The sequence below is a fragment of the Rhizobacter sp. SG703 genome (genome assembly GCF_012275445.1).
Taxonomy (GTDB): Bacteria; Pseudomonadota; Gammaproteobacteria; order Burkholderiales; family Burkholderiaceae_C; genus Rhizobacter.
Genome location: NZ_JAAZQK010000005.1, coordinates 57,466 through 114,542, shown reverse-complemented (window position 1 = coordinate 114,542; position 57,077 = coordinate 57,466). Strand labels below are relative to the sequence as shown.

General features: G+C 69.6%; 48 protein-coding genes (2 of these 48 only partly in view). 25 read left to right on the top strand and 23 right to left on the bottom strand.

Annotation, left to right across the window (positions count from 1 at the left end; all coding sequences use genetic code 11):
• Positions 1-833 carry the final stretch of a putative bifunctional diguanylate cyclase/phosphodiesterase gene (locus FHT26_RS11245; protein ID WP_168560230.1) on the top strand. Its footprint begins 1,486 nt before the window's first position, so only the last 833 of its 2,319 coding nucleotides appear in the window; its start codon lies beyond the left edge, outside the window; its stop codon occupies positions 831-833.
• Between the two features lie 141 nt (positions 834-974).
• Complete coding sequence (locus tag FHT26_RS11240; RefSeq protein WP_168560229.1) at positions 975-2,573, top strand: GMC family oxidoreductase; 1,599 nt, start codon at positions 975-977, stop codon at positions 2,571-2,573.
• 9 nt (positions 2,574-2,582) lie between these two features.
• On the opposite strand, the gene FHT26_RS11235 is transcribed toward FHT26_RS11240, so the two are convergent.
• On the bottom strand, positions 2,583-3,767 hold the full coding sequence (locus FHT26_RS11235) for a class I SAM-dependent methyltransferase (RefSeq protein WP_210427343.1): 1,185 nt from the start codon (positions 3,765-3,767) through the stop codon (positions 2,583-2,585).
• A gap of 84 nt (positions 3,768-3,851) precedes the next feature.
• On the opposite strand from FHT26_RS11235, the gene FHT26_RS11230 reads away from it, so the two are divergent.
• Both FHT26_RS11230 and FHT26_RS11225 read left to right on the top strand, forming a co-directional pair.
• Positions 3,852-4,835, top strand: a complete 984-nt coding sequence (locus FHT26_RS11230; RefSeq protein ID WP_168560227.1) for a threonine ammonia-lyase — start codon at positions 3,852-3,854, stop codon at positions 4,833-4,835.
• Positions 4,836-4,841: 6 nt separating this feature from the next.
• Entirely contained in the window at positions 4,842-5,174 is a 333-nt protein-coding gene (locus FHT26_RS11225; protein WP_168560226.1) for a hypothetical protein, read from the top strand.
• A gap of 53 nt (positions 5,175-5,227) precedes the next feature.
• On the opposite strand, the gene FHT26_RS11220 is transcribed toward FHT26_RS11225, so the two are convergent.
• Positions 5,228-5,965 carry an NAD-dependent epimerase/dehydratase family protein gene (locus tag FHT26_RS11220; RefSeq protein WP_168560225.1) on the bottom strand — a complete coding sequence of 246 codons (738 nt, stop codon included), beginning with the start codon at positions 5,963-5,965 and terminating at the stop codon, positions 5,228-5,230.
• 420 nt (positions 5,966-6,385) lie between these two features.
• Between FHT26_RS11220 and fusA the strand changes: the two genes are divergently transcribed.
• Positions 6,386-8,416: an elongation factor G gene (fusA, locus tag FHT26_RS11215; RefSeq protein WP_168560224.1), complete on the top strand. Its 2,031-nt coding sequence runs from the start codon at positions 6,386-6,388 to the stop codon at positions 8,414-8,416.
• On the opposite strand, the gene FHT26_RS11210 is transcribed toward fusA, so the two are convergent.
• Positions 8,413-9,096, bottom strand: coding sequence for an NUDIX hydrolase (locus tag FHT26_RS11210; protein WP_168560223.1), 684 nt, complete (start codon positions 9,094-9,096; stop codon positions 8,413-8,415). The two genes, fusA and FHT26_RS11210, sit on opposite strands and share 4 nt — an antisense overlap.
• Positions 9,097-9,194: 98 nt before the next feature.
• Between FHT26_RS11210 and FHT26_RS11205 the strand changes: the two genes are divergently transcribed.
• Genes FHT26_RS11205 through FHT26_RS11185 form a run of 5 tightly spaced genes read left to right on the top strand, consistent with a single transcriptional unit; the run spans position 9,195 to position 14,973 of the window.
• A complete protein-coding gene (locus FHT26_RS11205; RefSeq protein ID WP_168560222.1) occupies positions 9,195-10,049 on the top strand; it encodes a cysteine hydrolase family protein in 855 nt (284 codons plus the stop codon).
• A gap of 8 nt (positions 10,050-10,057) precedes the next feature.
• The gene (gene pncB, locus FHT26_RS11200; protein ID WP_168560221.1) at positions 10,058-11,245 is read left to right on the top strand and encodes a nicotinate phosphoribosyltransferase; all 1,188 of its coding nucleotides are present in this window, start codon (positions 10,058-10,060) and stop codon (positions 11,243-11,245) included.
• Positions 11,246-11,255: 10 nt separating this feature from the next.
• Positions 11,256-12,956, top strand: coding sequence for an NAD+ synthase (locus FHT26_RS11195; protein WP_168560220.1), 1,701 nt, complete (start codon positions 11,256-11,258; stop codon positions 12,954-12,956).
• On the top strand, positions 12,953-14,044 hold the full coding sequence (locus FHT26_RS11190; protein ID WP_168560219.1) for a bifunctional nicotinamide-nucleotide adenylyltransferase/Nudix hydroxylase: 1,092 nt from the start codon (positions 12,953-12,955) through the stop codon (positions 14,042-14,044). Before FHT26_RS11195 ends, FHT26_RS11190 begins: the two co-directional genes overlap by 4 nt.
• Positions 14,041-14,973, top strand: a complete 933-nt coding sequence (locus FHT26_RS11185; RefSeq protein ID WP_168560218.1) for an ADP-ribosylglycohydrolase family protein — start codon at positions 14,041-14,043, stop codon at positions 14,971-14,973. The genes FHT26_RS11190 and FHT26_RS11185 overlap by 4 nt, the downstream gene beginning before the upstream one ends.
• 70 nt (positions 14,974-15,043) lie before the next feature.
• Here FHT26_RS11185 and rtcA read toward each other — a convergent pair whose 3' ends face one another.
• Genes rtcA through FHT26_RS11170 form a run of 3 tightly spaced genes read right to left on the bottom strand, consistent with a single transcriptional unit; the run spans position 15,044 to position 18,702 of the window.
• Positions 15,044-16,081: an RNA 3'-terminal phosphate cyclase gene (rtcA, locus tag FHT26_RS11180; protein ID WP_210427341.1), complete on the bottom strand. Its 1,038-nt coding sequence runs from the start codon at positions 16,079-16,081 to the stop codon at positions 15,044-15,046.
• Positions 16,082-16,083: 2 nt separating this feature from the next.
• Positions 16,084-17,463 (bottom strand): hypothetical protein, encoded by a 1,380-nt coding sequence (locus tag FHT26_RS11175; RefSeq protein ID WP_168560216.1) that lies wholly within the window; start codon positions 17,461-17,463, stop codon positions 16,084-16,086.
• Between the two features lie 9 nt (positions 17,464-17,472).
• Positions 17,473-18,702, bottom strand: coding sequence for an RtcB family protein (locus FHT26_RS11170; RefSeq protein WP_168560215.1), 1,230 nt, complete (start codon positions 18,700-18,702; stop codon positions 17,473-17,475).
• A gap of 190 nt (positions 18,703-18,892) precedes the next feature.
• Here FHT26_RS11170 and rtcR point away from each other — a divergent pair, with 190 nt between their 5' ends.
• Positions 18,893-20,497: an RNA repair transcriptional activator RtcR gene (rtcR, locus tag FHT26_RS11165; protein WP_168560214.1), complete on the top strand. Its 1,605-nt coding sequence runs from the start codon at positions 18,893-18,895 to the stop codon at positions 20,495-20,497.
• A 557-nt stretch (positions 20,498-21,054) separates the two neighbouring features.
• Here the strand turns inward: rtcR and FHT26_RS11160 are convergent.
• The 3 genes from FHT26_RS11160 to FHT26_RS11150 form a co-directional block, all read right to left on the bottom strand.
• Positions 21,055-24,663 (bottom strand): ABC transporter permease/M1 family aminopeptidase, encoded by a 3,609-nt coding sequence (locus tag FHT26_RS11160; RefSeq protein ID WP_210427340.1) that lies wholly within the window; start codon positions 24,661-24,663, stop codon positions 21,055-21,057.
• The gene (locus FHT26_RS11155) at positions 24,660-25,565 is read right to left on the bottom strand and encodes an ABC transporter ATP-binding protein (RefSeq protein WP_168560213.1); all 906 of its coding nucleotides are present in this window, start codon (positions 25,563-25,565) and stop codon (positions 24,660-24,662) included. Before FHT26_RS11155 ends, FHT26_RS11160 begins: the two co-directional genes overlap by 4 nt.
• A gap of 135 nt (positions 25,566-25,700) precedes the next feature.
• On the bottom strand, positions 25,701-26,615 hold the full coding sequence (locus FHT26_RS11150) for an SMP-30/gluconolactonase/LRE family protein (RefSeq protein WP_168560212.1): 915 nt from the start codon (positions 26,613-26,615) through the stop codon (positions 25,701-25,703).
• Positions 26,616-26,715: 100 nt separating this feature from the next.
• Here FHT26_RS11150 and FHT26_RS11145 point away from each other — a divergent pair, with 100 nt between their 5' ends.
• Positions 26,716-27,276, top strand: coding sequence for a carboxymuconolactone decarboxylase family protein (locus FHT26_RS11145; protein WP_168560211.1), 561 nt, complete (start codon positions 26,716-26,718; stop codon positions 27,274-27,276).
• 6 nt (positions 27,277-27,282) lie between these two features.
• On the opposite strand, the gene FHT26_RS11140 is transcribed toward FHT26_RS11145, so the two are convergent.
• A complete protein-coding gene (locus FHT26_RS11140; RefSeq protein WP_168560210.1) occupies positions 27,283-28,239 on the bottom strand; it encodes a LysR family transcriptional regulator in 957 nt (318 codons plus the stop codon).
• 137 nt (positions 28,240-28,376) lie between these two features.
• Here FHT26_RS11140 and FHT26_RS11135 point away from each other — a divergent pair, with 137 nt between their 5' ends.
• On the top strand, positions 28,377-29,345 hold the full coding sequence (locus tag FHT26_RS11135) for a retropepsin-like aspartic protease (RefSeq protein ID WP_168560209.1): 969 nt from the start codon (positions 28,377-28,379) through the stop codon (positions 29,343-29,345).
• A gap of 31 nt (positions 29,346-29,376) precedes the next feature.
• Here FHT26_RS11135 and FHT26_RS30485 read toward each other — a convergent pair whose 3' ends face one another.
• The 10 genes from FHT26_RS30485 to dnaA form a co-directional block, all read right to left on the bottom strand.
• Entirely contained in the window at positions 29,377-31,521 is a 2,145-nt protein-coding gene (locus FHT26_RS30485) for an ATP-binding protein (protein ID WP_168560208.1), read from the bottom strand.
• A 142-nt stretch (positions 31,522-31,663) separates the two neighbouring features.
• Positions 31,664-32,239, bottom strand: coding sequence for a DUF2894 domain-containing protein (locus tag FHT26_RS11125; RefSeq protein WP_168560207.1), 576 nt, complete (start codon positions 32,237-32,239; stop codon positions 31,664-31,666).
• Positions 32,232-32,882, bottom strand: a complete 651-nt coding sequence (locus FHT26_RS11120) for an OmpA family protein (protein ID WP_168560206.1) — start codon at positions 32,880-32,882, stop codon at positions 32,232-32,234. Before FHT26_RS11120 ends, FHT26_RS11125 begins: the two co-directional genes overlap by 8 nt.
• The gene (locus FHT26_RS11115; protein ID WP_168560205.1) at positions 32,879-34,690 is read right to left on the bottom strand and encodes a hypothetical protein; all 1,812 of its coding nucleotides are present in this window, start codon (positions 34,688-34,690) and stop codon (positions 32,879-32,881) included. The genes FHT26_RS11120 and FHT26_RS11115 overlap by 4 nt, the downstream gene beginning before the upstream one ends.
• Positions 34,687-35,355: a DUF3348 domain-containing protein gene (locus FHT26_RS11110; protein WP_349238129.1), complete on the bottom strand. Its 669-nt coding sequence runs from the start codon at positions 35,353-35,355 to the stop codon at positions 34,687-34,689. The genes FHT26_RS11115 and FHT26_RS11110 overlap by 4 nt, the downstream gene beginning before the upstream one ends.
• A 103-nt stretch (positions 35,356-35,458) precedes the next feature.
• Positions 35,459-37,354: a sulfatase-like hydrolase/transferase gene (locus FHT26_RS11105; RefSeq protein WP_168560204.1), complete on the bottom strand. Its 1,896-nt coding sequence runs from the start codon at positions 37,352-37,354 to the stop codon at positions 35,459-35,461.
• A 32-nt stretch (positions 37,355-37,386) separates the two neighbouring features.
• Positions 37,387-37,929 carry a dihydrofolate reductase family protein gene (locus tag FHT26_RS11100; RefSeq protein WP_168560203.1) on the bottom strand — a complete coding sequence of 181 codons (543 nt, stop codon included), beginning with the start codon at positions 37,927-37,929 and terminating at the stop codon, positions 37,387-37,389.
• Between the two features lie 17 nt (positions 37,930-37,946).
• Positions 37,947-40,463 carry a DNA topoisomerase (ATP-hydrolyzing) subunit B gene (gyrB, locus tag FHT26_RS11095; RefSeq protein WP_168560202.1) on the bottom strand — a complete coding sequence of 839 codons (2,517 nt, stop codon included), beginning with the start codon at positions 40,461-40,463 and terminating at the stop codon, positions 37,947-37,949.
• Positions 40,464-40,540: 77 nt separating this feature from the next.
• Entirely contained in the window at positions 40,541-41,680 is a 1,140-nt protein-coding gene (gene dnaN / locus FHT26_RS11090) for a DNA polymerase III subunit beta (protein ID WP_168560201.1), read from the bottom strand.
• A 244-nt stretch (positions 41,681-41,924) separates the two neighbouring features.
• On the bottom strand, positions 41,925-43,370 hold the full coding sequence (dnaA, locus tag FHT26_RS11085) for a chromosomal replication initiator protein DnaA (RefSeq protein WP_168560200.1): 1,446 nt from the start codon (positions 43,368-43,370) through the stop codon (positions 41,925-41,927).
• Positions 43,371-43,653: 283 nt separating this feature from the next.
• On the opposite strand from dnaA, the gene rpmH reads away from it, so the two are divergent.
• From rpmH to FHT26_RS11055, 6 genes are all read left to right on the top strand, one after another.
• Positions 43,654-43,788, top strand: a complete 135-nt coding sequence (rpmH, locus tag FHT26_RS11080; protein ID WP_047486751.1) for a 50S ribosomal protein L34 — start codon at positions 43,654-43,656, stop codon at positions 43,786-43,788.
• Positions 43,789-43,894: 106 nt separating this feature from the next.
• Positions 43,895-44,344, top strand: coding sequence for a ribonuclease P protein component (locus FHT26_RS11075; protein WP_349238128.1), 450 nt, complete (start codon positions 43,895-43,897; stop codon positions 44,342-44,344).
• A gap of 2 nt (positions 44,345-44,346) precedes the next feature.
• A complete protein-coding gene (gene yidD, locus FHT26_RS11070) occupies positions 44,347-44,715 on the top strand; it encodes a membrane protein insertion efficiency factor YidD (protein WP_168560199.1) in 369 nt (122 codons plus the stop codon).
• Positions 44,712-46,502, top strand: a complete 1,791-nt coding sequence (gene yidC, locus FHT26_RS11065; RefSeq protein WP_168560198.1) for a membrane protein insertase YidC — start codon at positions 44,712-44,714, stop codon at positions 46,500-46,502. Before yidD ends, yidC begins: the two co-directional genes overlap by 4 nt.
• Positions 46,503-46,800: 298 nt before the next feature.
• Positions 46,801-48,201 (top strand): tRNA uridine-5-carboxymethylaminomethyl(34) synthesis GTPase MnmE, encoded by a 1,401-nt coding sequence (gene mnmE, locus FHT26_RS11060; RefSeq protein WP_168560197.1) that lies wholly within the window; start codon positions 46,801-46,803, stop codon positions 48,199-48,201.
• 160 nt (positions 48,202-48,361) lie between these two features.
• Positions 48,362-48,829: a cyclic nucleotide-binding domain-containing protein gene (locus FHT26_RS11055; protein ID WP_168560196.1), complete on the top strand. Its 468-nt coding sequence runs from the start codon at positions 48,362-48,364 to the stop codon at positions 48,827-48,829.
• 26 nt (positions 48,830-48,855) lie between these two features.
• Here FHT26_RS11055 and FHT26_RS11050 read toward each other — a convergent pair whose 3' ends face one another.
• Both FHT26_RS11050 and FHT26_RS11045 read right to left on the bottom strand, forming a co-directional pair.
• Positions 48,856-49,419: an adenine phosphoribosyltransferase gene (locus tag FHT26_RS11050; RefSeq protein ID WP_168560195.1), complete on the bottom strand. Its 564-nt coding sequence runs from the start codon at positions 49,417-49,419 to the stop codon at positions 48,856-48,858.
• A gap of 76 nt (positions 49,420-49,495) precedes the next feature.
• Entirely contained in the window at positions 49,496-51,493 is a 1,998-nt protein-coding gene (locus FHT26_RS11045; RefSeq protein WP_168560194.1) for a monovalent cation:proton antiporter family protein, read from the bottom strand.
• Between the two features lie 55 nt (positions 51,494-51,548).
• On the opposite strand from FHT26_RS11045, the gene FHT26_RS11040 reads away from it, so the two are divergent.
• The 5 genes from FHT26_RS11040 (at position 51,549) to FHT26_RS11020 (ending at position 55,568) form a co-directional block, all read left to right on the top strand.
• On the top strand, positions 51,549-52,559 hold the full coding sequence (locus FHT26_RS11040) for a KpsF/GutQ family sugar-phosphate isomerase (protein WP_490362785.1): 1,011 nt from the start codon (positions 51,549-51,551) through the stop codon (positions 52,557-52,559).
• Positions 52,559-53,137: a KdsC family phosphatase gene (locus tag FHT26_RS11035; protein WP_168560192.1), complete on the top strand. Its 579-nt coding sequence runs from the start codon at positions 52,559-52,561 to the stop codon at positions 53,135-53,137. The genes FHT26_RS11040 and FHT26_RS11035 overlap by 1 nt, the downstream gene beginning before the upstream one ends.
• Positions 53,124-53,810, top strand: a complete 687-nt coding sequence (gene lptC, locus FHT26_RS11030; protein ID WP_168560191.1) for an LPS export ABC transporter periplasmic protein LptC — start codon at positions 53,124-53,126, stop codon at positions 53,808-53,810. The genes FHT26_RS11035 and lptC overlap by 14 nt, the downstream gene beginning before the upstream one ends.
• Positions 53,807-54,601 carry an SDR family oxidoreductase gene (locus FHT26_RS11025; protein ID WP_168560190.1) on the top strand — a complete coding sequence of 265 codons (795 nt, stop codon included), beginning with the start codon at positions 53,807-53,809 and terminating at the stop codon, positions 54,599-54,601. Before lptC ends, FHT26_RS11025 begins: the two co-directional genes overlap by 4 nt.
• A gap of 85 nt (positions 54,602-54,686) precedes the next feature.
• Positions 54,687-55,568, top strand: a complete 882-nt coding sequence (locus FHT26_RS11020; RefSeq protein ID WP_168560189.1) for a DUF4349 domain-containing protein — start codon at positions 54,687-54,689, stop codon at positions 55,566-55,568.
• Between the two features lie 77 nt (positions 55,569-55,645).
• Here FHT26_RS11020 and rbp read toward each other — a convergent pair whose 3' ends face one another.
• Positions 55,646-56,134 carry an RNA-binding regulator gene (gene rbp / locus FHT26_RS11015; RefSeq protein WP_168560188.1) on the bottom strand — a complete coding sequence of 163 codons (489 nt, stop codon included), beginning with the start codon at positions 56,132-56,134 and terminating at the stop codon, positions 55,646-55,648.
• Between the two features lie 198 nt (positions 56,135-56,332).
• On the opposite strand from rbp, the gene FHT26_RS11010 reads away from it, so the two are divergent.
• Positions 56,333-57,077: the 5' portion of a helical backbone metal receptor gene (locus FHT26_RS11010; RefSeq protein WP_349238127.1), read on the top strand. It continues 53 nt past the right edge of the window; only the first 745 of its 798 coding nucleotides appear in the window; the start codon lies at positions 56,333-56,335; its stop codon lies off the right edge, out of view.

The window sequence follows — 57,077 nt, the reverse complement described above, 5'->3', positions numbered from 1 at the left end:
CGGTCAGCCGCCGCATCGCGATCGAGTCGGCGCTCGAGCGCGCGATCGACGACCGCGAGCTGCACGTCGTCTACCAGCCGCAGGTGCGCTCGAACGGCCAGCTGCTCGGCTTCGAGGCGCTGGTGCGCTGGAACAGCCCGGCGCTCGGCGCGGTGTCGCCGGCCGAGTTCGTGCCGGTGGCCGAGCAGATGGGCTGCGTGTCGCGCATCACCGACTACATCCTCGACGAGGTGTGCCGGCAGCTCGCGCTGTGGATGGCGGCCGGCGCGCCGGCGCCGCGCGTCGCGGTCAACCTGTCGGCGCGCGACCTCGACCGCGACAACCTGTTCGAGACGGTGCTCGCCGCGGTCGGCCGCTACGACGTGCCGGTCGGCGCGCTCGACCTGGAGGTCACCGAGACCTTCCTCGCCGAGCGGCCGGAGCGCGCGCTGGCGCAGCTGAAGCTGCTGCGCGAATGGTCGTTCAAGATCTCGATCGACGATTTCGGCACCGGCTACTCGTCGCTGTCGAAGCTGGCCGACCTGCCGATCGACGTGCTGAAGATCGACCGCAGCTTCCTGCTCGACCTGCCGGGCAATGCGCGGCGCGAGCGCATCGTGCGCTCGATCGTGACGCTGGCCAACAACCTGCACCTGCAGGTGGTGGCCGAAGGCGTCGAGCGCGGCGCGCAGCTGCGCTTCCTGCAGATGCTGGGCGTCGATGCCTACCAGGGCTTCCTGTTCCATGCGCCGGCGCCGGCCGAGCACTGGACGCCGATGCTGCTCGGCGGGCTGCCGTCGATCGAGGACCTGATGCTGCCCGGCCCGCCGCAGTTCGGGCACAGCCTCATCTGAACAATGACAGCCCCTCGGCCGACGGGTACGTCGACCGATCCCCCGAAGGGATGCCGGCCGGCTCGGGGCGGCCCGGCGCTCGGCCGGCCCGGGCTCACGCCGATTGACACCGCCGCGGCCGCGCCGCGAGCATGCGCCTCCATGACAGAGACGAACGAAGTCGATTTCCTGATCGTCGGTGGCGGCTCGGCCGGCTGCGTGCTCGCGAACCGGCTCAGCGCCGACCCGGCGAACACGGTCGCGTTGATCGAGGCCGGCGGCGACGGCCGCGGCGCGCTGATCGACATGCCGGTCGGCGCGGTGACGATGCTGCCGACGCGGCTCAACAACTGGGCCTTCGAGACGGTGCCGCAACCGGGGCTGAACGGCCGCCGCGGCTACCAGCCGCGCGGCAAGGCGCTGGGCGGCTCGTCGGCGATCAACGCGATGGTCTACATCCGCGGCCACCGCAGCGACTACGACCACTGGGCCGCGCTCGGCAACCCGGGCTGGTCCTACGACGAGGTGCTGCCGTACTTCAGGAAGGCCGAAGACAACGAGCGGCTGCACGACGAGTTCCACGGCCGCGGCGGCCCGCTGCACGTCGGCGAGCTGCGCAGCGGGAACCCGTGGCAGCAGGTCTGGCTGCAGGCGGCACGCGAGGCCGGCTTCGCATTGAACGACGACTTCAACGGCGCAAGCCAGGACGGCATCGGCCTCTACCAGGTCACGCAGCTCCGCGGCGAGCGCTGCAGCGCCGCGCGCGCCTACCTGCACCCGGTGATGGACCGCCGCGACAACCTGCACGTGCTGACGAAGGCGCAGACGCTGCGGGTGCTGTTCGACGGCAAGCGAGCGGTCGGCATCGAGATGGCGCGCGGCGGCCACGTCGAACGGCTGATGGCGCGCCGCGAGGTGGTCCTGTGCGCCGGCGCGCTGCAGACGCCGCAGCTGCTGCAGGTGTCGGGCGTCGGCGACGGCGCCTTCCTGCAGCGCACCGGCATCCACCTGAAGCACCACCTGCCGGGCGTCGGCCGCAACTTGCAGGACCACATCGACTTCAGCTTCGGCTACCGCGTGCCCGACACGGCGCTGTTCGGCTTCTCGCCGGCCGGCAGCCTCCACGCGCTGCGCGCGTACGGCCGCTACCGGCGCGAGCGCAGCGGGCCGCTGACCAGCAACTTCGCCGAGGGCGGCGGCTTCCTGCGGGTGTCGCCCGACTCGACGGCGCCGGACGTGCAGCTGCACTTCGTCGTCGCGCTGGTCGACGACCATGCGCGCAAGCTGCACCTGCGGCACGGGCTGTCGTGCCACGTCTGCCTGCTGCGCCCGCGCAGCCGCGGCACGGTGCTCGTGCGCAGCGGCGACATCCGCGACGTGCCGCTGATCGACCCGAAGTACTTCGACGATCCGGACGACCTGGAGGTGCTGGTCGAAGGCTGGAAACTGACGCAGCGCCTGCTGCAGGCACCGGCGATCGCATCACGCGTCAGGCGCGACCTGTTCACCGCCGGCGTGTCGAGCGACCACGAGATCCGCGAGGTGATCCGCAACCGGGCCGACACCATCTACCACCCGAGCGGCACCTGCCGGATGGGCGCCGATGCGATGGCGGTGGTCGACGCGGCGCTGCGCGTGCACGGGCTGCAGGGACTGCGTGTCGTCGATGCGTCGGTGATGCCGACGCTGATCGGCGGCAACACGAACGCGCCGACGATCATGATCGCCGAGAAGGCGGCGGACCTGATCCTGGCCGCCTGAACGGCGCGTTCAGGCCGCGGCCAGCAGCGTCTCGAGGCAGTGTTCGCGGATGCCGTAGAAGGCCTTGATCTCGCGGATCTGCGCCAGCACCTCGTCGGCCGGCTTCGGCTGGCCGCGCTTCACCGCCAGGATCATCTTGTTCTTGCTGGTGTGCTCGAGCGCGACGAACTCGAACACCTGCGTGTCGTAGCCCTGCGAGTCGAGCAGCAACGCGCGCAGGCCGTCGGTCAGCATCTCGGCTTCCTGGCCGAGGTGGATGCCGTGCTGCAGGATCGGCCGCAGCGGGTGCGGGCTCAGCAGCTGCGGGCGGATCTGCTTGTGGCAGCACGGCGAGCACATGATGATGGCCGCGCCGGCGCGGATGCCCATGTCGATCGCGTAGTCGGTGGCGATGTCGCAGGCGTGCAGCGCGATCATCACGTCGACCGGTTCGCGCGCATGCGTTCGCACGTCGCCGTGGCGGAACGCGAGGCCGGCCATGCCGTTGCGCTGCGCGGCCGCATTGCACAGGCGCACCATGTCCTCGCGCAGCTCGACGCCGGTGACCTGCGCGTCCATGCCGCGCGTGCCGTGCAGGTAGTCGTGCATCGCAAACGTGAGGTAGCCCTTGCCGGCACCGAAGTCGAGCACCCGCACCGCCTTCGCGTCGCGCAGCGGCGACGCCTTCAGCGCGCTGTCGAGCACTTCGACGAACTTGTTGATCTGCTTCCACTTGCGTGCCATCGCCGGCACCAGCTGGTGCTGCGCCGTCGTGACGCCGAGGTCGGCCAGGAAGGGGCGTGTCAGGTCGACGAAGCGGTGCTTCTCGCGGTCGTGGCCGGCGGCCGCGTCATCGGCCTCGTGGTCGGCGGCCGCGACCCGCAGCGTCTGTTGGCCCTTCTTGCTGACCATCAGCTGCACGTCTTCGTGGCGCGTCATCAGGTGCAGGTGGCCGAACAGCTCGGTGGCCCGTTCGCGCAAGCTCTGCAGGCCGTCGGCGAGCGGCATGTTCTTCGTGACGTCGCGCGTGCGGTGCGTGTAGACGAAGCTGAGGGTGTCGGCATCGCGCACCTGGATGCGGCGCACGGTGGCGCGCTGCAGGTCGGGCTCCGGCCCGCGGTACTTGGCCAGCACCAGCTTGACGAAGCCGTGCTGGTCCAGGCTGTCGGCCAGCCGTTTGAAGAACTTGTCGCCGTCGCTCGTGCCTGTGGTCATCCGCCGCATTATCCCGGGCGCCCTGCAGCCGCATCGGTTGCACGGACAATCACGTCCATGACCGCCGCATCCGTGAAACCCGATATGCCCGTCCCTTCCCTCGCCGACATCCGCACCGCCGCCGACCGCCTGGCCGGCAAGATCCTCACGACGCCGGTCTGGCGCTGGCAGACCGGCGCCGCCGCGACCCGGCTGGCTCCGTCGACCGAGGTCTGGCTGAAGCTCGAACTGCTGCAGACCACCGGCAGCTTCAAGCTGCGCGGCGCGCTGAACTGCGTCGAGGCCCTCGATGCCGACGCGAAACGGCGCGGCATCGTCGCCGCGAGCGCCGGCAACCATGCGATCGCCGCCGCCTATGCCGCGCGCATCGCCGGCACCAGCGCGACGGTCGTGATGCCGCGGCATGCGAGTCCGCTGCGCATCGCCACCTGCGAGGGCTTCGGCGCGAAGGTCGTGCTGGTGCCGAACGTGCACGAAGCCTTTGCCGGCGCGCAGGCGTTGGTGGCCGGCGAAGGCCGTACGATGATCCATCCGTTCGACGGCCCGTTGACCACGCTCGGCACCGCGACGGTCGGCCTGGAGTTCATGCAGCAGGTGCCGCAGCTCGACGCGGTGGTGGTGCCGGTCGGCGGCGGCGGGCTGATCTCGGGCATTGCCGCGGCCGTCAAGCAGCTGAACCCGCAGTGCCGCGTCTACGGGGTCGAGCCCTTCGGTGCCGACGCGATGTACCGCAGCTTCCAGGCCGGCGAGCCGGTGAAGCTCGATGCGGTCGACACGATTGCCGACAGCCTGGGCGCGCCGTACGCGCTGGCCTACAGCTTCGGCGTGTGCCGGCAGTTCGTCGACGAGATCGTCCGCGTGTCCGACGACGACCTGTGCCGCGGCATGCACGACCTGTTCATCGACATGAAGCTCGCGGTCGAGCCGGCGCCGGCGGCGGCGGTGGCGGCGCTGTTCGGTCCGCTGAAGGCGCGGCTCGACGGCCGGCGTGTCGGCCTCGTCATGTGCGGCAGCAACATCGATGCGGCCCGCCATGCCGAGCTGCTGGCACGCGGCAAGCCGGCCTGAGCGACGATGCCGCGCCGGCCGAAGCATCACTACAGCGTCTATGTGGTGGAGCTCGCCGACCAGGTCTGGAACGAGCCGAGCTTCCGCAAGGCCAATCCCGACTACCAGCTCGGCAAGCCTTTTGTCTACGTCGGCATGACCGGGCTGGACCCGGACGTCCGCTTCGACAAGCACAAGGCCGGCATCCAGGCGAACCGCTTCGTCACGGCGTACGGGCTGAGGTTGCTGCCGAAGCTGTACGAGGTCTACAACCCGATGCCGTACGACGGGGCGCGGGACATGGAGGTGGAGCTGGGCATCGCGTTGCGGGAAGCAGGGTTTGGGGTCTGGCAGGCGTAGTGGCTACTGCTGTTGCGCGGACGGACGCGCCACGGTCCCCACCCGCGCCTTTGCTAGCTCCGCAGGCGAAACGCCGCATCCCATCCGAGTTCACGCCGCACCTTGTCGCCGGTGATCTGCCAGCTCGGCTCCGCAACGTTGTAGATGCCCGGCGCCCCCCGGTCGACCGCCAGCAACGCCGCATAAGCCGCCGCGTCGACATGCAATGCCGTCGGCTTGCCGGCCGCCGTCTCGACACCGGTCCCCGGCCCGTAGAACTGGCCATAGCGCAGCACGATGCCGTCGAGCCCCGGCGATTGCGTCACCAACTGCTCCAGCGTCGCCACCGCGTGGACCGTGTGTGCCCGCGCCCCTTCGGCCTTCAGGTCCAGCGGGTCGCTTTCCGCATGCGGCTCGCGCCCCGCGGCATACACCCACGCGATGCTCTGCGCCACCATCCGCTTCGTGCCGCAGGCCAGCGCCGCATCGACCAGGTGGCGCGTGCCCTCGACGCGCAACCGCGCGTTGCGGGCCAGCGCCTCGTCGCGCGTCGCCGGATCGCCCAGCAGCGCAAGGTCGGTCAGCTGGTGCACGATCACGTCGGGCTTCAGGCGCAGTGCCGTCGCGCGCACCGCCGCCGCATCGAACACGTCGAGCACGATCGGCTCGGCACCCGCCGCCATGATGGCCGCCGCCTTCGCCTGGCTGCGCGTCATGCCGAACACGTTGTAGCCACCGCCGACCAGCAGCGGGACGAGCCGGCGGCCGACGACACCCGTCGCACCGGCGAGAAGAATCTTCGTGGAAGTCATGAACTCATTCCACACCAAAGCGGAAGCCCCACCGGCAGCAGGTGCTCTGCAACGGCAGGACAATCGCGTCCATGTTGAAGAATCTTGAAGCCATTTCGCAAGCAGCACCGTCGCGTGGCGACGTGTTGCTCTCTGTCGTGTAGTTCAAGGTCTTCCCCACCACCGGAAGGCCAAGTGCCTTCCGGTCCCAGAAACCCCGGTCGGCATCGCCCCCGGGGTTTCTGCTTTTCAGTTCTGCACGTGACTGCCATGCGCACCTACGACAAGTTGATCGCCACGATTCAAGACCGCCAAAGCACGGGGAGCTTGCGCTCGTCCTTTGGCGCGTCCGTCGACACCGCATCCATGCAAGTTACGGGCTAGCCCACGGCGAATCTTCACCGGGGCTGGCAAGAACCGCCCCAGTTTGAAAGATTCGTCATGAACCGCAACGCCAGACTCCTCCGCAACATCGGTGTCATCGCCCACGTCGACGCCGGGAAAACCACCACCACCGAACGCATCCTGTTCTACACCGGCGCGAACCACCGCATCGGCGATGTGAACGACGGCAACACCGTGATGGACTACGACCCGCAGGAGCGGGCGCGCGGCATCACCATCAACAGCGCGGCCACCACCGTGTTCTGGAACGGTGCGCAGATCAACATCATCGACACGCCCGGACACATCGATTTCAACATCGAGGTGAACCGCTCGCTGCGCGTGCTCGACGGCGCGGTCGTCGTGTTCGACGGCGTCGCCGGCGTCGAGCCGCAGACCGAGACCAATTGGCGCCTGGCCGACAAGTACCGCGTGCCCCGCCTCGCCTTCATCAACAAGCTCGACCGCGTCGGTGCCGATTTCGCCCGCGTCGTGCAGATGATGGAGTCGCGCCTGGGCGTCACCGCGCTGCCGCTGCAACTGCCGATCGGCACCGAGGATTCGTTCCGCGGCGTCGTGGACCTGCTCGGCCGGCGCGCGCTGGTCTGGCCGGCTGCCGATGCGAGCCAGCCCCCGCTCGTCGAAGCGATCCCCGACGACCTGCAGGCGCAGGCGACGATCGCGCGCGCCCGCCTCGTCGAAGCCGTGGTCGAGCGCGACGACGCGCTGCTGCAGGCCTGGCTGCAAGGCGAGGAGCCGTCGGTCGAGCAGCTGCGCGCCGGGCTGCGTGCCGGCACGCTGGCGGGCGCCTTCGTGCCGGTGCTGGCCGGCTCGGCGTTCCGCAACCGCGGCGTCGAGCCGCTGCTGGACGCCGTCGTCGACTACCTGCCGGCACCCGGCGACGTCGCGACCGACGGGCAACCCGAGTCGGATGCCGACGGTCCGCTCGCGGCGCTCGCGTTCAAGGTCGTCTCCGACGACCACGGCGCGATGGTCTTCGTGCGCGTGTACCGCGGCCGCCTGCGGCCCGGCGACAGCGTGCTCAACGCCAGCACCGGCCGCACCGAACGCGTCGCGCGGCTGTATGAAGTGCATGCCGACAAGCATGTGGAAGTCCCGGCCCTCGAGGCGGGAGACATCGGTGCGCTCGTGGGCCTGAAGGACACGACCACCGGCCACACGCTCGCCGACAAGCGCCATCCGGTCGTGCTGGAGAGCATCTCCATCCCTGAACCGGTGATCCACATCGCGGTGGAGCCGCGCACGCAGGTCGACCAGCAGCAGCTCGGCAAGGCACTCGCCGCGCTCGCGAAGGAAGACCCGAGCCTGCGCATCCGCCAGGACGCCGAATCCGGCCAGACCATCCTGTCCGGCATGGGCGAGCTGCAGCTCGAGGTGACGCTGGAGAAGCTGCGCACGCGCCATCGTGTCGAGGTGACGGTGGGGCGCCCGCAGGTGGCCTACCGGGAGACGATCACGCGCACGGTCGACGTCAGCCATGTGCACAAGAAGCAGAGCGGCGGCCCCGGGCAGTTCGCCGGCGTGACGCTGCGGATCGCGCCGCTGGCGCGCGGCGAGGGCCTGCGCTTCGTCGACCAGGTGACGGGCGGCGCGATCCCGCGCGAGTTCATCCCGGGCGTCGAGTCCGGCGTGAAGCGCGCGGCCGAGACCGGCGTGCTGGCCGGCTATCCGGTGGTCGACCTGGAAGTGACGCTGCTCGACGGCAGCTTCCACGAGCGCGACTCGTCGGTGCTGGCGTTCGAGCTCGCGGCGGTCGCGGCCTTCCGCGATGGCGTCGCGCGGGCGGCGCCGGTGGTGCTCGAACCGGTGATGGCGGTGGAAGTCGTCACGCCGGCCGACTACCTCGGCGACAGCATCGGCGACCTGCACCGCCGGCGCGGCCATGTGCGCGCCCAGCACCCGCGCGGCAACGCGACGGCGCTGGAGGCGCACGTGCCGCTGAAGGAGATGTTCGGCTACATCGGCAGCCTGCGTGCGCTCTCGTCGGGGCGGGCGCAGTATTCGATGCAGTTCAGCCACTACGCCGAAGTGCCCGCACCGCTGCAGGCGGAACTGCTCGCGGCCTAAGTCCCCAGGCCGCGCTCGCTGAGCGACAGCGTGCGCCGGAATTCCCGGCGCACGCGGTACAGCTGGGCCGGCCGGTTGGCCCGGCCCAGCTCCAGCTCGCCGTCGATCGGCTCCAGCATCGCGAGCTCGTCCATCTTGCGGCGAAAGCTCACCTTGTTGACCGGTTCGCCGAGCACCGCCTCGTACACCGCCTGCAACTGCGGCAGCGTGAAGCGCTCGCCGCACAGGTGCACCGGCAGCGACGAGTAGTGGCTCTTCACCCGCACCCGCGACACCGCCAGCTCGACGATGCGCCCGTGGTCGAACGGCAGCGTCGGGAGCCGGTCGGCCGGCAGCACGCGCAGGTGCGGCGCATCGACCGGCACCAGCTGGAGCGGCACCAGCGCGTAGTACGCGATCGACACCGACCAGCCGCGCGGATCCCGCCCCGGCCCGGACAAGGTGGCCAGCTGCTCCAGGTACGGGCTCGCGATGCCGGCCTTGTCGCGCAGCACGCGCACCGCGGCATCCTCGGCCCCCTGGTCCTCCTGCTGGTGCACATAGCCGCCCGGCAGCGCGAGCGCCCCGCGGAACGGCTCGCGGTCGCGCTTGTGCAGCACCACGTGCAAGGCATCATCGCGCAGCGTCAGCAGCACCACGTCGACGGTGCAGATGACGGGCGGGTACGAGTCGGGGGCCATGGTCCGATGTTAGGGCCATCGCCCGGCCGGTCGCTACTTAGTTGCAATGTTGATCTAACTCCGCTAGAGTACCGTCACGTTCAAGACGAAAGCCTGCGATGACCCTGCGAACCCAGCTCCTGATCATCGACCCGCAGAACGACTTCTGCGACCTGCCCGACGCGTGGCGCGCGACCGATCCGCTGACCGGCCGGCCGGTGGCGCCCGCGCTGCCGGTGGCCGGCGCCCATGCCGACATGCAGCGCCTGGCCGGCTTCATCCGCCAGGCCGGCGATGCGATCGCCGGCATCACCGTGACGCTCGATTCGCACCACCGCGTCGACATCGCCCATCCGACCTTCTGGCAGCAGCGCGACGGCAGCGCGGTGGGGCCGTTCACGCCGATCACCGCCCGGCAGGTGCGCGACGGCGCGTTCCGCCCGCGCGACGCCGCCTCGCTGCCGCGCACCCTTGCCTACCTCGACGAACTCGAAGCCCGCGGCCGCTACACGCTGATGGTCTGGCCGGTGCACTGCGAGATCGGCAGCTGGGGCCACAACATCCATGCCGACGTGCGTGCCGCCTGCAACAGCTGGGAAGAACGCCGGCTCGCCACGGTCGAGATGGTCGCCAAGGGCGAGAACCCGTGGACCGAGCACTACAGTGCGGTGCAGGCCGAGGTGCCGGATCCCGGCGACCCCGACACCCAGCTGAACCAGGGCCTGATCGAGCGCCTGAACCGCGCCGACCTGCTTCTGATCGCCGGCGAGGCCGGCAGCCACTGCGTGAAGGCCACCACCGAGCACATCGTCGACCACCTGCCGAGCGGCCGGCTCGAACGCGTCGTGCTGCTGACCGACTGCATCAGCCCGGTCGGCGGCTTCGAGGCGCAGCAACAAGGGTTTCTAGACGCGATGCGCGCCCGCGGTGTTCAACTCGCGACCAGCGGCGAGGTTCTTCGCCGCCTGACCTGAAAGCCACCATGCCTCCTGTCATCCACAGCCTGCTGGAGACCGACCTCTACAAGTTCACGATGTGGCAGACCATGCTGCATTGGCACCCGCAGACGCAGGCCGAGTACAGCTTCGTCTGCCGCAACACGCCGGCCTACCCGCTGGCCGAGCTGCTGGCCGACGTGAACCGCGAGCTCGACCACCTGTGCACGCTGCGCTTCGCCGAAGACGAGCTGGCCTACCTCGGCGCGTTGCGCTTCATCAAGTCGGACTTCGTCGACCTCCTGCGCATCTTCCAGTTCCAGCGCGTCTTCATCAGCGCGCGCACCGACGGCGACACGCTGCAAGTCATTGCGAACGGCCCGCAGGTGCACGTGATGGCGTTCGAGATCTTCGTGCTGGCCATCGTCAACGAGCTGTACTTCCGCCGCTTCGATGCCCAGTCCGCGCTCAGCGTCGGCCGCGAGCGGCTGCAGGCCAAGATCGCGACGCTGCGCGCCTTCGGCGCCGAGGCGCCGCGCCGCAATCCGTTCGAGTTCTTCGACTTCGGCGTGCGCCGCCGCTACAGCGGGGCCTGGCAGCGCGAGGTCGTCGCGACGCTGAAGGCCGCGGTGCCGCAGTACTTCCGCGGCAGCTCCAACGTGCTGCTCGCGAAGGAGCTCGGCATGGTGCCGATCGGCACGATGGCGCACGAGTACCTGCAGACCTTCCAGGCGCTCGGCGTGCGGCTGCGCGATTCGCAGAAGGCCGCGCTCGAGGAGTGGGTGCAGGAATACCGCGGCGACCTCGGCGTCGCGCTGACCGACGTGGTCGGCATGGACGCCTTCCTGGCCGACTTCGACCTCTACTTCGCGAAGCTGTTCGACGGGCTGCGCCACGACTCCGGCGACCCGGTCGTGTGGGGCGAGAAGGCGCTGGCCCACTACGCGAAGCTGCGCATCGACCCGCACACCAAGCGGCTGGTGTTCTCCGACGGCCTGACCATCGAGACCGCTCTCGCGCTGTACCGCCACTTCGCCGACCGCACGCAGACCGGCTTCGGCATCGGCACCAGCCTGTCGAACGACGTCGGCCTGACGCCGCTGAACATCGTGATGAAGCTGACCCGCTGCAACGGCCAGCCGGTCGCCAAGCTGTCCGACAGCCCCGGCAAGACGCTGTGCGACGACCAGACCTTCCTCGCCTACCTGCGCCAGGTGTTCAACGTTCCCACGTGATGGAGCCCGCATGCTGAAGATCGGAATCGCCCAGCTGAACCCGACCCTCGGCGACATCGACGGCAATGTCGCGAAGATGATCGCCGCGGCCCGCCAGGCCAGCACGCAGGGCGCCGACCTGGTCGTCTTCACCGAGCTCGGGCTGACCGGCTACCACCCGGCCGACCTGCTGGAGGAGCCCGCCTTCCTGCAGCGCGTCGACGCCGGGCTCGACGCGCTGCTGCAGGCCTCGCGGCAGTTGCGCGGCCTGCACTGGGTGGTCGGCGCGCCGCTGCGCCGCGACGGCCCCGGCAAGCGGCTGCACAACATGCTGCTGGTGCTGCATGCCGGCGAGATCGTGCTGCGCTATGCCAAGCAGCTGCTGCCGACCTACAACATCTTCGACGAGCGCCGCCACTTCGAACCCGGCCCCGATGTCGCGAAGGTGCTGCGCATCGGCGACACGCAGGTCGGCATGCTGATCTGCGAAGATGGCTGGAACGACGTGGCCGGCGACTACGCGGTCAACCCGTTCGAGCGCATGCGCGATGCGGCGCCCGACCTGGTCGTCTCGATCAACGCCAGCCCGTCGGAGGTCGGCAAGCGCGAGCAGCGCCACCAGATCTTCGGCGACGCGAGCCGGCGCCACGGCTTGCCCATCCTCTACGTCAACCAGATCGGCGGCCACGACCAGCTGGTGTTCGACGGCGCGTCGTTCGCGACCGAGGCCGACGGCCGCGTGGTCTACGAAGCCCGCCGCTTCGTCGAGGACGTGACGACGCTGCGCTTCGAGCACGGCCGTTTCCTGACGCTCGACGGCAACGCCCCGCCGCCGGTGCCGGCCGCCGGCCTGCCGACGATGGCGTTCTACCAGGCGCAGATCGTGCTCGGGCTGACCGACTATGCGCGGCGCTGCGGCTTCAAGCAGGCGGTGGTCGGCTCGTCGGGCGGCATCGACAGCGCGTTGACGCTGGCGCTGGCCGCGCAGGCGCTCGGGCCGGACAACGTCAGCGCGGTGACGATGCCGTCGCACTACTCGTCGGCCGGCTCGGTCGACGACTCGGTCACGCTGTGCCGCAACCTCGGCATCGAGCTGTTCACGCACCCGATCGCCGAACTGGTGAACGGCTACGGCGTGCAGTTCGAGCGCAGCTTCGGCAAGCCGCTGCAAGGCCTGCCGCACGAGAACCTGCAGGCGCGCATCCGCGGCACCGCGCTGATGGCGTACTCGAACAGCTTCGGCCACCTGCTGCTGACCACCGGCAACAAGTCGGAGATCTCGGTCGGCTACTGCACGCTGTACGGCGACACCAACGGCGGCCTGGGGCTGATCGGCGACCTGTACAAGACGGAGGTGTTCGCGCTGTCGCGCCATGTCAACGAGGCCGCCGGCCGCGAGCTGATCCCCGCCGCCATCATCGACAAGCCGCCATCGGCCGAACTGGCGCCCGGCCAGAAGGACACCGACAGCCTGCCGCCGTACGAGGTGCTCGACGAGGTGCTGAAGCTGCTGATCGAAGGCGAGCGGCTCGCGCCGCGCGAACGGGCACCGGTGGAGGCCTTCGTCACGCAACTGCAGCGCAGCGCCGAAGGCCGCGCGCTGGTCGAGCGGGTGCGGCGCATGATCGCCCGCAACGAATACAAGCGGCGCCAGGCGCCCCCCATCATCCGCGTCCGCCCCCGCGCCTTCGGCAGCGGGCGGCAGATGCCCATCGCGGCCTTCATCCCATGAGAACCATCCCGTCGCACTCCCCGGCAGTGCTTGGCCTGCACCACGACACCGCGGTCTACATCGGCCGTTTCCAGCCGTTCCACAACGGCCACCTGGCGCTGCTGAACCAGGCGCTGGCGATCGCGCCGCAGGTCATCGTCGTGATCGGCTCGGCGCACCAGGCGCGCTCGCCGAAGAACCCGTTCAGCTGGGAAGAACGGGCCGAGATGATCCGGCTCGCGGTGCCCGAGGACGAGCGCAGCCGCATCGACTTCCTGCCGGTGCGCGACTACTACGACGAAGCGCGCTGGCTGAAGGCGGTGCACGACGGCGTGCACGCGCTGATCGCGAAGCGGACCGATCCGCGGCTCGGATCGATCGGGCTGGTCGGGCATTTCAAGGACGCGACCAGCGAGTACCTGCAAGGCTTTCCGGGCTGGCGGCTGCACGGCGTCGAGCGCATCGCGGCGGCCGACGGCACCGCGCTGCGCGACGCGTTCTTCGCCTGTGCGCCCGACGATGTCGACGCAACGCTCGCCGCGCTGGTCGGCCAGGCGCCGTCGACGACGCTCGGCTTCCTGCGCGCCTGGTCGCGGCTGCCGCTGTTCGGCGCGCTGGCCGCCGAATGGCGGATGCTGAAGGGCTACCACGCGTCGTGGGCCGGCTCGCCGTACCCGCCGGTCTTCGTCACCGTCGACGCGATCGTGCAATGCGCCGGTCATGTGCTGCTGGTGCGCCGCGGCCGGGCGCCCGGCAAGGGCTTGTATGCGGTGCCGGGCGGTTTCATCGAAGCGCGCGAGACGACCTACCAGTCGGCACTGCGCGAACTGCGCGAAGAGACCCAGCTGCACCTGCTCGATGCCAGCATGCGCCAGTGCCTGCGCGAAACCGCAGTGTTCGACCACCCCGACCGCAGCCAGCGCGGCCGCACGATCACCCATGCCCATCACTTCGACCTGGGCGACCGCGAGCTGCCCGAGGTGGTGGCCGGCGACGACGCCGCGGCCGCGCTGTGGACGCCGATCGGCGAGCTGAACGCCCTCGAGGACCAGTTCCTCGACGACCACTTCCACATGCTCGATCACTTCCTGGGACTGACGCCGCGATGAAGGACGAAACCGCCCTGCGCGACCGCTTCCGCGGATGCCTGCTCGGGCTGGCCTGCGGCGACGCGGTCGGCACCACGCTGGAATTCCGACGCCGCGGCAGCTTCCAGCCGATCACCGACATGGTGGGCGGCGGCCCGTTCGGGCTGAAGGCCGGCGAGTGGACCGACGACACCTCGATGGCACTGTGCCTCGCGACCAGCCTGGTCGAGCGCCGCGGCTTCGACGCCGCGGACCAGATGAACCGCTATGTGAACTGGTGGCATCACGGCTACCTGAGTTCGACCGGCAGCTGCTTCGACATCGGCGTCACCGTGTCGGCCGCGCTGCAGCGCTACCTGCAGACACGCGACCCGATGGCCGGCTCCACCGACCCGATGAGCGCCGGCAACGGCTCGCTGATGCGGCTCGCGCCGGCGGTGCTGTTCGGCCATCCGGACATGGCGGCCGCGATGGACCTGGCCCGCCGCAGCTCGGCCACCACGCACGCGACCGCCGAGGCGGTGGAATGCTGCGCGTTGTTCGCCGAGCTGCTGTGCCATGCGCTCGACGGCCACCCGAAGGACGCGATCCTGTCGAGCCGGCTCGCGGCACCGACGATGCCGAAGGTGCAGGCGATCGCGGCGCGCGACTACCTGCACAAGCGCGAATCGCAGATCGCCGGCACCGGCTACTGCGTGGCATCGCTCGAAGCCGCGCTGTGGTGCTTCGCGCACACCGACAGCTTCGAGGCCGCGGTGCTGCGCGCGGCCAACCTCGGCGACGACGCCGACACCACGGCCGCGATCGTCGGCCAACTGGCCGGCGCGCACTACGGCAAGGCCGGCATCCCCGCGCGCTGGCTGGTGCGGCTGCACCAGCGCGACGAGATCGAGAGGCTGGCGGACGCGTTGCTCGCAAAGAGCAGCGCTCCCTCCTCCCGTTCGCCCTGAGCAGGGACTGAGCCTGTCGAAGGCCCGTGTCGCAGGGTAGCCGCCGAAGCGGGCCGGCAGGCACCCGACATCACAGGAGGTCCACGCCAACAAGCCGGTTCCCGTCGGATCCACCCGTCCCGATTCGCACCGGCAGGAACCGCTCGATCACCGCGAAGTTCGTCCGCGCATGCTCGGTCAGTTCGGTGCAGCTGAAACGGGCCGGTCGGCCGCTGCGCCACACCGCCAGTGCCAACGGCAGCACCCACTGGTCCGCCAGGTGCGGGCCGAGCGCGCCGCTGCCGGCCTGGTAGGCCCGCAGCTCGGCGGCGAGCGACAACGCGACCTGCTCGGCACTGCGGCCGCGCTCGCCGAAGCTGATCGCCAGCTCGGTGACGTGCTCGTGCACGAGCGTCGCCATCAGCGCGTTGCCGGGGCCCTCGTTCTGGCGCAGCGTCGGCACCTGCAAGGCATCGTCGGGCCAACCGAACTCGCGCTGCAGGATCGCAAGTTCGCGCGATGCCACGCTGCGCGGGATGGCCGCCGCCAGCGCTTCCGCGTACGCGCTGTTCAACGGCCCGCGCTCCAGCAGGTCGTACGGCTGCAAGCCATCGACGGCCGGCAGGATCTCGGCGACGAACTCGCCGCCGCCCGCCGGAAAGAAGCCGTGCCGGCGCAGCTGCAGCCGGCTGCCCGCGCCCAGGCGGTGCATCAGCGGCGCATAGCAGCGCTCGATGAAGTGGAACGGCGGCGCCATCGGGTTGTGGGTGCCGCCGCCCAGCGTCAGCCTGCTCGTGCCGGCGGCCAGCATCAACGCCGGCCACACGGTCTGCAGCACCAGCGTCGCGCTGCCGGCGGTACCGACGCTGAACACATGGTCGCCGGCGCACACCGTGCCGGGCTCGAAGACCAGCGACGTCGAGCCGGCCTCGGCGCCCTGCACCCGCGCGCCGCTGACCGCCTGCGCCGCCTGCACGCAGGCCAGGTGCTGTCGCATCAGGCCCGGCTTGGGCCGGCGGGCGCGGATGTTGTGCAGCAGCAAGCCCTGGCCGGTGCACATCGCGAGCGCCAACGCGCTGCGCAGGATCTGTCCGCCACCCTCCCCGGCGGCACCATCGAGTTCGATCATCGTCATTCCTTGTTGTCGTTGTCCGTCGTGCGATCGACCGCGATCCCGAACGACCCGAGCCGGAATCTCACCGCCGCTCGCATTGGTCCGTCGATCGACGCCTGCGCGTCGTGCCACGCGGCTTGCACGCTGTGCTGCTGCGCTCGCGTCGGCGTCACGAAGCAGCGGTCCATGTCGACCTGCCACGCCCGCAGCCCCTCGGTCGCCAGCCGCGATGCCGGCTCCGGCAGCGCGCGGTCGGCCAGCATCGTCAGCACGAACCACGCGCGGTCCCACGGCGACGCACGGTCCATCAGTTGCAACGCGATCCCCATCGCCTGCCGCGAACCGAGCGCATAGACCAGTTGCCTCGCACGTTCAGCCGACGGCGCCGGAGCGCCGCGAACGACGGCTTTCACCGCCAGTCGCTGCACGCGCGGCGAGGCGTCGAGCACGCAGCGCTCGATCAGCATCGGCAGGTCCGCACCGGGCTCGGCCAGCCCTCCCTCGTAGGCCGCGACCCGCACCGCGACGGCACCGTCGCCGGTCAGCTCGCGGCACAGCGCGGGAACCCCCGGATGCCGCCGCTCGCGCAGCAGCCGAAGCATCGCGACGCGCCGCCCGCTCGGCAACGACGTGTCGTGCACGCCGGCCCAGGCGCGCTGGTCGACCTCGACGAGTAGCGGTGGCGACAGTGCCGCCACGGCCAGCGCTCGCACGCTCGCACTGCGGTCGACGCACAGCGCCTGCAGCAGCGCCGGCTCGGCACCCTCGGGACCTGCCGCCAACGCCCGCAGGCCGGCGGCACGCACCACGGCGAACTTGCCATGACACGCGTCGAGCAGCAGCTGCAGACGCCATGGCGCCACCGGCAGTGCTGCAGCACGTTGAACCGCCGCGCTGGCAATCACCACGTCATTCGACCGCAGGCCGTCCGACAACAACGCACGGCCCGATGCGTCGTCGCAGCACTTCTTCGCGCTCAACAGAAACAGAAAGCGCGACGCCTCTCGTTCGGATGCCGCCAAACCGACCCCGACCTGCGCCAGGTGTCCCGGCGTCGACAGGAAGTCCTCGATCGCCTGCAGCAACGCGCGGTGATCGACGCGGCGCGCCTGGCGCAACCGCAACAGCGCCGGCAGCGCCTGCCGCCAGCCGTCGAGGCGGCGCTCGTCCAGCCACGCCAGCACCGCCTGCGCGGCCGCCTGCCGCACCTGCGGGACCCAATCGTTGACCCGCACCAGCAGCATGCGCAGCGCACGCGGGTCATCGCTCGCGGCCAGCGCCACGACCGCCGCCTGCCGCTCGTGGCCGTCCGGCGACGCAGCCGCGTCCAGCCAAGCCTCGACGCCATCCGCGCCGTCGGCCGGCCTGCCGAGCCATCGGCTCAACCAGGTGTTCATCTTCTCCTCCTATCCCTTCACGCACACCACCTGCTTCAGCGTGTGCACGACCTCCACGAGGTCCTTCTGCGCTTCCATCACCGCGTCGATGTCCTTGTAGGCCATCGGGATCTCGTCGATGACGTCGGCATCCTTGCGGCATTCGACCCCTTCGGTCGCCTTCGCGTGGTCCTCGACGCTGAACAGCTTCTTCGCCTTCGTGCGGCTCATCACGCGACCGGCGCCGTGGCTGCAGCTGTCGAAGCTCTCCGGGTTGCCGAGGCCGCGCACGATGAAGCTGCGCGCGCCCATGCTGCCCGGGATGATCCCCATCTGGCCGCGCTTCGCGCTGACCGCGCCCTTGCGGGTCACGAACACCTCTTCGCCGAAGTGGCGCTCCTGCTGCACGTAGTTGTGGTGGCAGTTGACCGCCTCGACGTGCGTCTCGAACGGCTTCGCGATCACCTGGCGCACGGTGGCGATCAGGTTGGTCATCATCACCTCGCGGTTGCGGGCCGCGAACTTCTGCGCCCAGCCGACCCCGCGCACGTAATCGCCGAAGTACTGCGCGCCTTCCTCGAAGTACGCCAGGTCCTGGTCGGGCAGGTTGCGCTGGTTCGCTTCGGCATCCTTCTTCGCCAGCTCGATGAAGTGGGTGCCGATCGCATTGCCGACACCGCGCGAACCCGAGTGCAGCATGAACCACACCGCGCCCGCTTCGTCGAGGCAGACCTCGATGAAGTGGTTGCCGCCCCCCAGCGTGCCGAGGTGCTTGCGGTTGTTGGTGTTCTTCAGGCGCGGGTGCAGCTCGCACAGCGCATCGAACTCGTCGACGAGCGTCGCCCACACCTGGTCGACGGTCTCCGGCGGGTTCTCCCAGCTGCCCTGGTCGCGGCCGCGGTGGCGCGGCGTCGAGCCGTGCGGCACCGAGCGCTCGATCGCCGCACGCAGCGGGCCCAGGTTGTCCGGCAGGTCTTCCGCGCGCAGCGTGGTCTTGCAGGCCATCATCCCGCAGCCGATGTCGACACCGACCGCGGCCGGGATGATCGCGCGCAGCGTCGGAATCACCGAGCCGACCGTCGCGCCGATGCCCAGGTGCACGTCGGGCATCGCCGCGATGTGCTTGAAGACGACCGGCAGTCGGGCCGCGTTCGCGAGCTGCTTCTTCGCCTCGGCCTCGACCGGCACGCCGCGGGTCCACATCTTGACGGGCACGCCGCCGTCGATGGTTTCGGTGTCGTAGTTCTTCAGGGTTTCCATGATTCTTCTTTCGTAAGTTCTTCGATATTGCAGCGAGCGTGCCAGCACATCCGCGGCATCGGGCGTGTCATCGCAAGTGCATGTCACATCAAGGATTTCCACCAGCATCACGGCCTGGAACGATCCGCAGAGCCAAGAACGGACGCTGCTGGAACCTAGAATTCCCGCTATTCATCTAGAAACACAGCGCATGAAGCACACCGTCGTCGTCGGCTTCCTCGGCACCCAGCTCGACGCCGGCCAAGGCGCCGGCCGCTGGGAGAAGTGGCGTCCCACCGTCTCGCTGGTGCAGCAACCCGACGTCGTCGTCCATCGCATCGAGCTGATCCACACGCCGCGCCACCTGGGGCTCGCCCAGCAGGTGCAGCGCGATATCGCCTCGGTCTCGCCGGAGACGCTGGTGCACCTGATCCCGATGGACGTGGCCGACCCGTGGGACTTCGGCGAGATGTACGGCGCGCTCTACGACTGGGTTCGCGCCTACCCGTTCGACACCGAACGCGAGCAGTACCGCGCCCACATCACCACCGGCACGCACGTCGCACAGATCTGCATGTTCCTGATGGTCGAGTCGCGCTTCATCCCCGGCGTGCTGCTGCAGACCGCGCCGCCGAAGAAGCAGACGCACGACAACCCAGGCAGCCTGACGCTGATCGACCTCGACCTGTCGCGCTACGACGTGCTGGCGCGGCGCTTCCATCAGGCGCAGCAGGATGCGGTCGACTTCCTGAAGGACGGCATCGCGACGCGCAACCGCGCCTTCAATGCGCTGATTGACGAGATCGAGCGCGTGGCGGTGCGCTCGCGCGCGCCGATCCTGCTGACCGGCCCGACCGGCGCCGGCAAGTCGCACCTCGCGCGGCGCATGTTCGAACTGAAGAAATCGCGCCACCAGCTCAGCGGCGAATTCGTCGAAGTCAACTGCGCGACGCTGCATGGCGACGGCGCCGCGTCCACGCTGTTCGGCCACCGCAAGGGCGCGTTCACCGGCGCGGCGGCCGACCGCGCCGGCCTGCTGCGCAGCGCGCACGGCGGCGTGCTGTTCCTGGACGAGATCGGCGAGCTGGGCCTGGACGAGCAGGCGATGCTGCTGAAGGCGGTGGAGGAGAAGCGCTTCTACCCGATGGGCAGCGACCGTGAGGTCGCGAGCGACTTCCAGCTGATGGTCGGCACCCACCGCGACCTGCGCGTCGACGTGGCCGAGGGCCGCTTCCGCGAAGACCTGTACGCCCGCATCAACCTGTGGAGCTACGTGCTGCCGGGCCTGGCGCAGCGGCCGGAAGACATCGAGCCGAACATCGAGCACCTGCTGGCCCGCGCGGCGGCCGAGAACGGCCGCGCGGTGCGCTTCAACGCCGAGGCCCGCGCGCAGTACCTGCGCTTCGCGCAATCGCCCGAGGCGCTGTGGCGCGGCAACTTCCGCGACCTGTCGGCCAGCATCACGCGGCTGGCGACGCTGGCCGACGGCGGCCGCATCTCGTCGGCGCTGGTCGATGCCGAGTTGCGGCGCCTGCGCTGGCTGTGGGAGCACCCGGCGGGCGACGCGCCGACGAGCGACGGCGTCGACCTCGACGCGCTGCTCGGCGACGCCGCCGCGTCGCTCGACCTGTTCGACCGGCTGCAACTGCAGTCCGTCGTGCAGACCTGTCGCCGCTCGCGCAGCCTGTCGGAGGCGGGCCGCCAGCTGTTCGACGTGTCGCGCCGGCAACGTAGCGTCGTCAACGATGCCGACCGGCTGCGCAAGTACCTCGCGAAGCACGGCCTCGGCTGGGACCGGGTGACGTCCGAAGGGTGACAGCCTGACGCCGCGGCGGGGGAATCGAACCCCCTGGCCCTGGCCGCAGGGCATCGCGCCGCGCGGTATGTCGTTCAGGGCCGGCTCCGTCGGCGTCCACTGCACTTCGGCTGTGTCCAAGCGCGAGCATCCCGTCGGATGTGGTGTCTCGCTGCACGGGGTCCGGGTCCGGACCGCGCACATCCCGCGCCGCCAACACCATTTCGTGCGGTCGCGGAGGGCAAGGGCACACCCGAAGTGGAGCGGGTGGCGTGTGTCGAAAAGTCGTTCGAAAAAGTCGCCCGAAAAGCAAAGAGGCCCGGATCCTTCGCGGAATCCGGGCCTCTGCGAACAGAGTCGAAGGGTGGGCCTACGCCCTGCCTTCTCCCGGATGCCCTCGATCGTTGCCATAACCCGTGCCCATCGCCATGCACAGGCACTCGCGCGATGCGCGGGCGGCTTGCGGCAGGTGAAGGGCGTGGGGGCGGCTGATCACGATGGGTCCTCGGTCGGTCGATTCGGTGCGCTTTTTCAAGCAAGGCGCGGATCGTAAAAACTCTTTACCGGTTCGTCAAGCACTACTTCGCGGCCGGCGTCACATCGACCTTCGCGAGGTTGTCCTCCGAGATGCGGTCGATGCGCTTGTTGTAGGGGTCGACGCCGGCAAAGGCCGGCGGCTTGTCCACCACCAGCGCGATCGACTGCCTGCCGCTGCGCACCGGCAGGCGCTCGAAGTGCAGCACCGACGCCGCGCCGAAGCCCTCCTTGCCCGGCTCGGCGCTGAACACGCCGATGTCCACCGGCTCGTCCAGCGGCGCCTCGGTCTCCTGCCCCTTGCCATCGGCATACAGCTTGCGCGCCTCGACCTGCAGCACCAGGTCGTAGCGGCCGTCGGCACGCTTCGTCGCGGTCGCGGCGGTCGCCTTCAGATCGAGCAGCGTGATCTTCTCGAACAGGTCGGTGATCAGCGCATCGTGCTGCGGGCCGGCCTCGGCGCGCAGGATGCGCAGGAAGTCGCGGCTGTTCGGGTAGGGCGCGGCCTTGAAGGCGTACTGCTTCAGCATCTTCGACAGCGCCCGGTTCACGACCTCCTCGCCGACCACCTCCTTCAGCCAGTACATCGCGAGCGAGCCCTTCTGGTAGTGGATGTAGCCCTGGTTCTCGACCCGTGCGAGCGGCAATTCCTCGACCACCTCGCCGCCGCGCTGGCGCAGGTAGCGGTCCAGTTCGTACTTCAGGAAGCGGCGGATCTGGTCGCGCCCGTACATCTTCTCCATCACCAGCAGGGCCGAGTACTGCGCGAAGCTCTCGACCAGCAGCTCGGCCCCCTGCTGCGAACTCGGCACCAGCTGGTGGCCCCACCACTGGTGGGCGATCTCGTGCGCCGTCACGTAGGTCACCACGTCGATCTTCTGCGGGTCGGTCAGCCGCGCGATGAAGCCGATGTTCTCCGAGTACGGGATGGTGTTGGCGAACGACTGCGCGAAATCGGCATACGACGGGAACTCCAGGATGCGCGCCTGCCGGAACTGGTACGGCGTGAACTTCTCGCTGAACATCTCGAGCGACAGCTTCATCGCCTGCATCATCCGGTCGACGTTGAACTCGTGGCCCGGCTGGTGGTAGACCGCCAGGTCGACGTCCTTCCAGCGGTCGCGCAGCACCGCATAGCGCGCCGACTGGATCGAGAAGAAGTGGTTGATCGGCGCATCGGGCTTGAAGTGCACCGTGCGCCGCCCGCCGGTCGTCGTGTCGCTGACGGTGTAACCCGGCGCGATCGGGGTCTGGTCGGCGTCGGTGGTCACCGTGATGTCGGCGTCGACCCAGTCGCTGTCCTTGCGGAAGCCGTTGTCGGCGCGTCCCGACTCGTCTTCCAGCGTCGGCGGCCGCAGGTCCGGCGCCAAGCCGTGCTTGCGGCGCTTCGCGCGGTCTTTCAGCAGCCCGTCGCGCGACATGCCGATGGCCGGCGCGATCTCCGCGTTGTCCACGAAGCTGCCGTTGGCCACCAGGCGCGTCAGCGGCTGGCCGTTCGGGAAGCCGCGTTCGGCCAGCGTCGTCGCGAAGCGCAGCACCCGCGTCTCATCCGGCTGCATCGGCGGCTCGAGCTTGTAGATGCGGTAGTGCTGCGTTGCCCACTCGCGCTGCAGCGTCGCGCCGGGCAGCTCGACGCGGTCGAGCGTCGTGCGCTCGGGCCACAGCAGGTGCAGCGTGTCGATCGGCGCGCCGCTGCGGTTGCGCAGCAGGTAGCTGCCGGTCGTCACCGCGCGCGGCTCGCGGGGATACAACTGCACGTCCAGCGTGACCGCGGTGATGCGCGGCTGCGGCAGCTTCTCGTACGCCAGGAAGTCACGCTCGAACTGCGCCAGCTCGGCCTCGTGCTGCGGCTGCGTCACGTAGGCGTTCAGCACGTTGGTGTTGTAGTAGATCCAGCCGCCGCTGCCCGCCCACACCGCGAGGCCGAGCGCCAGCAGCACGCCGGCGCCACCGCGCAGGTGACGGCCCATGTGCGCCAGGCGCGGGCGCAGCGCGAGATTCGCGCCGCGCCGCCACAGCGCATGCGACAGCACCGCCAGCACCAGCGCGAAGCCGCCCCAGTACACCTGGAACCAGGCCTGCGCGATCCAGAAGCGGCCGAGGCCGTTCATGTCCGACAACGGCACGTTCGGCGTGCCGCCATAGTTGTAGAGGTTGTGCTCGAAGCCGGCCGCCGCGAGCGCGACCGAGCCGACGATGTACAGCAGCATCACGCCCCAGCCGATGAACTTCTGCGGCACCAGCACCTGCACGAACACCGCTAGCACCGCCAGCAGCAGCGCACCGACCGTCATCGGCAGCACGAACCACAGCAGGTAGGCCGCCGGCTCGAAGCGGGTGTAGCCCTTCAGCGCCTGCACCAGCATGCCGGTCAGCATCGCGACCGCCGCGCTGGCCGTCAGCACCAGCGCGATCGCGACGATCTTCGGCAGCAGGTGCGCCCAGTCGGGCGCGGCGGTCGCGTCGACGATCTCGTGCATGCGGCGCTCGCGGTCGCGCCACACCAACTCGCCGGCATAGAAGATCGCGATGATGATCGGCATCAGGCTGAAGGTACCGGCCAGCGTCTGCACCATCAGGCGCGTCACCGGGTACGAGCCGCTGCCGTACCACTCGCCGCTGAACCACAGCGCGCCGCCGGCGTTCAGCACCCCGATGCCCAGCAGCACGAAGAAGGCCGGGCTGCGGAACACGAAGGCCATGTCGAAGCGTGCGAGCCGCCACAGCTGCGCACGGCGCGTCGGCGCATCGGCGCGCGCCACCGGCAGTGCGCCGATCGCGGTGGGCGCTGCGGCGCGGTCGGGCGCGGCGTCCTTCTCCTTCGACGCCTTGCCGGCCGGTGCGCCGCGCTGCTCGAAGCGGAACAGCCGGCAGGCCAGCGCGAACACCGCCAGCGCGATGCCGGACCACAGCAGCCGGTTCGCCAGCATCGGTCCCGCCATCGCCGGTAGCAGCGTGTTGCGCTCGGCAGCCGTCCAGTACTTGGTCGCGATGCTCAGCGCCGACAGCCCGAACGGGTCGAGCAGCGCCGCGAGGGCGTCGTGCTGCGGGTTGCGCAGCAGGCCGCGCATCACGAAGTACAGCACCAGCATCGCGACCGCGCAGACGTAGGTCCACATCATCGAGCGCGTCGCGGTGGCGGCCGCGAAGAACAGCGCCGACACGATCAGCAGCGTCGGCAGCCCGAACGCGAACAGCGCGTACAGGTAGTGCGCAAGGTGAAACCCGCCGACCTTCTCGCCGTCGACCCACGGCATCGCGACGCCGACCAGGATGCCGAGCGGGATCGACGCCAGCACGAGCAACGCGACCAGGTTCGCGCCGATGAAGCGGCCGACCAGGTAGGCCCCCTTGCCGAGCCGCGTCGACCGCAGGATGGGCGCGAAGCCGGTCTCGTCGTCGCGGATCACGACGTTGCACACCATCGCGACCACGACGAACACCGCGAACAGGCTCATGACCGCCAGCGTCTGCAGGATCGCGAACGGCGAGTTCAGGTGCACGTTGCCGCGGCTGCCGATCTGGATCGTGTCGACCGTGACCGAGCCGAACGACAGCAGGAAGAACATCAGGCAGCCGACCCAGAAGACCGGGCTCTTCAGCTGGTAGCGGACTTCAAAACGGGCGACGTGCCCGAGCATGCCGCCGCTCATGCCACGGCCTCGGTCGCCGCCACGGCGGACTCGCGCCGATGCGCATGCAGCGTCGAGAAGTAGACGTCCTCCAGCCCCGCCTCCACCGGCGCGAAGCCCGGTGCCGGCGCGTCGTCGGCCAGCACGTGCACCACCGGCCGGCCGCCGCGCAGCCGGGTCGCGATCACGTCCATGCGGCTGCGCGCGTCGGCCAGCTCTTCCTTCGCGACCTCCCCCTGCCAGACGCGGCCGACCATCTCGGCGATCAGCGCCTGCGGCGTGCCGCTGCGCACGATGCGCCCGCCGACCAGGATCGCCATCCGTGGGCACAGGTCGGTCACGTCATCGACGATGTGGGTCGACAGGATCACGACGACGTTCTCGCCGATCTCGGCCAGCAGGTTGTTGAAGCGGTTGCGTTCCTCCGGGTCGAGGCCTGCGGTCGGCTCGTCGACGATGATCAGCCGCGGGTTCGCGATCAGCGCCTGCGCGATGCCGAAGCGCTGGCGCATGCCGCCCGAGAAGCCGGCGATGGCTTTCTTGCGCACGTCCCACAGGTTGACCTGCTGCAGCAGCGATTCCACCGTCTCGCGGCGCTCGCCGCGCCCGGCCACGCCCTTCAGCACGGCCAGGTGGTCGAGCATGTCGTACGCCGACACCCGCGGGTAGACGCCGAAGTCCTGCGGAAGGTAGCCCAGCACCGCGCGCAGCTTCGCCGGTTCGGCCAGCACGTCGATGCCGTCGAACGCAATGCGGCCGGCACTCGGCTGCTGCAGCGTCGCCAGGCAGCGCATCAGCGAGGACTTGCCGGCGCCGTTCGGCCCGAGCAGCCCGAACATGCCGCGCGGGATGTCGAGGGTCACGCCGTCGAGGGCGCGGGTGCCGTTGGCATAGGTGTGCGACAGCTGGGCGATGGTCAGCATGCGGATCTCCGTCGGGCGGTGGGGAAAAAGAGGGACAAGCAAGGAACAGGCAAGGACTCTAGGGCCGGCGCGACGAAAGGCCAGCGCGGCGCGACAGGCTGCACGCCCGGACGGACAGGCCGCTCGCGATGGCGCTCAGAACGTCTTCGCGCCGTTGACCGGCAGCAGCACCGACAGCAGCGAGCTGGTCGCGCACAGGAACAGCCGGTTGCGCTTCGGCCCGCCGAACACGACGTTGGCGACGCGCTCGGCCGTCTTCACCTTGCCGATCAGCGTGCCGTCGGGCGCAAGGCAGTGCACGCCGTCGGCCGCGCCGCACCACAGCCGGCCGGCGTCGTCGACGCGAAAGCCGTCGAAGAGCCCGGCGCTGCAGGTCGCGAACACCTCGCCGCCCGACAGCCCGCCGCGCGCCGTCACGTCGAACATCCGGATGTGGCGCGGCCCGCCCGGCTGGTGGGTGGCGCCGCTGTCGACGATGTAGAGCTTCGATTCGTCGGGCGAGAACGCGAGGCCGTTCGGCCGCACGAAGTCGTCGGCGACGCGCACGCAGTCGCCGCTGCGCGGGTCGAGCCGGTAGACGTGGCAGCCGCCGGTCTCGCTGTCGCCGCGGTGGCCTTCGTAGTCGGAGTCGATGCCGTAGGCCGGGTCGGTGAACCAGATCGACTCGTCGGACTTCACGACCAGGTCGTTCGGGCTGTTCAGCCGCCGGCCCTGCACCCGGTCGACCAGCGTCGTGATGCGGCCGTCGTGCTCGGTGCGGGTCACGCTGCGCGAGCCGTGCTCGCAGGTGACGAGCCGGCCCTGGCGGTCCAGCGTGTTGCCGTTCGCGAAGTTCGACGGCGCGCGGAAGGTGCTGACGCGGCCGTCGGTCTCGTCCCAGCGCAGCATCCGGTCGTTCGGGATGTCGCTCCACAGCAGGTAGCGCCCGGCCGGCACGTAGACCGGCCCCTCGGCCCAGCGCAGGCCCTGGTGCAGCGTCTCGACGCGGGCGCTGGTGCGCACGCAGTGGCGGAATCGCTCGTCGAGGATCTCGAAATCCGTCTCAGCCATGGTCTGCTCCCGGCAGCGCCGGCTGCCGGCCCCGACTGTAGGCGATCGGGGCTGCGGCATCATCTGCCTTCGTCCAACCACCGATCGGAAGAGCGCCCCCATGCGATTGCCACCCCTGCCGGACCATGCGATGACCCCCGCCCAGCGCGCCGCCGCCGATGAACTGATCGCCGGCCCGCGCAAGGCCGTCAAGGGCCCGTTCATCGCGCTGCTGCGCAGCCCCGAGCTGCTCGCCCACGTGCAGAAGCTGGGCGCCTTCCTGCGCTTCGGCACCTCGCTGCCGGTGCGCGTCAGCGAGTTCGCGACGCTGCTGGTCGCGCGGCACTGGCGGCAGCAGTTCGAATGGAAGGTGCACGTGGCGCTCGCGCTGCAGGCGGGCACCGCGCAGGCCACGATCGACGCGCTGCGCGACGGCCGCCGCCCCGACACGATGGACGCCGACGAGACGCTGGTGCACGACTTCTGCACCGAGCTGCTGGCGCAGCACGGCGTCAGCGAGACGACCTGGGCGCGCACGGTCGCGCGATTCACCGAAGCGGGCGCGGTCGAGCTGACCGGCCTGGTCGGCTACTTCGCGATGGTGTCGATGGTGTTGAACGTCGGCCACATCCCGGCCGAGCCGGGCGGCGACATCGCCCCGCTGCCGGTGCTGCCGCCCTGAGGACGCTCAGCGCGGCGGCGGCCGGTCGAGCATCGCGAGCCACGGCGACGGCTGCCGCCCGTCGAGGGGCGTCGGCAGGCCGTCGAACTCGCGCTGGAACAGCGCCACCAGCCAGTCGCTGAAGGCCCGCAGCTTGGCCGCCGGGTGGCGCAGGCGCGCATGCAGCAGCGTCAGCGGCAGGCTGCCGGCGCTCCAGTCGGCCAGCACCTGCACCAGCCGGCCGTGCGCCAGGTGGTCGACGACCACGCGGCTGCACGGCGCCTGCACCAGGCCCAGCCCGGCGACGGCGGCCGCGATGGCGGTGTCGACGTCGTTGCAGGCGACGCGGTGCGTGCCGCGCAGCGGGTGGTGTTCGCCGCCGCGGTGGAAATCGAACGGAAACAGGTGGCCGTCGCGCGGCGAATAGAAGTTGACGACGCAGTGCTGCGCCAGGTCGTCGAGCGTGCGCGGCGTGCCGTGCGCATCGAGGTAGGCCGGCGCCGCGCAGGTGACGATCGGCAGGCGACCGAGCGGCCGCGCCACCAGGCGCTCATCGTGCACCTCGCCGGCGCGCACGACGCAGTCGTAGCCTTCGGCCAGCGGATCGACCGGGCGGTCGGAGCTGCCGAGCTCGAGCACGATCTCGGGGTAGCGGCGGAAGAAATCCGCCAGCGCCGGCGCGATCACCTGCCGCCCCATCGCCGCCGGCACGTCGACGCGCAAGCGACCCGACGGTGCCCCGGACGGATCGTGCAGCGCCCCCTCGAGCTCGCGCATCTGCCCCAGCATCGCGAGCGCACGCTGGTGGAACAGCGCGCCTTCGTCGGTCAGGCTGATGCGTCGCGTGGTGCGAATCAGCAGCCGCACGCCGAGGTGCGCCTCGAGCGCCTGGATCACCGTGGTGACGCGGGCCTTCGGCATCTGCAGCGCGAGGCCGGCCCGCGTGAAGCTGCCCAGCTCCACCACGCGGGTGAAGACTTCCATGCCATGAAAGCGATCGATCAAGGCGGGTGCGGCGGATTGGCGCCTGCTCCGTTTTTTGCGAGCCGAAGACTCTAGACGCTCGCACCGGGCAGAGCGCCGATACCATCGCGCAAACAGATGACGTGACAGACGCGCAGATGCCCCCCTTCCCCGATCCCCTGACCGCCATCTTTCGCCGCGTCGCCGGCGCGGCCCTCATCGCCGTCGGGCTGGCCGCCACGACCGGCGCCGCTGCGGCCTGCCGCTTCACGAAGGTCGGCACGCTGGCCGTCGACGTGTCGACCTCCGGACCGCTGATCGACGGCGCGATCAATGGGCAGCCGATGCGCGTGTCGGTCGACATCGGCTCGACGGCGACGCACATCGACCGCGCGACTGCCGAGTGTGCGAAGCTGACGCTGCAGCACACGCAGTTCGTGCTGTATGGAACCGCCGGCGAAACGCGCGCCTATCGGGCGCTCGCCGATGAGATCAGCTTCGGCCCGCTGCGCTGGCAACGTGCCGGCATCGGCGTGGCCTGGGACGACCAGGGCCCGAGCAGGCGGCAGGCGGTGCTGGCCGCCGACTACCTGCTGCAGACCGATCTGGAGATGGTGTTGGCGGATCGGCAGCTGCGCTTCTTCCGCCCCGACGGCTGCGCCGACGCGTTCCTGGCCTACTGGGACGAGCAGGCCGCCGAGCTGTCGATGGTCGAGCGCAACGCGCAGGACCGCCGCGCGGTGGTCGAGGTGCAGCTCAACGGCAAGCCGGTCCGTGCGATCTTCTCGTCATCGTCGCCCACCAGCGTCATCGACCAGGCGGCTGCAAGGCGCGCCGGCGTCCAGATGCCGGAAGGCGCGCCGCCGTTGTGGCCGGGCCGCTTCGACAGCATCGATTTCGGCACGGAATCGATCCGCAACACGCAGGTGCTGGTCACCGACCGGTGGGCCGCCTACCGCCGCAAGCATTCGAGCTGGGACGATGCCGAGCGCGTCGCCGGGCAACCCGAGATGATCATCGGCCTGGATTTCCTGAAGGTCCACCGCGTGCTGTTCTCGTCCAGCCAGGGCCGCGTCTACCTGAGCCACCTCGGCGGGCCGGTGTTCTCGCTGGGCGATCCGCCGTGAACGCGCCGCGTCCTGCCCCGGCAATGGCCGCTCAGGTCACCCGCGTGCGGCAGTGCCGCAGCATCACCCGCACCAGCTCGTCCGCGTCGATCGGCTTGGTCACGCGGTCGACCATGCCGGAGGCGATGCAATGCTCGCGCTCTTCGGGCAGCGCATGCGCCGTCTGGCCGATGATCGGCAAGTGCGGGTACAGCGCGTGGATGCGCCGCGCGGTCTCGTAGCCGTCGATGCCCGGCATCATCACGTCGAGCAGCACCACGTCGTAGCGGGCGCCCGGTGACGAGACGCGAGCCACCGCCAGGTGCCCGTCGCCGACGATGTCGGCCTGCGCGCCCTCGCTCTCGAGCAGGCTCTGGATCACGATCTGGTTGACGATGTTGTCCTCGGCCACCAGCACCCGCAGGCCGGTCAGCCGCTCGCGCACCGGCACGTCGACGGCCGCGGCCGGCGCGTGGTCAACGGACGGGCCGGCCGGCATCGCACCGGCCAGCGGCAGCCGCACGCAGAACACCGAGCCCTCACCGGAGCGGCTGGACACCCGGATCGAGCCCTTCATCAACTCGACCAGCCGCTTGCTGATCGCCAGACCCAGCCCGGTGCCGCCGTAGCGCCGCGTGGTCGATGCGTCGGCCTGCTCGAACGACACGAACAAGCGTCCCACCTGCTCGGCCGACATGCCGACGCCGCTGTCGCTGACCTCGACCAGCAGCTCGCCATGGTCCACCTGCAGGCTCAGCGACACCTCGCCCGCATCGGTGAACTTCACCGCGTTCGACAGCAGGTTCAGCAGCACCTGCCCGAGCCGCAGCCCGTCGACCCGCATCAGCTCGGGCACCCGCTCGTCGATCCGCAGCTGCAGCCCGACACCCTTGTCGGCCGCCGCCTGCCGCACCAGGTCGACCGCGCGCTGCGCGACCGGACGCAGCGGTGTCGGCGCCTCGTCGAGCAGCAGCTTGCCGGCCTCGATCTTCGACATGTCGAGCACGTCGTTCAGGATGCCCTGCAGCAGCTTCCCGGATTCGAGGATGCGCCCGAAGCGGCTGCGCACCTCGGGCGACGACGTGAGATCGCGAAAGCCGATCTGCGCGAAGCCGAGCACGCCGTTCAGCGGCGTGCGGATCTCGTGGCTCATGTTCGCGAGGAACAGCGACTTCGACTGGCTGGCGGCCTCGGCGCGCTCACGCGCCGCCTGCAGCTCGCACAGCACCGCCGCGCGGTGCCGTGCCGCCCGGTACTGCGTGCCCAGCAGCGCGGCGACGCCAGCCACCAGCACGAACCAGAACGCCACCGCGATCGCCACCTCGCGCTGCCACGGCGCCATCATCTCGCCGTGCTCGAGCCCGATCAGCACGTAGGCCGGGTAGCGGCCCAGCTGGCGGTACATCACGGTGCGCCATTGCGCGTCGATCGTGCTGCGCGTCTCGAAGCCACCGGCGACCTGGCCGCTCGCCACCGCCTGCTGCGTCTCGGGCGAGTTCAGGCGCGCCGGCTTCTCGTCGGCGACCAGCGCCACCTCCGGCAGGCGCAGCAGCACCTCGCGGTCGGCGTTGAAGACGGTGATCACGCCGCGCTCGCCGATGCGCAGCGAACGCATGATGTCGCCCAGTTCGTCGAGGTCCATGTTGAGGTACACGACGCCCGCCAGCGCACCGCCCGCGTCACGCAGCTGGTGGGCGATCGGCAGCACCCAGCGCGACGTGATGCGCGACTTCAACGGCAGCCCGAGCACCAGCCCCGGCGTGTTGACGGCCTGCTGGAAGAAGTGGCGATGCGCGACGCTGAGCGCCCGCTGCGCATCGGCCCCGGCGCCGTACTGCACCAGGCCGGCCGCATCGGCCGCGCGCAGCGCCGGTGCCTCGGGCAGGCGTTGCTGCAGCCCGATCAGCACCTCGGTGAACTGATCCGCGCGCACCGGGCCCAGGCTGCTGAGCCGCCGGTACTCCTGCGCCGCCGACTGCAGCACCAGGTCGGCCGCCTGCAATCGCGTGAAGAGGTAGCGCTCCAGGTTCAGCGTCAGGTTGCGCAGGTTGTCGGCCGCCGCCGCCTGGTAGCGCTGGTGGCTGGTCCACAGCGAGAACGCGAGGAACCCCGCCACCACCGCCAGCGCGAGCGCTGCGCCGATGGCCAGGCGTCGAAACGGCTGTCGCCAGTCCTGTGCGCTCGGCTCGTCGCTCACGTCGGCTCCCTGCATCGCGGCACGCCTCGCGCCGTGCGCTCATTGCGGTGGATCGGTTATAGCCCCGTCCGGCGTTCCACGCCAACCGAAGTTCCACCCAGGCGCGGATCAGCAAGTCTGAGGATGCGCATTCCGCCGCACATCAGCTTGACCCCTGTTGCAACGACAGCAACGCATCGACATGGGCCACGAAACGGTCGAAGTAGCCGGGCGACAGCTCGCGCATCAAGGTCAACGAGCGGTGCACCAGGTGGTGCGAGTTCAGCGGGCCGGCGTTCTGCGGCAGTGCGGCCTGCGATTGCGCCAGGCGCTGATCGGCACTCAGCCGCGACCAGGTGCGCCTGAAAAACGGCAGCGTTTCCAGTTCGACGGCCGCACCAATTGACGTGGGTTCCGGGCTCGCCGCCGACGGCATCCGCGCTGCGGAGCGCTCGCCCAGGTCGGCGACCAGCTCGGCCAGCATGCTGCGCGCTGGCGGAACGCCGTCGGCAGGCGGCCGCGGCTCGTCGTGCGGCGGTTGCGGCTGGTCCAGCCGACGCCGATGCGCCGCCACCAGCTGTGCGAGCCGCTCGTCAAGCACCCGCCGCACGGCGCCTTCGTGGTTCGCGGCCCGCCGGGCCAGCGCTTCGAGGATGCGCAAGTGCACCCGGTCGGCCTGTGGCGCTTCACGCTCGCGCCAGGCCTCGACGGCCGGATCCGCCCGCGCGCCGTCAACCATGCGGCGCCGCCGTGGTACCGCGTGCCGGCCGCGGTGTCGGCGCCATCTCGACGCGCCGGTTCTTCGAGCGCCCCTGCGCATCGGCATTCGGCGCCACCGGCTGCTCCGAGCCGAATGCCGCCGCGAAGATCGACGACGACGGCAGGCCTTCCTCGATCAGCGTGCGCGTCACCGTCAGCGCGCGCTGGGCCGACAGTTCCCAGTTGTCGGCGAACTGCCGGTTGCCGCCGCGCACCTGGCGGTCGTCGGTGAAGCCGCTGACCATCAACACCTCGTCGCGCGCCTGCAGGTAAGCAGCCAGCGGCGCGGCCAGGCTCTGCAGCAGCTGCCGTCCTTCGGGCTGCAGGTCGGCGGAATTGAAGGCGAACAGCACGCTGCCGCTGATGCCGATGCGCCCGTGGTCGAGCGTCACCCGGCCGGCCGCCAGCGGCCCTGCCAGCGCACGCTCCAGCGCCTGGCGGCGCTGTTCCTCGAGCTGGTGTTGCCGCACCTCGTTCTCGAGCCGGCTCGCCAGCTCGAGCTGCGCGCCGATCGCGCACAGCAGGATCAGCACGAAGGCGCCGAGCAGGCCGGCCATCAGGTCGCCGAACACCGCCCAGACCGGTACCGACGATTCCCCGCCCGCGTCGATCTCTTCCATCACCGCACCGCCACGGCCGCCGGGGCCGCCGCCTTGCCGGCGAGGCGCTGCAGGTCCTCGATGATCTGCTTCTGCGACAGCAGGCTCAGGTCGATGACCTCGCGCGCCTGGGCCACGTAGTACGCGAGCTGGTCGTCGCTGCGCGCCAGCGACTTGCCCAGTGCGCTGTCGATGCGCTGCAGCTGGTTCACCAGCTTGTCGTTCGACTGGCCGAACAGCTCGACGGCCAGGCCGAAGGCCTCGCCGAGGCTGGCCACTTCGACCGCACTGCCGGTGACCTGGGCCGCGACGGCAGCCAGCTTGTCGGTCTGCGCATCGACCTGCTCGTTGAAGCGCGCACCGACGCGATCGAGCAGCGCGGCCGACGAGCCGACCAGCGCATCGATCGCGCCGCGCTGCTCGGTGGCGGCGTGCTGCACGGTGTCGAGCAGGCTGCCGAGCGTGCCGAGGATGCGGGCGCGCTCGTCGAGCAGCGTGTTGTCGCGCGCGATGCTGTCGGAGAGCTGGCGGCGCAGCTCGCCGATCACTTCGGCGGCGGCGCGCGGGGCTTCGGCCGCGGCCTGCAGCAGGCGGGCAATCTCGGCGGTGGTGGCCGTCGCCTGCGACTCGACCTGGGCGGCGATGTCGCGGGCACTGCGCTGCAGCGTCTCATGGACCTGCTGCTGCTGTGCGAGGCTCTGGGCGCCGGCCTGCTGCCACTCGCTGCGCAACGAGGCGGCCATCGACTCGAGGCGGTGCGTCATCGCGGCGAGGCGCTGCTGCTCGTGGGTGGCCGCGGCCGACTGCAACTCGGCATGCGCCTGCGCGACCGTCTTCAGCAGCGCGCTGCCGCGCTGCTCGAAGGCCTGCGCGAATCCGTCGAGCGACGACTGCCACGTGGTCGAGAGGGTCTGGTGCAGCGCGGCTGTCTCGTGCGCGATGCCGGCCATCGTGGCCTCGACGGCCGGGCGGATCGTCGCGCCGGCCAGGCGGGCGCTTTCCGCGAGGCTCTCTTTCAGCGTGCGATCGACCGACGAGGCGAGCGCGATGAACGCCGCCTCGGCCGTGCCGTGAAAGCGCTCCTGGCTGGCCAGCAGGCGGGCGTTCGATGCCTCGGCCTGCCGCTCCATCGCCTGCATCACGGCATGCAGGCCGTCGACCAGCGCCGGCATCTGCTCGACCTGGCGCTGCAGCAGCTTCAGCGATTCCTCGCGCTGGTGGACGCCCGAGAACGGACGCAGCGTGGTGGCGATCTTCGCGTCGAGCTGCTGCAAGGCCTGCACGCGTTCGCGTCGGGCCAGTGCCGACAGCAGGCCGAGCGCCGCGGAGGCGGCCACGCCGGCGATCGAGGTGCCGAAGGCGAGTCCGAGGCCCTGCACCGGCGCGACCAGCGAGGCGCGCACGGCCTGCAGGTCGGTCGAGGCGTCGAGCGCCATGCCGGTGCCGCGCAGCGTGAACACCATGCCGACGAAGGTGCCGAGCATGCCGAGCAGCACCAGCAGGCCGGCCAGGTAGGGCGCCAGCGCCGGGCCGGGGAAGCCGGCGGATTCGCCTTCGATGCGGCGTCGCACTGCGTTCTGCAGCGACGCCGGCACGCCATCGAGCCACGGCCGCAGGCCGGGCAGCGGATCGGCCAGGCCGCCGACGGCCCGGGCCAGCATGGCGGTGGCCTGCCGGAAGCGGTGCAGTTCGAGCGCGCCGATCGCGTAGAACGCGCCGATCAGCGCGGTGATGGCCAGCGCGAGCGGGTGGGAGCCGACGTAGCCGGCACCGACCCAGCCGAGGGCGGCCAGGCCGGCCAGGAACACGGCGTGAGGGAGAAATCTGGTCATGGTTGGTCTGGTGACGACCCGCGAAGGGCTTCGAGGAGCCCGTCGACCGGTTGCATTCGGTGGTCCAGTTCGGCGAGCAGGACCTCGCGCATGTCCTGGCAGAAGGTGTCGCGCCAGGCGTCGGGCTGACGGCCCTGCACGCGCGCGAAGTGCCGTTCGAGCCACGCCGGCACCGTGGCCAGCAGCGTGCGTTCGCGGGCACCGATGACCTTGTCCATCACCGCGTCCACCGCCGCCAGGCGCGCCAGCGCCGGCGAGGCGGACGACAGCGCCGTGCGCACCCGGCGGCGCAGCGGCGCGATGCCCGCGTCCATCGCCTGCTGCCAGCCGAGGTAGCGCTGGCGGTGCGGCGCGAAGTCGTCGCTGGTGGGATCGACGGAAGCACCGAGCTTGGCGATGGCCTCGCGCACGCGACGGCAGTCGCGGTCGGCCGCAGCGGCCGCCGCGTTTGCAGCGGCGCGCGATTCGACCACCGCCGCCTGCGGACCGTCCAGCGCCGATGACAGCGAGATCGCGTCCGTCCAGTCGAACCATCGGCACAGCCCGTCCGAGAAGCTGTCCTTCGGCGCCGGGATGTCGGTGTCGCCCAGCGCAGCCAGCAAGCGGATCAGCGCGGAGCCGGAAAGAGGTGTGCGGCGCGGTGCGCGCGCCAGGGTGCCAGTCAAGGTGCCAACGAAAAAACCTCGGATTTTACCGGGGTGGCCGCCCTTGGTTCGTGGGGGGGTGGGAACGGGCGGCTCGGTCGCGGCAGGACGAGGAAGGTCGAGTTCACGGCAGTTCGAACTCATTGAGGTCCCGCCACAGGTACGAGAGGTAGGCCCCGCGCACCGCCGGCACCTGGCAGGCTTCCAACAGCCCACCGCATTGCGCTCTTGCCGACACGTTGGCGGCCAGCCAATCGTCCAGCGGCGCGCCGGCGGCCTGCGCGAGCAGGCCGGGCAGGAACACGATGTCCACGGCACGCGGCGCCTGTTTTTCGGCCTGTCTCGCGATCGAGCCGCCCTGGTTGCTCGACACCTCGTACCACGTCTGGTACTTCGCGGGCACCGTCCCGGACTCCGTCGGGAGGGACTGCATGCGCTGTCTCAGCGACATCGCGTTCGCGAACGGTGGCTGGTGATCTCCGAACCAGGCGAACACGGCCGGCCTGGGGGTGCCCAGCACCGCCGCGCGGGTGAGCTTCAACTCGCGTTCGAACTCGCGCGTGCGCCACACGTAGTCGGCGACGCTCTGTGCTTCGTCGGCCGAAAACACCTTGGATGCTTCGGCGACGAGTCCGGCCGGCACGCGTTCCATGTCCACGCCGTGCTCCGCGTGGTTGAAGATCGTCAGCACGAACAGGAACACCGGCTGGTCGTGCGTCCGCTCGCGTGCAAGAACCTCGCGGGCGGCGGCATGCACCAGCGCATCCGGCGTGTCGTAGCCCCCGGAGAGGCCTTGCTCCGTCGCGTCGTAGAACGCGTCGAAGCCGTAGGCGGCATAGGCCGCGCGGCCATTCATCATGCCGCCGCGTGTCGGGTACAGCGCCACCGTGCGGTAGCCGGCGGCCTTCAGCGACCGCACGAACGACCGGTGCGTGCCGGGCGCGATGTTGAACGGCGCGAACTCGCCCGCCGGCCCGAACGCGCTGTGCGGAACACCGGTCTGGAACGCGAACTCCGACTTCCAGGTTCCACCGCCGAAGGTGTGCACCTGCAGCGGCCCGCGTGCCACGGTCTGTTTCGTCGCGTCGAATGCGTCGAGTGCGCACAGGGCTGCCGGGCAGCCTGCGAGGGCAGCCGGGTTGAACTGGCTCTCCTGCAGGAACACGACGATGTCGGCCGGCCTGGCCCGTGCCGCGCCGGACATCAGCTGGCGGCTGTCGCGCTGGAACACGCCGGTGTCTGCGGCGCCGCCTTCCCAGCGAGGCACCATGAAGGCCGTCGCGAAGAACGTGAGGATCGGCCGATCGAGTTGGCCTTCTCCGATGATCCAGGCATCCCCGGCCGCGCTCAGTTGCGACGCCTTCCGCGCAACCAGGCCGCCGCTGTGCACGACCAGGAACAGCGCAAGGATCGCCGCGGTGCCTGGGGCTGCCCAGCGCGCGGTGCGGTCAGACGGAGTCGACCGCCAGGCCAGGAAGCAGGCCAGCGTCGCCAGGCCCAAGGCTCCGCCGGCGTACCAGAGCAACGTGGGCTGGCTCGCCATCACGTCGACGTTGTCGGCGAACTGCCGGAAGAAGAACCGGATGTCCTGCCAGGTCAGCGTGGTGCCGGCGAATTGCTCCTTCAGGCCGATGGCCGTCATCAGCAGCGCGACCAGCGCGCTTCCTGCCACCGCGGCAAAGCGGGGCCGCAACGTCAGCAGGTACGGCACCAGGCAGGCCACCAGCAGGGCGTGCGCGCCGAGATCGGCATCCACCCACGGACCGGCGAGCGGCGGAATGGCCAGCACGATGGCATCGGAGAGCCGTCGGCGGCCCAGGTAGACCACCAGGGCCGTGGCCACCGACAGCCGCAGCGGGGTCGACTGCGGAAGATGCCACAACGACGGCCAGAAACAGGGCGCGATCAGCAGACCGGCGCCAGCGAGGGCCACGCACGCCCACGCAAGGTGCCGCGCCGACGGGCGGCGGAATCGCGCCCTGGTCCGGCTACCGACAGCGTCGTTGACGACGTCATCCATCGACGTTCAAGGACCTTCTCATTCCTGTGACTTCAGCGGGGGGCGTAGATGCGAAGCAAGGTGCCGTTGTCGTAGGCGGCTGTCACGAGCACGTCGAGCTTGAGGGCGTCGCCCAGGCCGCTGAACAGCGGCTTGCCGCCGCCATAGGCGATGGGCCGCGTCAGGATGACGTACTCATCGATCAGCCCCGCCTTCGACAACGCCTGAGCGAACGCTGCCCCGCCCCACGCGATGATGTCGCCGCCGGCCTGCTTCTTCAGTCCGGAGATTTCCTCGTACAGGTCGCCTCTCGCGATGGAGGAATCCGGCCAGGTCGCCTCCTTCAACGTTTTCGAGAACACGACCTTCGGGATGTCGTTCATCGGTGCGGCATAGGCATCGTCGGACTGTTGCCAGAACGGCCCCATTTCCTCGTAGCTCACGCGACCCATGATGTGGGTGCCGGCGCGACGAATGCGATCCAGTTTCCAGCGCTTGAGCTCTGCCGATTCAGGCGAACCGCCGGTGGACATGCCTTCCGGTGCGACGACGTACCCGTCGATCGACATGGTCATGATCAGGACGACTTTTCGCACAGCGGCACCCGACCCGGTCACACGTCGATGTTCGACGCCCTCAAGGCATTCGTCTCGATGAACTCCCGGCGCGGCTCCACTTCGTCGCCCATCAGCATCGTGAACACGCGGTCGGCTTCGATCGCATCGTCGATCTGCACCTTCAGCAGCCGGCGCACGGTCGGGTCCATCGTGGTCTCCCACAGCTGCGCCGGGTTCATCTCGCCCAGTCCCTTGTAGCGCTGGCGGCCCACCGCCGATTCGGCCTGCTGGATCAGCCACGCCATCGCCTGGCGGAAATCGCCGACCTTGGCTTCCTTCTGCTTCTCGCCCTCGCCGCGCTTCACCACCGCGTCGCTGCTGACCAGGCCCTTGAAGGTCTGGCCGGCCGTCGACAAGGCTTCGTAGTCGGCACCGTGCACGAAGTCGGCGCTGATCACGCTGCTCTTGCGGTTGCCGTGGTGCATGCGGCTGATGCGCAGGATGTGCTTGTCGGTGCGGGCATCGAACTCGGCCGTCACCTCGGCATCGTGCAGCGCGCCCTTCAGCGCAGCAGCGGACACCTCGGCCGCCTCCAGCGTGTCGAGGTCGAGCGCCAGGCCGTTGGCCATCGCGCGCAATGCCTCGATGTCCATCCAGCTCGAAAGGCGCTCCACCACGTTGTTGGCCATCACGTACTGGCGCGCCAGCGTTTCGAGCGTCTCGCCCAGCAGCACCGTGCCGCCGACGCCGGTCTCGAGCTTCGCGTCTTTCAGCGCCACCTTCAGCAGGTAGGCGTCCAGCTCGTGCCCGTCCTTCAGGTACTGCTCTTCCTTGCCGAGCTTCACCTTGTAGAGCGGCGGCTGCGCGATGTAGATGTGGCCGCGCTCGACGATCTCCGGCATCTGCCGGTAGAAGAACGTCAGCAGCAGCGTGCGGATGTGCGCACCGTCGACGTCCGCGTCGGTCATGATGATGATGCGGTGGTAGCGCAGCTTGTCCGGGTTGAACTCGTCCTTGCCGATGCTGGTACCCAGCGCGGTGATCAGCGTCAGGATTTCATTGCTCGTCAGCAGCCGCTCGAAACGCGCCCGCTCGACGTTCAGGATCTTGCCGCGCAGCGGCAGGATCGCCTGGAACTTGCGGTCCCGGCCCTGCTTGGCCGAGCCGCCGGCGGAGTCGCCCTCGACGATGTAGATCTCGCACAGCGCCGGGTCCTTCTCCTGGCAATCGGCCAGCTTGCCCGGCAGCCCCATGCCGTCGAGCACGCCCTTGCGGCGCGTCATCTCGCGCGCCTTGCGGGCCGCCTCACGCGCCCGCGCCGCCTCGACGATCTTGCCGCAGATGATCTTCGCATCGACCGGGTTCTCGAGCAGGTAGTCGGTCAGCGCCTTGCTGACCACGTCTTCCACCGGGCCGCGCACTTCGCTGGACACCAGCTTGTCCTTGGTCTGGCTGCTGAACTTCGGCTCCGGCACCTTCACGCTCAGCACGCAGCACAGGCCTTCGCGCATGTCGTCGCCGGTGATCTCGACCTTCGCCTTCTTCGCGAGCTCGTTGTCCTCGATGTATTTGTTGATCACCCGCGTCATGCCGGCGCGCAGGCCGGTCAGGTGGGTGCCGCCGTCGCGCTGCGGGATGTTGTTGGTGAAGCAGAGGACGTTCTCGCTGTAGCCGTCGTTCCACTGCATCGCCACTTCGGCGGTGATGTTGGTGTTCTGGTCCGACAGCTTGTCGCCGGTGGCATGGAAGATGTTCGGGTGCAGCACCTTCTTGCCGGTGTTGATGAAGTCGACGAAGCCCTTCACGCCGCCGGCGAAGGCGAAGTTGTCTTCCTTGTTGTTGCGCTCGTCGACCAGCCGGATCTTGACGCCGTTGTTCAGGAAGCTCAGCTCGCGCAGCCGCTTGCTGAGGATGTCGTAGTGGAAGTCGATGTTGTTGAAGATCTCGTCGTCCGGCAGGAAGTGCACCTCGGTGCCGCGCTTCTCGGTCTCGCCGGTGACCCTCATCGGGCTCACCTCGAAGCCGTCGCGCATCTCCAGCACGCGGTCTTGCGGAATGCCCTTGCGGAACTCGATGAAATGCGTCTTGCCGTCGCGGCGCACGGTCAGGCGCAGCCACTTCGACAGCGCGTTGACGCACGACACGCCGACGCCGTGCAGCCCGCCGGACACCTTGTAGCTGTTCTGGTTGAACTTGCCGCCGGCGTGCAGCTCGGTCAGCGCGATCTCGGCCGCACTGCGCTTGGGCTCGTGCTTGTCGTCCATCTTGACGCCGGTCGGGATGCCGCGGCCGTTGTCGGTGACGCTGATCGCGTTGTCGCTGTGGATGGTCACGACGATGTCGTCGCAGTAGCCGGCCAGCGCTTCGTCGATCGAGTTGTCGACCACCTCGAACACCAGGTGGTGCAGCCCGGTGCCGTCGGAGGTGTCGCCGATGTACATGCCCGGGCGCTTGCGCACGGCCTCCAGGCCTTCCAGGATCTGGATGCTGCCTTCGCCGTAGGCGCTCGACACTGCATCTGCAGCCGCCTTCTTGGCGGCGCCGTCGTCGGGAGTGTTCAGGGAATCGGTCATCGCGGTGTTGAACTCATGGAATACATCGGAGGCAGGCGGCCGGCGGGCGGATCACGCCCGGGATCGAGGCCGTCGGATCAAATACGCATCGGCATCACGACGTACTTGAAGCCCGCCTGCTCGGGCACGGTGAACAGCGCGCTGGAGTTGGTGTCCTGCAGCTCCAGCTTCACCATCTCGACGCTCATGTTGGCCAGCGCGTCCATCAGGTAGGTCACGTTGAAGCCGATCTCGATCGCGTCGCCGTCGTAGTCGACCTCGAGCTCTTCCTTGGCCTCTTCCTGCTCTGCATTGCTCGACGCGATGCGCAGCACGCCGGGCTCGATGTTGACGCGCACGCCCTTGAACTTCTCGCTGGTCAGGATCGCGGCGCGCTGCAGGCTGGCCAGCAGCGGCGCGCGGCCGAGCGTCACGTGGTTCTTGTGGTTCTTCGGGATCACGCGGTTGTAGTCGGGGAATTTGCCCTCGACCAGCTTGGTGACGAACTCCATGCCGCTGAAGCTGAACTTGGCCTGGTTGCCGGCGAAGCGCATCTCGATCGGCGCGTTGTCCTTCTCGTCCTTGCCGTCCTTGTCGTCTTTGCCGTCCTTCAGCAGCCGCTGCAGTTCGAGCACGGTCTTGCGCGGCAGGATGACTTCCTGCTTCGGGATCTCGACGTCGAGGTTGGCCTGCGCCAGCGCCAGCCGGTGGCCGTCGGTCGCCACGAGCGTCAGGCTCTTGCCTTCGGCGACGAACAGGATGCCGTTGAGGTAGTAGCGGATGTCGTGCACCGCCATCGCGAAGTGCACCTGGTTGATCAGCGTCTTCAGCGTCTTCTGCGGCACGCTGAACACCGGGCCGAAGTCGGCCGCTTCCTGCACCAGCGGGAAGTCGTCGGCCGGCAACGTCTGCAGCGTGAAGCGGCTCTTGCCGCCCTGCAGCGTCAGCTTGTTCTGCGCCGCGCTCAGCGTGACGGTCTGGTCGGCCGGCAGCGAGCGGAGGATGTCGATCAGCTTGCGCGCACCGACGGTGGTCGCGAAGTTGCTCGCATCGCCGTCGAACTCGGCGGTGGTGCGCACCTGGATCTCCAGGTCGCTGCTGGTCAGCTCGACCTGGCTGCCGGTCTTGCGGATCAGCACGTTGGCCAGGATGGGCAAGGTGTGCCGACGCTCGACGATGCCGGAGACGGCCTGCAGGGCTCCCAACACTTTTTCTTGCGCTGCCTTCAAGACAATCATGTCAACCTCTTAAATTAGTCGTCTTAGTAGAGGATCGCGTTCCTTGTGGAGAACGCCATTTTCCCCTTTTCCATCAACCGCTTACAGACCTCGAAACCCTGTGTGCAGCCGGCCTTGAACTCCGGGACTCGCACGCAACAACTTTCCCGGACCCGCCTGGCCTGTGGACATCTCGGCTGTTGTTCGAGAGTTGTCCCCAGGCTTGTGCTTTGACATCCCCACGCATTGGTGTCAGCAGCGTCGTTCAGCCTTTCAGCGTCTGTTCCAGCACGTGCAGCTGCTGGTTCAACTCCGTGTTCTTCTGGCGCTCGCCGGCGATCTTGCGCACCGCGTGCAGCACCGTCGTGTGGTCGCGCCCGCCGAACAGCTCGCCGATCTCGGGCAGGCTCTTCTGCGTCATTTCCTTGGCCAGGTACATCGCGATCTGGCGCGGCCGCGCGATGCTGGCCGGGCGCTTCTTGCTGTACATGTCGGCGACCTTGATCTTGTAGAAGTCGGCCACCGTCTTCTGGATGTTCTCGACGCCGACCTGGCGGTTCTGGATCGACAGCAGGTCCTTCAGCGCCTCGCGGGCCAGCTGGATGTTGATGTCCTTGTGCGAGAAGCGCGAGTACGCCAGGATCTTGCGCAGCGCCCCTTCGAGCTCGCGCACGTTGGCCCGCACGTTCTTCGCGACGAAGAAGGCCACGTCCTCCGGCATCGCGGTGCCTTCGGCATCCGATTTGCGCATCAGGATCGCGACGCGCATCTCGAGTTCCGGCGGTTCGATCGCGACCGTCAGGCCGGCATCGAAGCGCGAGGTCAGCCGCTCGTCGATGTCCACCAGCCCCTTCGGGTAGGTGTCGCTGGTCATGATGATGTGGGCCCGCTTGGCCAGCAGCGCCTCGAAGGCGTTGAAGAACTCCTCCTGCGTGCGCTCCTTGCCGGCGAAGAACTGCACGTCGTCGATCAGCAGCAGGTCCAGCGAGTGGTACTTGGCCTTCAGCTCGTCGAAGGTCTTGCGCTGGTAGTTCTTGACGACGTCGGTGATGAACTGCTCGGCGTGCAGGTAGAGCACGCGGGCATCGGTGCGGTCGGCCAGCAGCGCGTTGCCGACGGCGTGCACCAGGTGGGTCTTGCCGAGGCCGACGCCGCCGTAGATGAAGAGCGGGTTGTACATCTGCCCCGGCGCGCCGGCGACGTGCAGCGCCGCGGTGCGGGCCATCTGGTTCGCGCGGCCGGCCACCAGCGAGCCGAAGGTCAGCGCGGGGTTCAGGCGGTGACGCGGCAGCGCGGCGTTCGCGGCCGACGGGCTGCGCGGCACGGCCACGGCGGGCGCGCCCAGCGTCGCGACATCGCCACCGTCGGCACTGGCTGGCCGCGCCGGCCCGAGCGCGCGGGCGATCGGCACCGGGCCGTCGCCGCGGAAGCTGCCGATCGGCGCCGGGTTGTCGCGCGGCGCGAGCATCAGGTCGAGCCGCACCGGCTTGCCGGCGAGTTCGCTCAGCACGGCCTCGATGCGGCCGGCGTATTGGTTGCGGATCCAGTCGAGCTTGAACCGATTGGGCACACGCAGTGATGCCACCGCGCCGGAGATGCCTTGGTCGGTGACGTCGGCAGCGGGCAGCGGGCGGATCCAGGTGTTGAATTGTTGTTCGGGCAGTTCGGCTGCCAAACGCTCGCAGCCGCGCTGCCAGAGATCAGCGCTCATGTTGTGGAAAAGTTCTTCTCGGAGCGGCCGGATTCTACGGTGCAACCGGCCCGCCGGGCGGGGTTATCCACAGTCTTGTGCAGCGGGATGCAACCGCCGCACGGGCGCATGCTGCCGTGCAAGTCTTTGACTAGACTGGGGGTTTTTGGTGTAATAGTGGGTTTCCCGAAGGCTCGGCTCTTGTGACGACTCTTGTTGATCAAGGTGAGCACCGCGTGAACATCACGTGAGCAGCGCGTGAGCACCGCGTGACTTGGGGCCCCTTTTTGCAGGACTGATCATCATGAAACGCACTTACCAAGCTTCGAAGACCCGCCGCGCCCGCACCCACGGTTTCCTCGTGCGCATGAAGACCCGCGGCGGCCGTGCGGTCATCAACGCACGTCGCGCCAAGGGCCGCAAGCGCCTGGCCGTCTGAGGCCGGTTGCAGTAGCTGCAGTCACCGCATCGACGGCACCTGCCGCTTCGGCGTCAAGTGCCACCAACGCCCAACCAGCGCCCAGCGTGGCGTCCAGGGCGGCACCGTGATCGGGCGAATCGTTCAATCGGTTGACTTCGAGCGCGTGCTCGCGGCGCCCACCCGGGCCCGCAGCACGCATTTCGCCGTTCATTTCCTGGCCGCCCGGCCTGCCGTCAAAGTGGCTGCTGTCCGACACGCTGCCCACAAGTTGTCAACAGGCGAGGCACCTCTTCAGGGCGCCGCTGTGGATGACTTGCCCGAAGGCGCCTGCTGGCTCGGCGCGGTGGTGCCGAAACGGCATGCCAAGCGGGCCGTCACGCGCAACCTGCTGAAGCGCCAGATCCGGCGCGTCGTGCATGCGCAGGTCGGCTTGCCGAGCGGTCTGTGGGTGATCCGGCTGCGCAGCCCGTTCGATCGCAAGCTGTTTCCTAGCGCGGCATCCGACGCGCTGCGCACGGTGGCCGGCAACGAACTGCTGGCGGTGATGGCGAAAGCTGCCCGGACAGGAGCCTGACGATGGGGCGGTGGATCGAGTTGTTGAAGTCCGCGCCGCAACGCCTGCTGATGACGCTGGTGCGCGGCTACCGCTTCTTCCTGAGCCCGTGGCTCGGCAGTGCCTGCCGGTTCGAGCCGACCTGCTCGGTGTATTCGCTGCAGGCCCTGGAGCGGCATGGCGCGATCGGCGGCAGCTACCTGACGCTGCACCGGCTGGCGCGTTGCCACCCGTGGTGCAATGGCGGCCACGACCCGGTGCCTGACGCGCTCGGTGGCTTGTTCACCCGGCTTGCGGCCGGGCGTTCCAGCCCCATGTCCGACCCGACGTCAGCCGCTCATCCGGCGTCCCGCATTCCCTCCCCCCTTTCCCGCGAAGAGACTCTCCCATGACCGATATGCGCCGCACCCTGCTGTGGGTGGTGTTCTCGATGTCGCTCGTCCTGATCTGGGACGCCTGGAGCCGGCACAACGGTCAACCGTCGTTGTTCGGGCCGCAGCCGGTGACGACGGCGCCGGTCGCCGCGGCGGGTCCGGGCAGCGCGCCGGCCGGCGTGCCGACGGCCGCCACCGGCTCGACCACGACGGCGACCGCAGCGGTGCCTGCCGCACCGGCCGCGTCGGCGGTGGTGTCCGAGCGGGTAGTCATCCAGACCGACCTGGTGAAGGCGACGCTCGACAGCAAGGGCGGCACGCTGGCACGCGTCGAGCTGCTGACCCAGCACGAGCAGCTGCAGCAGGACCTGTGGCAGAAGGTGCAGGAATTGGTCGGCATGACGCCGCGCCATGACGAACAGTTCCAGAAGAAGAATGTCGTCGTGCTGGACGAGTCGGCGCAACGCCTGTATGTCGCGCAGAGCGGCCTGATCCCGGCTGCGGGCGGCAGCGGCCTGCCGAACCACCTGACGGTGATGAGCCTGGTCCCCGGCGAACGCACGCTGAAGGACGGCAGCAACGAGCTGCAGGTGCGCTTCGAATCGCCGGTGGTCAACGGCGTCAAGCTGGTGAAGACCTACACCTTCAAGCGCGGCGACTACGTGATCGGCGTGCACAACGAGATCACCAACGCGTCGGGCGCGCCGGTCAATGCGCGGCTGTACCTGCAGCTGGTGCGCGACGGCAACGACGGCACCGGCGGCTCGAGCTTCTATTCCACCTTCACCGGCCCGGCGATCTACGAGGAAAGCAAGCACTTCACGAAGGTCGACTTCAAGAGCATCGAGAAGCGCGGCGCCCACGATGCCCCCGACCACGTCACGACGGCCGACAGCGGCTGGGTCGCGATGGTGCAGCACTACTTCACGTCCGCCTGGCTGATCGACAAGGCCGACGGCGCGAAGCAGCCGCGCGAATACTTCACCGGCAAGGCCGACGTCACGAACGACGTGACCGGCGGCCCGGCGCACGTCTACCAGGTCGGCATGACCGTGCCGCTGGGCGACATCGCACCGAACGCCACGAAGACCTTCGACGCGCAGCTCTTCGTCGGCCCGCAGGAGGAGCACAAGCTCGCCGCGCTGGCGCCCGGCCTCGAGCTGGTGAAGGATTACGGCTACTTCAAGATCCTGGCCGAGCCGCTGTTCTGGATCCTGACGCAGCTGCACAAGCTGATCGGCAACTGGGGCTGGTCCATCATCGCGCTGGTCGTGCTGCTGAAGATCGCGTTCTACTGGCTCAATGCCAGCGCCTACCGCTCGATGGCCAAGATGAAGGCCATCAACCCGAAGGTGATGGAGCTGCGCGAGCGCCTGAAGGACAAGCCGCAGCAGATGCAGCAGGAGATGATGCGCATCTACCGCGAGGAGAAGGTCAACCCGATCGGCGGCTGCCTGCCGATCATTGCGCAGATGCCGTTCTTCATCGCGCTGTACTGGGTGCTGCTGTCGACGGTCGAAATGCGCAACGCACCGTGGATCGGCTGGATCACCGACCTGTCGGCCAAGGACCCGTACTTCATCCTGCCGCTGCTGATGACGGCGTCGAGCCTGCTGCAGACCTGGCTGAACCCGACGCCGCCGGATCCGGTGCAGGCCAAGATGATGTGGATCATGCCGCTGGTGTTCTCGGTGATGTTCTTCTTCTTCCCGGCCGGCCTGGTGCTGTACTGGCTGACGAACAACATCCTGTCGATCGCGCAGCAGTGGCTGATCAACAAGCAGCTGGGCGTGCTCGGCAAGTAGCGCGCCGACAGCGCCCCCGTGCTTGCGGCCCCCCATGCGGGGGCTTGCCGCAAGACCCGGGCGGCGCGACCATGCAGCCCTGGAACGCCGGCACTGCGCCGACGCTCCAACCGGTTCAATGCGGGGCAGACCCGCTGCCGTGAACGGCAGCGGCTCGGGAGGATGATTCGGTTCGCAGCCTGCTGCACCGGCGCTTCCCCCCGCGCCATCTTCAACCCGGGCCACGCCGCGCGCGTCGCCCGGGTTGGTCGTTTCAGGGCCGGCGATTGTCGGCCGGCGTTCCGGGACAATCGCCGCCATGCTGCCGCGCCACCACGACCCCGTCATTGCGATCGCCACCGCGCCCGGCCGCGGCGCCGTCGGCATCGTGCGGGCCTCGGGCCGCGACCTGAAGCCGCTGGTCGAGGCGCTGTTCGCCCGCCCGTTGGCGCCACGTCATGCCACCTACCTGCCCTTCACCGATGCGCAAGGCCAGGCGATCGACCGCGGGCTGGCGCTGTACTTTCCGGCGCCGCATTCCTACACCGGCGAAGACGTGCTCGAACTGCAGGCGCACGGCGGCCCGGTCGTGCTGCAGTTGCTGCTGGCGCGCTGCCTCGATGCCGGGCGGGCGATGGGGCTGCGGCTGGCCGAGCCGGGCGAGTTCACCGAGCGGGCCTACCTGAACGACAAGCTCGACCTGGCGCAGGCCGAGGCCGTCAGCGACCTGATCGATGCCAGCACCGAAGCCGCGGCACGCTCGGCCAGCCGTTCGCTGAGCGGTGCGTTCTCCGACGAGGTGCATGCGCTGCGCGACCGGCTGGTCTCGCTGCGCATGCTGGTCGAGGCGACGCTGGATTTCCCCGAAGAAGAGATCGACTTCCTGCAGAAGGCGGACGCGCTCGGACGGCTGCGCACGATCGCGGCCGATGTGGCCGGCGTGCTCGGCCGCGCACGCCAGGGCGCGCTGTTGCGCGAAGGCATGCAGATCGTGCTGGCCGGGCAACCGAACGTCGGCAAGAGTTCGTTGCTGAACGCGCTGGCCGGGGCCGAGCTGGCGATCGTCACGCCGGTCCCCGGCACCACCCGCGACAAGGTCAGCGAGACGATCCAGATCGATGGCGTGCCGGTGCATGTGATCGACACCGCCGGGCTGCGCGAGGCGGGCGACGAGGTCGAGCGCATCGGCATCGCGCGCAGCTGGGACGCCATCGAGCGGGCCGACGCGGTACTGTTCCTGCACGACCTGACGCGGCGCGGCGAGCCGGCCTACGACGCGGCGGAGGCCGGGATCGCGGCCAGGTTGCCGCAGTTGCAGACACGGTCACAGCGTGATGGCGAGCGCATCGTTCATGTCTACAGCAAGAGCGACCTCGCGACGATGCCGAGCCTGCCCGACGGCCGCGGCCACCACCTCGCGCTGTCGGCCCGCACCGGCGCCGGGCTCGACGCGCTGCGCCGCCTGCTGCTGCAACTGGCCGGCTGGCATGCGTCGCCCGACGGGCTGTTCATCGCGCGGGCTCGCCATGTCGACGCGCTGCGCCACACCGCGGAGCACCTGGCGCTGGCGCTCGAACTCGCGACCTCGCCCGACCCGGCGCTGGACCTGCTCGCCGAAGAACTGCGGCTCGCGCAAACGGCGTTGTCGCACATCACCGGCGAGTTCACGTCGGATGACCTGCTCGGCGAGATCTTCAGCCGCTTCTGCATCGGCAAGTAGCACTTTTTGTCACACGAGCCCCGACAGACGGGCCCGCGACGGTGACCGGCGGGCACAAGTTTTGCCGCGAGTTGTTGTGGTGCCCGTCACACACGCCGATAATCGCGTCACTTTCACGCACTTGCCCCGCAAGTCCGCGTCATATCACACCGAGGACACGATGGAACTGCAGCAGTTGGCACAAGCGATTCAAACGTTGAATGCGGAAGACGCCTTTCGCGCCCGTTTGACGCCCGACCAGTGGCGCGTCATCGGCCCCTACCTCACGCGCCACGACATCCGCGCCGGCGACCTGCTGATCAAGCAAGGCGACTCCGACCGCAGCATGTACTTCCTCGGCCAGGGCTCGCTGCAGGTCTTCGTGACGGGCGGGCCGCCCGGCAGCAACCGCATCGCGATCCTGCGCGCCGGCTCGGTGGTCGGCGAACCGGCGCTGTTCCTCGACGGCCCGCGCATGGCCAACGTCGAGGCGATGACGCCGTGCATCGTCTGGGCGCTGCGCGGTCCGCGCCTCGAAGAACTGGCCCAGCGCACGCCAGCCCTCGCCCTCGAACTGGTGCGGGCCGCCGGGTCGGTGATGGCGCTGCGGATGCGCGCCAACATCACGCGCCAGACGCCGGTGACCTGAGCGGCTTCGCGGCCGGGCCCTGCTGTTCAGTGGCCCGCGAAGTCGACCAGCGTGAACAGCGGCAGCCCCGCTTCGCGCAGCCGCTGCGAGCCGTGCAGCTCCGGCAGGTCGACGATCGCCGCGCCTTCGATCACCACCGCACCCAGCCGCTGCAGCAGCCGCATGCCGGCCATCATCGTGCCGCCGGTGGCGATCAGGTCGTCGACCAGCACGATGCGATCGCCCGGCTTCACCGCATCGGTGTGCATCTCGACCGTCGCCGAGCCGTACTCGAGCTCGTAGGTCTCCTGCACCGTGGTGAACGGCAGCTTGCCTTTCTTGCGGATCGGGATGAAGCCGACGTTGAGCTCGTAGGCCAGCACCGATCCGATGATGAAGCCGCGCGCGTCGAGCCCGGCGATCGCGGTCGGCCGCACGTCGAAGTAGCGGTGCACGAACTCGTCGATCAGGATGCGGAAGGTGCGCGGGTCGGCCAGCAGCGGCGTGATGTCGCGGAACTGCACGCCCGGCTCCGGCCAGTCGGGCACGGTGCGGATGCTGCGCTTGATCGTGTCGCGCGCTGGGTCCTGGGGAATGGTGTCTGCGGTCATGGGATTCGCCGTCGGGAACGGGGCGCCATTGTGAACCCGTCGGGGCAGTTCCCTGCCGAGGCCGGCGGAAGACGGCTCAGCGGCCGAGCAGCTTGCTCTCCGCCAGCGCCAGCGGCTCGGGCAGCCCCGACAAGACCAGCGTGTCGCCGCCGGCCAGCAGCAGCGCCTCGTGCGGTTTCGTCACCGCGCCCGACGCGCGGCGCACCGACACCACCGTGACGCCGACCGCATGCAGCGCCAATGCCGACAGCGGCTGGCCGACCCACGTCGCCGCCGGCGGCAGGCTGACGCTGAGCAGCCGCGCCTGCTGCAGCTCGTCGACGGTGTCGTCGTCGGCGCCATGGAAATAGCCGCGCAGCAGCCCGTAGCGCGCATCGCGCTGGTCCTGCACGACCCGGATCACGCGCCGCATCGGCACGCCGACCAGCGCCAGCGCATGGCTCGCGAGCATCAGCGAGCCCTCGATCGCCTCCGGCACCACCTCGGTCGCGCCGGCGGCCTGCAGCCGCTCGATGTCGCTGTCGTCGAGCGTGCGCACGATCACCGGCACCGTCGGTGCGTGCGCCTGCACCAGGTGCAGGATCTTCATCGCCGACGGCGTGTCGTGGTAGCTGACGACGACCGCACTCGCGCGCGCCAGCCCGGCCGCCATCAGGCTCTGCAGCCGCGCGGCGTCGCCGAACACCACGCTCTGCCCGGCCGCCGCGGCCTGGCGCACGCGGTCGGGGTCGAGGTCGAGTGCCATGTACGGGATGTGCTCGCCGTCCAGGATGCGCGCCAGGCTCTGGCCGCTGCGGCCGTAGCCGGCGATGATCACGTGCGCTTCGGTGTTGATCGCGCGCTTCGCGATGCTGGTCATCGCGACCGACTGCATCAGCCAGTCGCTCGAACTCAGCCGCATCACGATGCGGTTGCTGTACATGATGATGAACGGCGTGGCCAGCATGCTGAGCACCATGCTGGCCAGCACTGGGCTCTGCAGGTGGGCCGGGATCAGGTGCTCCTGCGTGGTCAGCGTCAGCAGCACGAAGCCGAACTCGCCCGCCTGCGCGAGGTACAGGCCGGTGCGCAGCGCGACGCCGGGCGCCGCGCCCGCCAGCCGCGCCAGCAATGTCACCAGCGCGAACTTGAACAGCACCGGCAGCACCGTCATCACCAGCACCAGCGGCCATTGCCGCAGCACGATCTCGACGTCGAGCTTCATGCCGATCGTGATGAAGAACAGCCCGAGCAGCACGTCGTGGAACGGGCGGATGTCGGTCTCCACCTGGTGCTTGTACTCGGTCTCGGCGATCAGCATGCCGGCCACGAAAGCGCCGAGCGCCAATGACAGCCCGGCGTGCTCGGTCAGCCAGGCCAGCCCCAGCGTGACCAGCAGCAGGTTCAGGATGAACAGCTCCTCGCTCTTGCGGCGCGCCACCAGCGTCAGCCACCAGCGCATCACGCGCTGACCGCCGACCAGCAGCACGGTGAGCAGGGCCACCGCCTTCAGCGCGGCCCAGGCCAGCGCGGGGCCGAGCGTGTCGGGCGACGAACCCAGCGCCGGAATCAGCACCAGGAACGGCACCACGGCCAGGTCCTGGAACAGCAGCACGCCCATCACGCGACGGCCGTGCTCGCTTTCCAGTTCGAGCCGCTCGGCCATCAGCTTGACGACGATCGCGGTGCTGCTCATCGCGAGCGCCCCGCCGAGCGCGAACGCGCTCTGCCACGACAGGCCCCAGCCGCGGCCGATCTGCGCCAGCCCCCAGCCGAGCAGCGCATTGCCGGCCAGTGCGGCCAGCACCGTCATCGCCACCTGGCTGAGCCCGAGGCCGAACACCAGCCGGCGCATGCTGTTCAGCTTCGGCAGGTTGAATTCGAGCCCGATCACGAACATCAGGAACACCACGCCGAATTCGGCCAGGTAGGTCATGCCGGCCGAATCCTTGGCCAGACCCAGGGCATTCGGGCCGATCAGCACGCCGACCGTCAAATAGCCGAGCATCGGCGGCAACTTCAGCGAACGGCATGCCACCACGCCCGCGACGGCGGCGACGAGATACAGCAGGACGAGTTCGAGAGTGGATGCCATTGAAACGCCAACGCAACGTGCGTGCCTACAATCGCCGGATCCTATCGGACCGAAGCTGCCCTCCGTGCCCTTGACCGCCCCTCCCGCCGTTTCTTTTGATGCCGAACGCGTGCTGAAGCTGGCGCGCGAGACCTTCGACATCGAAGCCCGCGCGCTGCTGGCGCTGCAGGCGCGCCAGGGCGACAGCTTCGTCGACGCGGTGCGGGCGATGCTGCAATGCAGCGGCCGCGTGGTCGTGATGGGCATGGGCAAGAGCGGGCACGTCGGCCGCAAGGTCGCGGCCACGCTGGCCTCGACCGGCACGCCGGCGCTGTTCGTGCACCCGGCCGAAGCGAGCCATGGCGACCTCGGCATGGTCACCCCCGGCGACGTGGTGCTCGCGATCTCGAACTCCGGCGAAAGCGACGAGCTCGCGGCGATCCTGCCGGCGCTGAAGCGCCTGGGCGTCACGCTGGTCGCGATGACCGGCCGGCCCGACTCCAGCCTGGCCAGCCATGCCGACATCACCATCAGCAGCGCGGTCGACCAGGAAGCCTGCCCGCTGAACCTGGCGCCGACCACCAGCACCATCGCGCAGATGGCGGTCGGCGACGCGCTGGCCGTTGCGCTGCTCGACGCACGCGGCTTCCGCGAAGAAGACTTCGCGCGCTCGCACCCCGGCGGCAGCCTCGGCCGCAAGCTGCTGACCCATGTGCGCGACGTGATGCGCAGCGGCGACGACGTGCCGCAGGTGCCGCCGTCGACGCCGTTCGTCGACACCATGCGCGAGATGACGCGCAAGGGCCTGGGCGCCACCGCGGTGCTCGGCGAGCGCGGCGAGATCCTCGGCATCTTCACCGACGGCGACCTGCGCCGGCTCGTCGAGCAGGGCCGCGACCTGCGCGCGCTGACCGCGGCCGACGTGATGCACCGCAGCCCGCGGCGCGTGCGCAGCGATGCGCTCGCGGTCGATGCGGCCGACCTGATGGAGCTGCACCGCATCACCGTGCTGCTGGTGGTCGACGCCGACGACCGGCTGGTCGGCGTCATCAACACCAACGACCTGATGCGCGCGAAGGTGATCTGATGGCCCTCGACGACATCACCCCGGTGCTGGGCTTCGCGCCCGAGCTGCTGCTGCGGGCGCAGGACATCCGCGCCGCGATCTTCGACGTCGACGGCGTGCTGACCGACGGCCGCATCTACATCAGCGAGCGCGGCGAGGAGTTCAAGGCCTTCAACACGCTCGACGGCCACGGGCTGAAGCTGCTGGCGCAGGGCGGCATCGCGCCGATCGTCATCACCGGCCGCGACTCGCCGGCGGTGCGCCGCCGCGTCAACGACCTCGGCATCGCCCATGCGGTGTACGGCGTGCACGACAAGCTGGCCGCCGCGCAGCACCTGATGGACACGCTCGGCATCGGCTGGGATGCGATGGCCGCGATCGGCGACGACTGGCCCGACCTGCCGTTGCTCGCGCGCGCCGCGCTGGCCTGCGCGCCAGCCAACGGCCATGTCGAGGTGCGTGCGATCGCGCACCACGTCACCGCGGCGGCCGGCGGACACGGCGCGGCGCGCGAGTTCTGCGACCTGCTGCTGAGCGCGACCGGCCGCTATGCCGCGCTGCTGCGCGGACACCTCGTCACGCTCGATGGCGGAAGCTGACACGGCGCCCCCCGCCAGCCGGCCCGGCACGCTGGCACCGGCCGCGGCACGGCCGGGCAGCCGGCGCACGCCGCAGCCGCTGCGCTGGCGGCTGGTCGAGCTGCTGTCGTCCTACCTGCCGCTGCTGCTGATGGGCGTGCTCGCGATGGGCACCTGGTGGCTGGTCAAGAACACGCCGCTGTCCGACGACCCGCGCACTGCCGCGCCGCTGCGTCACGTGCCCGACTACGAGATGCGCCATTTCGCGCTGCAGCGCTTCACGCCGCAGGGCCAGCTGCGCGCACAGATCGAGGGCGACGTGCTGCGCCACTACCCCGACACCGACACCGTCGAGATCGACAATGTGCGGTTGCGCGCCGTCGGGCCCGACGGCCGCGTGCTGCATGCCACCGCGCGCCAGGCCATCGCGAACGGCGACGCCACCGAGGTGCAGCTGGTCGGCCAGGCCGAGATCGTTCGCGACGGCGTCGACGGCAGCCCGCCGATCGACTTCCGCAGCGAGTTCCTGCACGCCTTCATCGACACCGAGCGCATCCGTTCGCACCTGCCGGTCACCGTGACCCAGGGCGGCACCGAGCTGCGCGCCGACAGCATGGACTACAGCCACCTCGACCGGGTGATCAAGTTCGGCGGACGCATGCGGGCCGTCTTCAGCCCGCGGGATGCGAAATGAACGCTGTTGAAAAGAGCGAGGGCCGCCTCGTCTTCATCACCGGCGCCTCCAGCGGCATCGGCCAGGCGCTCGCACTGCGCTTCCACCAGGCCGGCTACCGGCTGGCGCTGGTCGCGCGCCGCACCGACGAGGTTCGCAAATGGGCCGACGCGCAGCGGCTCGACGCGGCGCGCTACGCGGTGTATGCCGCCGACGTGCGCGACATCGACGCGATCACCGCGGTCGGCCGCGCCTGCATCGCGGCGCAGGGGCTGCCCGACGTGGTGATCGCGAATGCCGGCATCAGCGTCGGCATCGACACCGCGGTGTTCGACGACCTGGCGGTGATGCGCGCCACCTACGAAACCAACAACCTCGGGATGGCCGCCACCTTCCAGCCGTTCATCGCCGCGATGCGGGCGCGGCGCAGCGGCGCGCTGGTCGGCATCGCGAGCGTGGCCGGCATCCGCGGGCTGCCGGGCCATGGCGCCTATTGCTCCAGCAAGGCGGCGGTCATCGCCTATTGCGAGAGCCTGCGCGGCGAGCTGCGGCCCGACGGTGTCAAGGTCGTCACGCTCGGCCCGGGCTACATCGACACGCCGCTGACGCGCGAGAACCGCTACGGCATGCCGTTCCTGATGCAGCCCGAGGTGTTCGCCGACCGGGCCTTCCGCGCGATCGAGGCCGGCGTGACCTACCGGGTGATCCCGTGGCAGATGGGCGTCGTCGCGAAGCTGCTGCGCGCGTTGCCGAACTGGCTCTACGACCTGGTGCTGGCCGGGCGGCCGCGCAAGAAACGCCAGGGCGAGTGAGCGCGGCGGTTTCGCGGTGACGGGTTCACCCCGTCGGGCCGCGTCGCGCGTATCAGTCTCCACCTGAACTTCTGTGAGACGCCCGATGCGCCGCTTCGTACCCGTGTTGACCTTGTCCCTCGTCGTGAGCACGCTGGCCGCCTGCGGGCGTGGCGGGCCGATGTCCGCCGAGACCGCCGTGCTGGCGCAAGCGCCCGCCGCGGCACCCGCGGCCGAGTTCGCGAAGCGGCGCACCGCCCCCGAGCAGCCGCAGGCCGAGCGGGCCGCCGCCGACGGCGCCTCCGAAACCCGGCGCTACGTCGCGGTGCGACACACGTTGCAGATCTTCACCCCGGCCGACGGTGTCGAGGCCGCCTGGCGCGAGGCGACCGACGCCTGCGCCGCCGCCGGCTGCGAGGTGCTGAACGCCGAACTCGAGCGCAACGACGAGCGCCGCCCCGCCACCGCGACGCTGGAAGCCCGTGTGCCGCCGCAGCAGCTCGACGCCTTCCTGAAGCGGATGAGCAGCCTCGGCCGCACCGGCCTGAACGCCCGCACCGCCGAGGACAAGACGGACACCGTGCTCGACACCGAGGCGCGGCTGAAGAACCAGACCGCGTTCCGCGACCACCTGCGCGTGCTGATGTCGACGCCCGGCGCGAAGCTGAAGGACCTGATCGAGGTCGAGCGCGAGCTGGTCCAGGTGCAGAGCGAGCTCGACAGCCTGGCCTCGCAGCGCAAGGTGCTGGCCAACGAGACCGACAAGGTGCACGTGTCGATCACCTTCCAGGCGCAGCCCTCGGTCCTCGAGACCGGCATGTGGGAGCCGGTCACCGACGCGCTGCGCGGCGCCGGCCATGTCGTCGCGACGAGCATCGGCGTGCTCATCACCGCGGCGGTCGGACTGATGCCGTGGGTCGTCGCGCTGGGGCTCGCCGGCTGGGGCCTGCGCGCGCTGTGGCGCCGCCGGGCCCGCCGGCGCGGCTGAGTGCGGCCATGAAAAAAGCGGTGAGCGCTTTCGCACTCACCGCTTTTCGTCAGGGCTTGATCGGTCGTGAGGACTGATCAGTAGCCGCCACGGCCACCGCCGCCGCCGCCACCACCGTAGCCACCACCGCCGCCGGAGCGACCGCCGCCACCACCGTAGCCGCCGCCACCGCCGGAGCGGCCACCGCCACCACCGCCGTAGCCGCCGCCGCCGGAGCGGCTGCCGCCACCACCGCCGCCGCCGTAGCCGCCACCACCGCCGCCGAAGCCGCCGCCACCGGAACGGCCACCGCCGCCACCGAAGCCGCCCGGACGCTCTTCGCGCGGACGGGCCTCATTGACGACGAGCGCACGGCCGTCGAGGGCCTGGCCGTTCATGCCGTTGATGGCCGATTGAGCTTCCGCATCCGAGCCCATCTCCACGAAGCCGAAGCCCTTGGAGCGGCCGGTGTCGCGGTCCATCATGACCTTGGCGGACGAGACGGTGCCGAATTGTGCGAATGCTTGCTGGAGATCGTCGTCGCGCACGCTGTAGGCGAGGTTACCGACGTAGAGTTTATTGCCCATGGAGAGCGCCTTTCTTTCCTGAAGTCACGAGAACCCATGTGGAGCTTGTACCCATCCTGAACCATTCAAGTGAAGGCGCTGCTTCCAGACACAGAATTTTGATTATCGAGTAATTGCGCGAAGCGGTGCAAATTGTGGAAACCCCTTGCAAGGCGAGGGAAACAAAAAGTGTTGTCTGTACGCCGCAAGAAAGGTCCCGTGAGCCCCCGCATCGCCAGCCTCGTGCCCAGCCTCACCGAACTCGTCGTCGAGCTGGGCCTCGGCCCGCGTCTCGTTGCGCGCACCGGCTTCTGCATCCATCCGGCAGACGCGGTGCGCAGCGTGCCCAAGGTCGGAGGCACCAAGGCGGTGAACCTCCGGAAGCTGCGGCGCCTCGCGCCCACCCACGTGCTCGTCAATGTGGATGAGAACCGGCACGACATCGTGCCGGCGCTGCACGAGATGGGTGCGCAGGTCGTCGTCACGCACCCGTGCGGTCCCGAGGACAACCTCGCGCTGGTCGACCAGGTCGCGGCGGTGTTCGATGCCGAGCCCGGCGTGCGCGACCGCGCCGGCGCGCTGCGCGAGGCCCTGCAGCACGAGCTAGGGGAAACCCGTGATGACCAACGTCAGTCGCAACGCGTGCTCTATCTGATCTGGCACGACCCGTGGATGACGGTCGCGCGCGACACCTACCTGTCGCGCATGCTGGCGCGCATCGGCTGGCACACCGAGCCCGCGCAGCATGGCGGGCCGCAGGGTGCGGCGCGCTACCCGGTGGTTCGAGGCGACGAGCCCTGGCTCGCGCAGGTCGATCGCGTGCTGCTGAGCTCGGAGCCGTTCGCATTCGACGAACGGCACGCCGCGCAGGCGCAGGCGCTGTGCCCGCAGGCGCGCGTGCAGCGGGTCGACGGCGAGTTGCTGAGCTGGTACGGCGCGCGCGCCGTGCCCGGCCTGCGCTACC

What these genes read in the sequence shown, in the direction of transcription:
- FHT26_RS11240 (WP_168560229.1), top strand. Translation starts at nt 975, where the DNA reads ATGACAGAGACGAACGAAGTCGATTTCCTGATCGTCGGTGGCGGCTCG.
- FHT26_RS11235 (WP_210427343.1), bottom strand. Translation starts at nt 3,767, where the DNA reads ATGACCACAGGCACGAGCGACGGCGACAAGTTCTTCAAACGGCTGGCC.
- FHT26_RS11230 (WP_168560227.1), top strand. Translation starts at nt 3,852, where the DNA reads ATGCCCGTCCCTTCCCTCGCCGACATCCGCACCGCCGCCGACCGCCTG.
- FHT26_RS11225 (WP_168560226.1), top strand. Translation starts at nt 4,842, where the DNA reads ATGCCGCGCCGGCCGAAGCATCACTACAGCGTCTATGTGGTGGAGCTC.
- FHT26_RS11220 (WP_168560225.1), bottom strand. Translation starts at nt 5,965, where the DNA reads ATGACTTCCACGAAGATTCTTCTCGCCGGTGCGACGGGTGTCGTCGGC.
- fusA (WP_168560224.1), top strand. Translation starts at nt 6,386, where the DNA reads ATGAACCGCAACGCCAGACTCCTCCGCAACATCGGTGTCATCGCCCAC.
- FHT26_RS11210 (WP_168560223.1), bottom strand. Translation starts at nt 9,096, where the DNA reads ATGGCCCCCGACTCGTACCCGCCCGTCATCTGCACCGTCGACGTGGTG.
- FHT26_RS11205 (WP_168560222.1), top strand. Translation starts at nt 9,195, where the DNA reads ATGACCCTGCGAACCCAGCTCCTGATCATCGACCCGCAGAACGACTTC.
- pncB (WP_168560221.1), top strand. Translation starts at nt 10,058, where the DNA reads ATGCCTCCTGTCATCCACAGCCTGCTGGAGACCGACCTCTACAAGTTC.
- FHT26_RS11195 (WP_168560220.1), top strand. Translation starts at nt 11,256, where the DNA reads ATGCTGAAGATCGGAATCGCCCAGCTGAACCCGACCCTCGGCGACATC.
- FHT26_RS11190 (WP_168560219.1), top strand. Translation starts at nt 12,953, where the DNA reads ATGAGAACCATCCCGTCGCACTCCCCGGCAGTGCTTGGCCTGCACCAC.
- FHT26_RS11185 (WP_168560218.1), top strand. Translation starts at nt 14,041, where the DNA reads ATGAAGGACGAAACCGCCCTGCGCGACCGCTTCCGCGGATGCCTGCTC.
- rtcA (WP_210427341.1), bottom strand. Translation starts at nt 16,081, where the DNA reads ATGATCGAACTCGATGGTGCCGCCGGGGAGGGTGGCGGACAGATCCTG.
- FHT26_RS11175 (WP_168560216.1), bottom strand. Translation starts at nt 17,463, where the DNA reads ATGAACACCTGGTTGAGCCGATGGCTCGGCAGGCCGGCCGACGGCGCG.
- FHT26_RS11170 (WP_168560215.1), bottom strand. Translation starts at nt 18,702, where the DNA reads ATGGAAACCCTGAAGAACTACGACACCGAAACCATCGACGGCGGCGTG.
- rtcR (WP_168560214.1), top strand. Translation starts at nt 18,893, where the DNA reads ATGAAGCACACCGTCGTCGTCGGCTTCCTCGGCACCCAGCTCGACGCC.
- FHT26_RS11160 (WP_210427340.1), bottom strand. Translation starts at nt 24,663, where the DNA reads ATGAGCGGCGGCATGCTCGGGCACGTCGCCCGTTTTGAAGTCCGCTAC.
- FHT26_RS11155 (WP_168560213.1), bottom strand. Translation starts at nt 25,565, where the DNA reads ATGCTGACCATCGCCCAGCTGTCGCACACCTATGCCAACGGCACCCGC.
- FHT26_RS11150 (WP_168560212.1), bottom strand. Translation starts at nt 26,615, where the DNA reads ATGGCTGAGACGGATTTCGAGATCCTCGACGAGCGATTCCGCCACTGC.
- FHT26_RS11145 (WP_168560211.1), top strand. Translation starts at nt 26,716, where the DNA reads ATGCGATTGCCACCCCTGCCGGACCATGCGATGACCCCCGCCCAGCGC.
- FHT26_RS11140 (WP_168560210.1), bottom strand. Translation starts at nt 28,239, where the DNA reads ATGGAAGTCTTCACCCGCGTGGTGGAGCTGGGCAGCTTCACGCGGGCC.
- FHT26_RS11135 (WP_168560209.1), top strand. Translation starts at nt 28,377, where the DNA reads ATGCCCCCCTTCCCCGATCCCCTGACCGCCATCTTTCGCCGCGTCGCC.
- FHT26_RS11125 (WP_168560207.1), bottom strand. Translation starts at nt 32,239, where the DNA reads ATGGTTGACGGCGCGCGGGCGGATCCGGCCGTCGAGGCCTGGCGCGAG.
- FHT26_RS11115 (WP_168560205.1), bottom strand. Translation starts at nt 34,690, where the DNA reads ATGACCAGATTTCTCCCTCACGCCGTGTTCCTGGCCGGCCTGGCCGCC.
- FHT26_RS11105 (WP_168560204.1), bottom strand. Translation starts at nt 37,354, where the DNA reads ATGGATGACGTCGTCAACGACGCTGTCGGTAGCCGGACCAGGGCGCGA.
- gyrB (WP_168560202.1), bottom strand. Translation starts at nt 40,463, where the DNA reads ATGACCGATTCCCTGAACACTCCCGACGACGGCGCCGCCAAGAAGGCG.
- dnaN (WP_168560201.1), bottom strand. Translation starts at nt 41,680, where the DNA reads ATGATTGTCTTGAAGGCAGCGCAAGAAAAAGTGTTGGGAGCCCTGCAG.
- dnaA (WP_168560200.1), bottom strand. Translation starts at nt 43,370, where the DNA reads ATGAGCGCTGATCTCTGGCAGCGCGGCTGCGAGCGTTTGGCAGCCGAA.
- rpmH (WP_047486751.1), top strand. Translation starts at nt 43,654, where the DNA reads ATGAAACGCACTTACCAAGCTTCGAAGACCCGCCGCGCCCGCACCCAC.
- yidD (WP_168560199.1), top strand. Translation starts at nt 44,347, where the DNA reads ATGGGGCGGTGGATCGAGTTGTTGAAGTCCGCGCCGCAACGCCTGCTG.
- yidC (WP_168560198.1), top strand. Translation starts at nt 44,712, where the DNA reads ATGACCGATATGCGCCGCACCCTGCTGTGGGTGGTGTTCTCGATGTCG.
- mnmE (WP_168560197.1), top strand. Translation starts at nt 46,801, where the DNA reads ATGCTGCCGCGCCACCACGACCCCGTCATTGCGATCGCCACCGCGCCC.
- FHT26_RS11055 (WP_168560196.1), top strand. Translation starts at nt 48,362, where the DNA reads ATGGAACTGCAGCAGTTGGCACAAGCGATTCAAACGTTGAATGCGGAA.
- FHT26_RS11050 (WP_168560195.1), bottom strand. Translation starts at nt 49,419, where the DNA reads ATGACCGCAGACACCATTCCCCAGGACCCAGCGCGCGACACGATCAAG.
- FHT26_RS11045 (WP_168560194.1), bottom strand. Translation starts at nt 51,493, where the DNA reads ATGGCATCCACTCTCGAACTCGTCCTGCTGTATCTCGTCGCCGCCGTC.
- FHT26_RS11035 (WP_168560192.1), top strand. Translation starts at nt 52,559, where the DNA reads ATGGCCCTCGACGACATCACCCCGGTGCTGGGCTTCGCGCCCGAGCTG.
- lptC (WP_168560191.1), top strand. Translation starts at nt 53,124, where the DNA reads ATGGCGGAAGCTGACACGGCGCCCCCCGCCAGCCGGCCCGGCACGCTG.
- FHT26_RS11025 (WP_168560190.1), top strand. Translation starts at nt 53,807, where the DNA reads ATGAACGCTGTTGAAAAGAGCGAGGGCCGCCTCGTCTTCATCACCGGC.
- FHT26_RS11020 (WP_168560189.1), top strand. Translation starts at nt 54,687, where the DNA reads ATGCGCCGCTTCGTACCCGTGTTGACCTTGTCCCTCGTCGTGAGCACG.
- rbp (WP_168560188.1), bottom strand. Translation starts at nt 56,134, where the DNA reads ATGGGCAATAAACTCTACGTCGGTAACCTCGCCTACAGCGTGCGCGAC.